Here is a 56,275-nt window from a genome sequence, read left to right as displayed (position 1 = left end):
ATGGCTAATATACTTGCCGTCCTTGGCCAATACACCAGATATTTGTTCTGGAGACCATTGCTCAGTAATAAGAAGGCACTTCGCCTCTTCCATGACATCCTTGTCGACTGAACGATTGCCTGGCTTTCTGCGCCTTGTTTGTACTGCATTTGCTTGGGCAGTTTCCCAATTATAGTGTCTTCTGACTCCACTATTACGTCTTATCTCACGAGACACTGTACTTGCACTTACATTTATCGCCTTGGCAATATCTTTTTGTTTCGTTCTATTTTGGAGTAGCACAGAAATTGTGTACCTTTGCTCCGAGGTTAATTGTTTGTACATTGCAATGCAAAATTAATTAATCTTTGGGAGACAGAGGTCTCCCTTTCTTATTTTTATGCATTGCTTGTTGATTTTCTTCTCATGGGGGCTTCTCGCCCCAAACCCCTCGGTGTTTTCAGGTATAGATTATTAAGCTACACCAGCACTTGGGATTGCAGTTCTATGTTGAACTTGCGAAAATGGATTACTACTCTTATGTTGTAGGCTGTGCGTTTTTTGCAGTTTGGTTAATCTTTTATAGTATATGCGATTTGAGAAGCAGAAGTTTGAAAGGTTATCTCACCAAACAACTCCCAGTATTGTATTATATTCCAACGGGTTCTGGAGGGAGGTGGTACAGTAGTGGGATCGAAATAGAATGTAAAGGAAGTAAGCAAAAAATCCCAACATCTCATGAATCAGATAGCCTATATCAGATTTATGGAGACTCGGTCATCAATCATATCGTAGTACGATGCTTGATAAAGGAACCTTTTCCTGATGTATATTATGTAGATAGCGTAGGAATAACTTACAAATAAGTTAGTTCTCTCAAAACATACTAATATGACGAACTAAATCGCTTAAATTTTGCTACAGGTATAGTTAAAAATGCCTTTTATTCTAATGAGATGACTTTTGGACTGATGGATAAGCCAATTTGTTAAGGTGTAGAAGGTGGACTCAGCATCGACAGCTAAGTCGTGAGGATAAGACAATCCGTTATACTTACAATGCTACAGGTTAGCGCATCGTGATGAGTTACAGTATGATGGAGAGTGTGTATATCAATGCTATTGTTCGGTGCATTTCTCTATGTAGGCTGACTTTAGTGCCTAATCATATCAATTTTGTAAGAACAAATATATAATGAAATAATAATTATAGTGTTATGAGTAAAGTATGTCTTTTATTACTTATTCTAAATGTCGTAGGGATGGTGAGTTGTATGGAACAGCCTCCGAAGCAATCTCGAAAACAACAGGGCCATCAAGAAAGACTTGTGAAGAGGGAGGTAGACTTGATAAAGAAAAATGACCACAAAATCAGAGAATATTATCGAGAGCTTGCAGAAGTAGGACTTGATGGAGTCACGGTAATGCCTATAGACAAGAAAGTGGAGTATACAGATCTTGCAGTAGAATTGAATTTCGAAATCCTTAAAAGGATGGGATTTCAGCCTGTTAGCGATGTTGAGGCACAAAAGGCTCTCAAGAAGTATTATAATATAGATATATCTGAAAGAAATAACTCTCTGTTTAAAAAAGGACTTCGCAGATATGTATTTAAAGACGGGCTACCTCAAGAGCGTTTGGAACAGCGTAGGTCTATGGACGATGGAGCTACGGAAACCCTATTTTGCTTTTGGTATCGGAATATTTTTGTTCCTAAATACAACTATATTATATTCCATCCTATAATTGAAGGTGCTATCGATCTTGAAGGCTTTGATGACGAAGATGCTGATAATAATGTAGTCAAAAAGGGTAAATTATCTTACAGGACAGATGAAGATCTTTTCTATAAAAATCAATTTATCTTCCACGACAGTAAGGCTGCACTCACTTGGCTTATGAATAATAACAGGAACTTCCTGCGTGAGTTGTTCCAAGAATACGGTTACGACAAGTCTGATGTGATTAATAAGATGATGATAGATGACGTGAAAGGGGAGGAAGAACTCCCTATAGGAAAAGAGTACAAGGAACTCTTTGTTTCAAAAGCTGTGGATGGAAGACTTCTCATCCATCAAGGACTGCTGCAGTATATGTTGAAACATGCTGATAGGAAGAATTTGTATTACTGTATGTTGGATGAATATTTATTTTCCTTGTTGGACATGGAAAATGAACCAGAGTTCGACAACCTGACGAAAGAAGAAAGATACAAAGCCGGTGCATACATCGGGTATTATTATGGTCTGATGTATGAGAAATGTATAGGGACACCTTGTGATAATCAAGGTTTTGGATATGCCCTGTACTATCAGAAAGACTTTGTCCCATTCATCAAGAAGAATAATTACTTCCACTTGAAGGACTTTGATAAGATAATACAAAGGCACTATGACCGGTATCAGGAAGGAGTTGAGATAGAAAGACATCGTATGTCTGGTGAGTAGTATAATATTATGCTATTATTTAACTTTATATGGATAGCTTATCTGTAATGTCACTTTTTATGTCTATCGGTGGATGGAAAGAAGATCTCCATAAGGCATTTTTCTCATCAATGATAGTAAAGATTGCTATATGTAAGGTAAGGATGAATTATGAATTGATATAACAACCTATAGTAGAAAATTGGATGAAAGAACGCATATTTATAATATTTTGTTTGTTTGCATTGGTTGCTAACTTTTGTCAAGCACAGTCTTCTGGTTCCCACCATATAATGGTTGAGAATGAGTTTGTTAATACAGGATTAATGGAGCGTGAAGACAGTATGCAATCTCTCCTATTGGAAGAGTATGCGAAATCACATGGTTATAAGACACCAGACTATTACGTGTTCAAAGAAAAGTGTCTACAGTTATTTGGAATATGACTTCATCCGTCTGCACAAGTGTACAGCTTAGATATAAACAAGGATATTATATATTCTGTCAATGAGTTCGGCAGGTTTATTTTTACAGGCAATGAAAGTCTATTTTATCAGCCTGCATTAGACCATGAGCCGACTATGAGTGAGGCTCGAAAAGTTCTTTACACGAAAGGAAATGGTATAGCGGATATGTTCCTGGCATATAACAAATTACTTTTCAATGACAATCCCTCTTCTTTGTCTTATTTCTATAAAAACAAGGACAATGCGATAGATGTTGTCTTTGACCTAAATTATGAAAAGAATGACCAGCTTATCCGTCGTGCCATAGATTACACTTGTCAAAATGGTTATATAGCCAATGATGTCAAGAATGTTTTGTTCTATAACAATCCATCAAGAGGATACAGGAAGAAATTAATTACCATGTTTTATCAGCAAGCGGCATCAAACAAAAGTTGTATGAAGGCTTTTGAAAACCTTGTTTATGCCTACTACAAGCATTATAAGCAAATCAACGTGGAGCAGAAAGTGAAAGATGAATGTTTGGTATGTTTGTTGGACTGTTTGAATAAATATGACGAAGCGCGTCAAAGTAATATTCTCAAGGTAATGGATAAAAAAGCATACCAACATCTTTATAACTTTATGTTGGTTGATAAGGGACTTGCACAGAGGATGAAAAGAAATAATTATTATGGAAAAACAGCTTTGCGAGATATTGTTGAAGCAGCAATCCTGTTAAACTCCACGACAGATGATCGAACAGATTATTATATCGAAGATTCAGATGGTTATACTAATATACGTGAGTCTGGAAGCCCTAAAGCTAAGATAATAACTCGAATTAAATCGGGGAGTTTTGTTGATGTTATAGACAAGAGTGGAGGATGGTGGAAAGTAAAGACTGATAACGGCAAGGTTGGATATATTCATAAGAGTAGAATTAGATATAATTAGTATCATCCTTCTTATCGGCTGAGATAGCTAATATCCTTGTATATTGTTTCTTCTCATGCTTTAGTGTGCCATAAATCCCTTCTTACTAATAGTAAACTCACTACACACAGCGGGCTATGCAAGTCGTTAAATGCCTCATTCCCTCATAGATTAGATTCTTTAAAAGATACAATTCGCAAAAATAGTAGATGTACATATCGAGTTAGCCGTCCTCTATATTAGACAATCTAAAGGGCTCTTTACGGAGTGTACATGACGTCTGGACGAAATGTACGAGGTGCTCGGAAAGTTTGTCCAAAGCCTCCGGACGATTTGTCCGAGGCCTCCGGACAGATTGTCCGGGACGTCCGGACAAATCTCTATTGGGCTAAATACTAACTTGAAAGGAAACAAAGATGATACTTACTTCGTATTTTTAGCTTTCCCCAAAATGTAGAGTGATGAAGTTTATAAAACAACAGGAGAACTTATGTAAGTACTTGGAGGATTTTACATCTGCGAAACTTAGTACAACATCTCTTTGATTGTTCTGTATTTTTAGTAGACTACATGCTTTTTGTTGACTCTTCGTGTGTGTAAATAACTCCCTTCTCTTTCGTTATCAGAATGTGAAAGGATACGTACGATATTGCGGTACACAAAGTCGCTGTTCGCTATTTTGGTTTTTCATTCAAGGCCAGTAACAAGATAAGGTGCACTTGCAGATAATGGATAGCCACATAATAGGACACCATTTATTCAGTAAACAGTAAAGGGCAACATTCCTTTTGTTGCTTTTGTGGAAATTTTAGTTTTGGAAAATCGCTTCTAATTTTGCTGTCATATCTGTCATTATTATCATTGGTGTAACAATTTAATAATAAGTGATTTACGCTAAATGTTAAAACTGACAGCAAATGAAAATAAAAATAAGTTAGGGTGTAAATGATGTAATCGAACTATTATAAGTAATCAAACACATGTTAAACTACAATTGATGATTTGTTCGAATAATAAGATTAGATACATAATCCTAATAAAGAAAAATAGGGTTGTTTATAGGATTTATAACATTTTGTAATCATCATATTCTCATATAGTTATAAAGTATTTATTCTATAACAGCATAGGATTTATAAGAACTTTATTACTAAAAAAGATAGAAAAAGTTTGGTTAGTTCATAAAAAAGTAATACCTTTGCACTCGCAAAAACGAAATGAGCACCCTTAGCTCAGTTGGTAGAGCAACTGACTCTTAATCAGTGGGTCTAGGGTTCGAATCCCTAAGGGTGTACAAGAATTGATTTCTAACCCAGGTCTTTTCGTTTAGCATGCACCCTTAGCTCAGTTGGTAGAGCAACTGACTCTTAATCAGTGGGTCTAGGGTTCGAATCCCTAAGGGTGTACAAGAAGGATTTCCTCATATGAGGAAGTCCTTTTTCTTTTGTTATTTTCTTATCTTTTCTACCGTATAATTCGATTATTTTGTGTAAGTTTGCACATTATGAAACGAACTCATTACAAATTATACATAATTGTTGCCCTTCTTTTGATAAGTACCACAATGTTGGCTTATAGTAGTGGGGTGGGGCTGATAAGTTATCCTGGAGGTAAGTGTTATATGTTTCGTGTAACATTAAAGGACAAGAATGGAACACCTTTTTCATTGGATAAACCTGATAGGTTCCTTTCAAAAGCTTCTATCCTTAGACGTGAACGTCAGGGATTGAAAATTGATTCAACGGATTTACCTGTATCTCCTGTCTATCTCCAGCAGATAAAGAAAAGAGGATGTAAAGTTGTTGCTATAAGCAAATGGAACAATTCTGTGCTTGTTCGTGGTGACAATCGACAGACGTTAGAAGACTTAAAGGTATTATCCTTTGTCAAAGATAGCAAGTTAGTGTTTACATCTCCAGATTCGATTCGTCCTTTTTCTCAGCGTGTACACTATAATTCAGAGCTTCAGACCCTTGACTCTTCTGCCCACGATTATTATGGTATGGGGAAAGAACAGATAGAGAACTTGAATGGAAGAAAATTACATAATCTTGGTTTCATGGGGCAAGGTATAACGATAGCAGTGCTCGATGCAGGGTTTATGAATGTTGATAAGATGCCTGCCTTTAAGAATTTAAGTCTTAAAGGAACGCGTAATTTTGTTGCAGGGTCTAAAGATGATGTTTTTAAGGAAATGGATCATGGGACAAAGACGTTGTCTACTATCGCTATGAATCAACCCACTTTATTTGTTGGCACAGCTCCCAAGGCTGATTTTTGGCTGCTTCGCACGGAGGACTATCTAACGGAAAGTCCCGCAGAGGAAGATTATTGGATTGCTGCTGTTGAGTTTTCAGATTCTGTGGGGGTGGATATTATTAGTTCATCTCTGGGATATCATGGGTTTGATGATAAGACGCTGAACTATTGTTATTCCGATTTAAATGGAAAAACTGCGGCTATATCACAAGTTGCATCACGTTTAGCAGACAAGGGCATGATTCTTGTTAATAGTGCAGGAAACGATGGGATGGGAACATGGAAGAAAGTTAATGTTCCTGCCGATGCTTATAATATTCTCACAGTAGGTGCGGTTTCACCAGATAAGATAAATGCTCCTTTTTCTTCAATAGGTCCTACAGCTGATGGACGAATAAAGCCAGACGTGATGGCTTATGGTTGTCCGACAAATGTTGTATCGGGTAGGGGATATATTATTCCAGATAATGGTACATCTTTCGCTTGTCCACTCATTGCCGGAATGGTAGCCTGTCTGTGGCAGGCTGCGCCTAACAAATCAGCCTCAGAGATAATAAGTATAGTACGTCAAGCAGGAAGTAATTGTCAATCTCCAGATAATATTATGGGATATGGAATTCCTGACTTTTGGTTAGCATACCAGGCTGCTACTCGTTATAGTGAGAAGTAAAATAGTAGAAAAGAATCACAGAAAAATGACTAAGACACTCTCACTTTTCGAATTGAACAGTCTTGTGGCAGATGTTATTAACACTACGATGTCACGTTCTTATTGGGTAGAAGCAGAACTATCTGAAGTCCGTGAGAATCGTGGCCATTGTTATATGGAGTTGATTGAAAAGAATGAGAATAGTAATGTTCCTATTGCACGGGCCTCTGCTAAATGCTGGAGTAATATCTGGTCTGCTATTAAACCTTATTTCATTCGTATCACAGGACAACAGATAAGAGCCGGGATGAAAGTAATGTTACAAGTTCATGCTCAATTCCACCCTCAGTATGGTTTCTCCTGGATTGTAGATGATATTAACCCTGAATATACAATGGGCGATATGATGCGTAAGCGTCAAGAGATAATTCGTCAGTTGAAGGAAGAAGGAGTATATGATTTACAGAAGGAACTTAGTCTTCCATTGTTTGCGCAACGAATAGCTGTTATCTCTTCAGCAACAGCTGCTGGATATGGGGATTTTTGTAATCAGTTAGAGAATAATGAGTTGGGACTATATTTCCATGTAGAATTGTTCCCAGCAATCATGCAAGGTGATAATGTTGAAAGTAGTATTATTGCATCCTTGGATCATATAAATAATCGTGAAGAAGATTTTGATTGTGTTGTTATCATTCGAGGTGGTGGAGCAACTGCTGATCTTAGTGGTTTTGATACGTTAGGTCTTGCCGAAAATGTAGCTAATTTTCCATTACCCATTATTACTGGGATTGGGCATGAGCGTGATGAAAGCATCTTGGACATGGTTTCATATCAGCGTGTAAAGACACCAACAGCAGCTGCGGCCTATCTTATCAATCATCTTACTTCAACACTTATAAGAGTTGAAAACGCCCAATCAACGATTATAGATTATGTAAAAAAAGCATTAGAAATAGAGAATATGCGCATAAAACATATTGGCGCTCAGATTCCCGTGTTATTCTCTATCGTACGAACAAAGCAAGAAGCCCGACTTGAAAGTTTGTTTCAGCGTTTATTTACAGCGTCCAAAGAGCTTATGAAGCAATCTGACTTTCTACTGCTCTCTTTACAACAACGAGTACAACCTGCAGTAAGAGGTCGGTTGTCTTCTGAGCATCATCGACTTGATGTACTTGAACATCGTGCTCGGTTGCTTGATCCTACTTTACTTTTAAAACGTGGGTATAGTATAACGTTACATAACGGTAAAGCTATTCATAATGCTAACGATTTAAAGATTGGTGATACGATAACTACTCTACTTGAAATAGGGCAGATAGAAAGTAAAGTTGAGAAACCATCTTAAAAGTTTATAAGCAAATAGATATAATTTATAAATAAGGAATAATGAAAGATATTAAATACGAAGAAGCTGTTCGACAGTTAGAAAAGATTGTTGATAAGATGGAGAGTGGTGAACTTGATATTGATTCAATGGCTGCACAATTAAAAAAGGCACAAGAATTGGTAAAACTTTGTAAGGACAAACTAAAGTGCACAGATGCGGATATACAAAAGCTCTTGGAAAAGGAATAAGGTTGAGTTATTAATTATAAATTGACATATAAGTATATTTAACTTGTCAATTGGTTGTATGATAAAATAATTTTGTTTACTTTTGTATTTAATAATCATGAATAATAACTTAACACACAAGAAGATGAAGAATATCGAATGGTCAAGTTTAACTTTTGGCTACATGGCAACAGATTATAATGTACGCTGTTACTATCGTAATGGTAAGTGGGGTGAAATTGAAGTCTCTTCAGATGAGTATCTAAAACTTCACATGGCTGCAACCTGTCTTCATTATGGCCAAGAGGCATTCGAGGGGTTAAAGGCTTATCGTTGTCCAGATGGTAAGGTACGTGTTTTTCGTGTAGAGGAGAATGCAGCACGTTTGCAGAATACAAGCCGTGGTATTGTAATGCCAGAAGTCCCAACAGACTTATTTGTTGAGATGGTAAAGAAAGTAGTCCGTCTCAACCAAGAATTTATCCCTCCTTACGAAAGTGGTGCGTCTCTTTATATTCGACCTCTTTTAATAGGAACTTCTGCTCAAGTAGGTGTACGTCCTGCCGAAGAATATTGTTTCTTAATCTTTGTTACTCCAGTTGGTCCATATTTTAAAGGTGGATTCTGTGCTAATCCTTACGTTATTGTTCGTGATGTGGACCGTGCTGCTCCGTTAGGAACAGGAATGTATAAAGTCGGTGGTAACTATGCTGCGTCATTGAGAGCCAACCGTCATGCACATGAGCAAGGTTATGCGTCAGAGTTCTATCTTGATGCAAAGGAGAAAAAATATGTGGATGAATGTGGCGCAGCAAACTTTTTTGGTATAAAAAACAATACGTATATTACACCCAAATCATCCTCAATCTTACCTTCGATTACAAATAAAAGTTTGATGACGATTGCTGAAGATCTTGGTATGAAGGTAGAACGTCGGCCTATCTCTGAAGATGAGTTAGATAGCTTTGAAGAGGCTGGTGCTTGTGGTACGGCTGCTGTTATATCTCCGATTTCTCATCTAGATGACATGACAACTGGTAAGGTTTATAATTTTGGAGACAAGCCAGGACCATGGTCAACAAAGCTCTACGAAACACTTCGTGGCATTCAATATGGTACGATTGAAGATAAGCATGGTTGGACTATGGTCGTCATTGAGTAAGTTTACTTTAATACGAAAAGAAATCTTGTCAAGTTAAGAGACATAATTATCAAAAATTACATCAAAGTATCGATAAGCTTATTGCTTAGTGCTTTGATGTATATTTTTATGCAGGTAAAACACGTTATAAAGTCTTTGGGTAAAAGGAATTGATACTGTAGATAAATATTTATAAGTGAATTATTTGGAAAAATAACAATAAAGTAGTAATTTTGCAGTCGGAATTATGCTTGATGACTTTTTTATTAAGAATTAAGTTACATTTTAAATAATAATTGAAATGAATATATCAAAGAAAATGCAGGATGCGTTTAACGCACAGATTGCAGCAGAAATGTGGTCATCAAATCTTTATCTTCAAATGTCATGCTGGTTCCGTAAGGAAGGCTGGAAGGGTTTCTCAAGCTGGATGTATAAGCAGGCGGAAGAAGAAAGACAGCACGCAATGGATATGGCTCAGTTCGTTCTCCATCGTGGTGGTGAGGTACTCCTTACCAGTATAGATGCTGTTAAGACCAGTTGGACTGATGCTAAAGAGGTATTTATCGAGACATTAGCTCATGAGCGCAAAGTTACTGATCTTATCAATAAATTGGCTGACGTAGCTGATGAGGAGAAAGATCGTGCTTCACAGAATTTCATTGCGAAGTATATCGACGAGCAGGTTGAGGAAGAGAAGAATGTTCAAGATATCTTGGATTCTTTCTCTCACTTGGAAAGTCACGCTATTGCACATATCGATAGCAAACTTGAGCAAGCTCGATAAGAATGGAGAAAATAAAAATGTCAGGGCATTTAGCTCTGACATTTTTGTTTGTTTGTATTAGTTAAAACTTACGGATAAGATTATTTTTATCATATAGATTATTTATTTCCAACTATTTCTGATGTTGTTGGGTGCTCTTTGGTATGAACTTTATCATATCTTTATTCAGATGAGTAACACTGATTTGCTGTCCATCCTTACTAAAAACAATTTTATAGAAACCTCCCGTTTTATCTTTCCGTTCGTAGGTGTAGGCAAATTTATTAATATTCCAACAAGTATCATGCTGTGCTGCAAGCTCTACTCTTTGGTAAAACGTCTTGTTAGGAATGGTGTCAAGTATTAGAGTTGCAGTATAGTTACCACTTGCAACAGTCTCCTCATCAGCTGCTAAACTGACAGAGTCGGGTATGAAAGGAGTAGTCTTAGCCACTTTGTATTTAGGGAAATGAATAGAAGTGATGTTGAATAAGTCTATATTCAGTTTCCCATTCTCAACTTGTGGAGTGAACTCCTTTGCGGCGACAGTATCCTCATCATTACTACCTTCAATTGCCTTACTCTTATGACAGGATGCAATGACAATAATAATAAGTACTATTACAAGCAATATTTTAGCTATATGTTTTGAAATACTATTCTTCTTTTTCATGTTTGTTATAGTTTTTTGCAGAGAGGTTTTAATTTCTCTAATCTCTTTCTTGCAGTAGGATTGTTAGGACAGAGTCTAAGCGCCTTTTCATAGTTTGCTATGGCTGCATCCGTCATAGCTTCCTGTTCACATTCTTTTCCCATCATAACATATTCCACCGATAATTCTTTTAGGTATTTATCCTTTTCTGCCTGTTCTTTTTTCAGCGTCTCAATTTCATCTCGTAGCTGATTAATGATATTCAGTTTTCGTCTGATGAATCGCTTTGCTGCTGGACGTTCAATATCATATCGGCTATGAATAGCAAGGAAGAAGTTACGGAGGAAAGAATCAAAGTCGCCTTCGTTGAAAGCAGATATAGCGTCGTAGTACTCTTTATCTGCCTTACTCTGTTTAAGTGCTGTAGAGATAATATTATTATCATTATAGTGTTTGGCAAACTGTGTTACCTCACTTCTTACAAATACCTCATTCCTTCGAAGTGGTTCTTTTAATGTAATGCCCTCCAAACTTGTACACCGTGAAAGTGCAACGTATGCTTGTCCACCAGCAAAGACACCACCTGTGAAATCAATATTAACGTTCTTGAATGTAAGTCCTTGACTTTTGTGTACTGTAATAGCCCAAGCCAACTTAATAGGAAACTGTATATAAGTCCCAATCTGCTCTTCCTCAATTCGCTGTTCATCTTCATTAAATCGATATCTTATATTCTCCCACATCTCTCGTTGTACCTGTAGGTCGTTGCCTTCTTCGGTATGTATATATAGCATACCAGCTTCTTCGTCAATACCGATGATGATGCCTAAGGTCCCGTTTACCCATTGCTTTTCTACGTCGTTCTTAATGAACATAATATGAGCACCGACTTTAAGATTTAGCTCTATAGGAGTAGGTAGGCTACTTTCTGGGAACTCTCCTTTAATTTCTCCCAAGAACATTACAGCGTCCCCATCAAGGTTTTCAAGTCCTTCGTTGTTAATCCAGTCTACTGTATCTCGCTTGGTGGATAGTGTAATCATAAAATCCTCTTCATTTTGGCCAGTATGTCTTAATTCTGCATCAACACGTTCATTAATCAGTTTAAAATCTATGTCAGTCGCTTGATTGGTACGTATATGGTCAAGAATAGATATAAATAGAGGATCATTCTGACGATAGACCTTATTAAGTTCGATGCTTACAAGAGGATAATTCTGAAATACCTTAGCATCAAAGAAATAAGAACTTGGATAAAAAGGTTGTAAAAGTTTACGATCTTCCTCCTTTAGTACAGGCTCTAATTGATAGATATCTCCTACTAAGAGAAGTTGTTTTCCTCCAAAAGGTTCACGCATATTACGATTATATAGACGGAGAACCTTATCTATAAAGTCGATGATATCAGCTCTAACCATACTGATTTCATCAATAATAATCAATTCTACTTCTCGTAATAGTTTGCACTTGTCACTATTGTACTTCATCGTACTACGTAAGTTACGAGCGGAGTAACGTTTATCATTAGGTACAAGTGGATAGAAAGGAAGTTTGAAGAAGCTATGCAACGTACTTCCTCCTGCATTGATTGCAGCTATGCCTGTTGGGGCTAGAATAATATGTTTTTTCTTTGTTGTTGCTGCAATATAACGAAGAAATGTAGATTTTCCTGTTCCTGCTTTCCCCGTTAGAAATAAGCTATTATTGGTAAATTGAATAATCTGAAGTGCTTTCTGAAGTTCAGTATTATTCTGTATATCGGTAATTGCTTTCTCCTTTGACATTGCTATCGATGTCTAATCAATCATATATATCCACAGAAAAGAAATTCTCTGTGGATATATAAAAGCTAATTCCATCAGTTAGTATATAACTTTTAGACAATCAGAAACATTTTAATAGGATACACTGTTCCTGTTTCTCTATATTTCCATATCCTCACTGCGTGGCTTCTTCGCTTTCTTGATTATTTGTTGTGACTCATTATTATTGTTATTACCTTGTCGTTCAGGTGCCGGCTGAGGTACAGGCTCTAATATAAAGCCACCTTCATCGCTATTCTCATTTTCGTTGCTCGGCTCTTCTTCCTGTTCTCTGTGACGTCTATGACCAGAAGATATATCTCGTAATGAGTCTGGTGCTGCACGACGAATGACTGAAGGCTGGCAATTATACATAGTAGGGTCTATATCTTCATCTGGGTCTAACTGCCATTTAGCATGATACTTTTGGAAAGTCTTATCCCGCATCAAACTATAGATAAATTCACCACAGATTGGTAGTGCCGTCTTAGACCCTTGTCCCAAGGCACCAGTTCGGAAATGGATAGAACGATATTCACCTCCTACCCATGCACCAACAACAAGTTTTGGACTAACAGCTATAAACCATGCGTCAGAATGGTTATTACTTGTTCCTGTCTTGCCTCCCCAATCGGTATCACCAAAGATATAATGACGCAAAGCCAGACTTGTACCGCCACCTTCGTTCACACCAGCTTTCAACATCTCCTGCATGAGGAATGCTGTCTTATAAGGTAATGCTTTCTCATGATCTTTGGGAGCAACATATACCTCATTCCCATCCTTGTCTAAGATACGTGTTACAACTACTGGGACATGATGTTCACCATCATTAGCAATAGTGCTATAGGCATTTACTAACTCCAATAGATTAACGTCGCTGGATCCAAGTGCCAAAGAAGGTTCGTCATCTAACGGACTCTTTATACCCATCTCTTGTGCTGTTCGTATCACATTCTTAATACCCATCTCTTGGCCTACTCGTACAGCGATAGAGTTGATACTACGAGCAAAAGCACTTTTTAATGTGATTGAATCGTTAGAGAATCTACCATTTGCATTGTGTGGTGTCCATGTCTTCATCTGGCCCGTCTTCTTATCGAGAACCTGCATACTGATATACTCATCACGACGTTTGTCACAAGGTGTTAATCCTTGGTTAAATGCTTCTGAATAGACAAAGAGTTTGAAAGTAGAACCAGGTTGACGTTGTGCAACCACCTTATCATATTTCCAAGTCTTGAAGTCGATGTCACCCACCCAAGCTCTTACTGCGCCTGTCTCAGGTTCCATTGCAACCATAGCACAGTGCATAAACTTAACCATGTAACGGATAGAGTCCATTGAAGACATTTCTTTCTCTATCTGCCCTTTCTCATAGTCGAAAAGTTTTACCTTGTGTGGTTTGTTCAGATAATAGAGAACGCTATCAGGCTGATTAGGATACTTCTGTAATAGTTTCTTATAGAAAGGTTGACGTTCTGCAATCCCTTCAATGAACCCTGGAATCTCATTTCCTTGTGCATCGCGCCAAGGTTGCATACCTCGCCAATGGTTATTAAAATTCTGCTGTACCTTCTCCATTTGCTTTGTTGCAGCCTGTTCTGCATACTTTTGCATACGAGTGTCGATAGTAGTATATATTCTTAAGCCACTACTATAGAGGTCATAACCATTATCCTTCATCCAATCTTTGAAATACTCAGATATATATTCACGGAAATATTGTGCTTGTCCGTCATAATTTTCTTCGACGTGTATATCTAATTTCATTGGTAGCTTAGAGTATGTGGTATACTCATTACGTGGCAACACATTATGCGTGACCATATTATATAACACAGTATTACGACGTCGTATAGAATTCTTTGGATGTAATATAGGGCTATAGTAAGTTGTAGCTTTCAACATGCCTACTAAGGTTGCAGCTTGATCTATAGACAATTTAGAAGGGCTTGTATTAAAATAAGTCTTTGCTGCTGTCTTAACACCGAATGAGTTGTTGCCAAAGTCAACAGTATTAGCATACATTGTAAGAATCTCTTTCTTAGAATATATAAGCTCTAATTTAACTGCAATGATCCATTCCTTACTCTTCATGATGAGCATACGAAGACCTGGGACATGTCCCAACAAGCCAGAAGAATACTGCGTGCGGACACGAAACATATTCTTAGCTAACTGCTGTGTTATCGTTGAAGCACCTCGACCGCCACCACGTGTTAAAGCGTCTTTGATGGCACCTCCGATACCCATAAAGTCAATTCCATGATGGCTATAGAAGCGTTCATCCTCTGTACTAATGAGTGCATTCCAAAAAGCTGGATTAACTTCTTCATATTTCACAGGGGTTCTATTCTCCTTATAGAACCGACCTATTAAAACAGAATCAGCACTATAAATTTCAGATGCAGCGTATGTAGGTGGAGTCTTGATATCAATAAACCCTGGTGATTTACCAAACAACCACAGGAAATTAATGTCTACCATTCCCAAATAGAGGAAGATAGCGACAATAAACGATACTACTCCTACCGCTGTCTTGGTATACCAAGCACGCCCTTTATAAAGTTTAGCATACCAAGGAAAGAAATTTATAATCCCTCGGATGATACTTTTAATAAATTTGAAAATCTTCTTTACCATTTATTGTTATTCTTCATCATGAAAAGGCCTACCCATTGATATCGTTCGAAAACGAACTTCTTAGGGAGCCATGCTATCTTATACAAAGATAGCTATTTACTTGTATCTGAAACTATTGTGCTGATATATTTTAAGATTTCTTCAACGTTATCTGGATTGAACCATTGAAGGTCATCATCTTTTTTATACCATGTAAGTTGTTTCCGAGCATATTTACGTGTATTACTCTGAATCTTAAATATGGCTTCATCAAGTGTTGTTAATCCATCAAGATATTCAAACATCTCCTTATATCCGACCGTATTAAGTGAGTTAAGCGTCCTTTTAGGATAGACACGTAATGCTTCTTTTATCATCCCCTCGTCAATCATGTTTAGAACTCGTTGATTGATTCTGTCGTAGAGCTCATTCCTATCCCGGTTTAGTCCAATCTTAATAATATTAAATGGACGTTCCTTTGTAGTGTTTGAACGAAAGGAAGTGTATGTCTTCCCCGTTTGGATACATATCTCAAGTGCATGGAGGACACGTCGTGGATTTTTCCTATCTACAATTTCCCAATGCTCTGGATCAAGATTCCTCAATAAGTTACACATCTCTTCCAACCCTTCAATCTCTAAGCGTCGCATCATCTCTTCACGTATCTCGGGTCGGATTGTTGGTATATCATCAATCCCTTTACATACAGCATCAATATACATCATTGATCCACCTGATAGTAGAGAGATAGAGGTGTCTTGGCTATTAATGAGATTCAATACATCTTGCTCATATAAACTTGCTGAATAATAATCTTCTAAGTGGTGGTTACCAACAAAATAGTGTGGTACACGCCGTTGTTGTTGAGCTATTGGTGCAGCTGTCCCTATAGGTATTTCTGAAAATATCTGTCGAGAATCAGCATTGATAACAGGCACATTAAAATGTTCTGCGATAAGCAGTGTAGCTTCTGTTTTACCAACTCCTGTCGGTCCAGTAATTATTATTAATGTCTTATTTTTCAAGCTGATAAATAATTATAACAGACTTCCACTACACTTTTACATCGTATGGATATGTTTTATACACTTGTTACCAAACACATATTCTCTCTCTTAAAAGAGAAAGGGGGAGAACTATTATCTTATAATTCCACGTTCTGATGCTTCAACAAAGTCGATGATATATTGTATCTCTGGAGTGAGTTGTAATTCGCTTTTAATTCTCTGAATGTTCTCAGCACGCGTGCCCGTACCATAAAGGATACGATAAGCATTGTGGATAAGTTCGATGAGTTCATTTGAGAAACCACGGCGACGAAGTCCTATAAGATTGATACCCATATAGCGTGCAGGCTCTTTACCTACAATAATATATGGTGGTATATCCATAGAGAAACGACTTCCACCCTGTACCATAACGTATCCACCGATATGGCAGAACTGATGACAGAGAATATTTGCAGAGATGATTGCATTATCATCAACAGTTACCTCACCTGCAAATTTCGTCGCATTACCAATAATATCACCAGAGCCAATGACGCAATCATGAGCAACATGTACACATTCCATCAATAGGTTGTTGTTACCAACTTTAGTGACACCCTTTGAAGCTGTACCACGTGAGATAGTAACATTCTCACGGATAGAGTTATTATCACCAATCTCACAAATTGACTCCTCGTTCTTAAACTTTAAGTCCTGTGGCTTAGTAGATATACTGGCACCAGGGAAAATCTCGTTGTTATTGCCTAAGCGTGCACCGATGTGGATGGTCACGCTATTTTGGAATACGTTATTATCGCCGATAACCGTATTCTTATCGATATAACAGAACGGTCCAATTATATTGTTATCACCAAGTTTTGCCTCTGGATGAACAAAGGCTAATGGGCTTATCTGATTCATGATAATATAATCTTATAATTACTTGTTTTTAACAATCTGTGCTGTGAAGGTGGCTTCTGCTACTACACGTTCACCAACAAACATATAACCCTTCATTGAACTAATCCCATGACGTACAGGACCGAGCAGTTCAACACGGAACATGAGGGTATCACCTGGAACGACTTTCTGGCGGAACTTAACGTCATCAATCTTCAAAAAATAGGTTGACCAACGCTCAGGCTCTTCTACTTGAGAGAGTACTAAGAGGCCACCACATTGAGCCATCGCTTCTACCTGTAGCACACCTGGCATCACAGGTTCCTGTGGGAAATGTCCTTGGAAGAATGGTTCGTTGCTGGTTACATTCTTTATACCAATAATACTTGTTGAGCCCATTGCAATGACCTTATCAACTAACTGCATTGGATAGCGGTGTGGTAAGAGTTCACGGATACGGATATTATCCATTAACGGCTCTTCGTTTGGGTCATAGATAGGAGCCTGCACCTCATGCTTGCGTATTTCTTTACGCATTAAGCGAGCAAACTTATTGTTCACAGTATGACCTGGGCGAGTAGCGATGATACGACCCTTAATAGGTTTACCAATCAAAGCCATGTCACCAATGATATCCAAAAGCTTATGACGTGTACACTCATTATCCCACTGTAATGGCTTATGCTGAATATAACCAATGTTATTCGCATCCATACGTGGAACCTTTAAGAGATCGGCCAACTGGTCAAGTTTCTCTTGTGAAACCTGCTGCTCATAGATAACAATGGCATTATCCAAGTCACCACCTTTAATAAGGTTAGCCTGCAAGAGCGGCATAATGTCACGTACAAAAACGAAGGTACGTGCTGGCGCAATCTCAGTTGCGTAGGTGTTAATGTCATCCAGCGTAGCAAACTGACTACTAATAAACTTAGAGTCAAAGTTACACATAGCAGTGATAGAGAATTGTTCGTCAGGGAGAATGGTAATGACAGAACCATTCTTGTCCTTAATCTCTATCTTCTTACGGATGATGTAGTAATCCTTTGGAGCATTCTGGTCAACGATACCTACCTCGTTGATTTTATCAACATACATCGTCGCAGAACCATCAAGGATAGGAAATTCAGGACCATTAATTTGTATCAGACAGTTATCAATACCCATTGCATAAAGAGCAGACATTCCATGTTCTATCGTACTAACACGTGCCTCACCCTTGGCCAATACAGTACCACGTTGAGTGTCGACAACATTCTCTGCAACAGCGTCGATGATAGGCTGTCCTTCAAGGTCAATTCTTTGTATCTTGTAGCCTGTATTTTCTGGGGCAGGGTTGAATGTTACAGTAAGACTCAATCCTGTATGAAGTCCCTTTCCGAAGAGAGAGAAACTTCCCTTTAATGTTTTCTGCTTAACTGTTTCCATGTATGTTATTTATTCTTTTTCAGTTCTTCTATTTCTTTTTGTAGCGCATTCAGCTGCTTGTACATCTCTGGTAAACGTTGGAAGATTGCTTGTGACTTAAAGTAAGCACGCTGTTCCATTGGAAGGGTTCCAATGAGTTGTTGATTACTCTTTAAACTACCAGGAACTCCTGACTGTGCACCGAGAAACACCTTGTCACCAATAGTGATATGACCAGCAATACCCACTTGCCCGCCAAACATACACCATTGTCCAACCTTGGTAGACCCAGCAATACCCACTTGCGCAGACATAACAGTATTTTCTCCAATATCGTTGTTGTGTGCTATTTGAACGAGATTATCGAGTTTAACACCCTTACGTACGTATGTGCTACCCATAGTTGAGCGGTCAATACAGGTGTTGGCACCAATCTCTACATTATCTTCTATTGTGACAATACCAATTTGTGGAATCTTGTCATAACTGTTGGTCTCTGGATTAGGAGCAAAGCCGAAACCGTCAGCACCAATCACACAGCCAGAGTGGAGGATGACATTGTTGCCTATCTTACAATCATGATAGATGCTTGCATTTGGATAAACAATACAATTGTTACCTAACTGCACACCATCCATTATCGTTGCATGAGGATAAATCTGACAGCCATCACCCAAAGTTACGCCATCACCAATATAGGCGAAAGCACCAATATATACATCCTTACCAATAGTTGCCTTAGATGAAACAAAGGCAAGAGAATCGATACCCTGCTTCTTAGGCTTCATACCCTCGTATAATTGCAGCAACTTTGCAACACAGTCGCGTGCGTTCTTCACACGGATAAGCGTAGGCTTAACGGGTTTATCTACTTGAATGTCTTCATCTACGAGGACAATGCTGGACTCTGTTTCGTAAAGATAATGTATATATTTAGGGTTTGCAAGAAAGGAGATAGCTCCTTTCTTACCTTCTTCAATCTTGGCGAAAGTATTAATGGTAACGTTTTCATCACCTTCAATACAACCTTGTATGAATTGCGATATTTGTTTCGCAGAGAATTCCATTTATATTGCCGTTTATTGATTATTATTTGTGCAAAGATAGGGATTTTTATTTAGAAACGTTGATAAGAGAGGTAATATTTGCATATTTTTTTGAGAGTAATTCTATGTTCAAAATCTCTGACGCCTCGGTTATATCCTTCATCGTACCATCTTTATAGAGAATACTGATGTGGTCGTCGAAAGGATTGTACATATCTTTCTGTACTCGATTTACTCCTACAAGGTAATCACAGTCAGTGATACTTACTCCATATTGTTCTGAAATCTGTTGTTTAAGCTGTTTAAGTTCTTCTTCTGTAGGTTCCTTTTCTCTCACTTCCACCTTAAATATTTTCCGATTTATTAGATTTGATGACAAAAGTGAAAGTATCTTGTCATCATGTTGTTGCCATACTTTAATGGCACTCCATATATCGTTGTCATCCAATGCTATATAGTTGTCCAATGCTTTACCATCTTTATGGAAAGTATCGGCAGTTATATCATTGTAAAGGAAGTAGCGAAGGGCAGGTGAGGCAAATAGTTCAACCCCCTTCTTTGCTAAGTGTTTGGCTCTGTGCAAAGCATTTATAAGAACATTCTCACATCCGACTGTTGTTTTATGCAGATATACCTGCCAATACATAAGTCGTCGGGAAGTAAGATAATTCTCAATAGAATAGATTCCATTTGACTCAACCACCAACGTATCGTCAACCACGTTAAGCATCTTGATGATACGTGCTGAACCAATATTACCCTCTGTTACCCCTGTAAAAAAGCTATCTCTACGAAGGTAATCAAGCCTATCCATGTCAAGTTGACTGGAGATAAGCTGATGGAGATAGGACTTTGGGTATTCGTTTTTGAAGATACTAATAGCAAGATTTAGTGCTCCATGCATGTCTTGATTGATTCGGTCCATCATCATCAATGATATTTCTTCATGCGTTATACCGCTGATGAGTGTGTTCTCCAAGACATGAGAGAAGGGAGCATGACCAATGTCGTGCATGAGAATAGCTGCTTGTACAGCCTCAGCCTCACTATCAAAGACAAAGACTCCTTTCTGTTGTAGCGACACAAGAGCCTCACTCATAAGATAAAAAGCACCTAAAGAATGTTGGAAACGTGTATGCTGTGCACCTGGATACACCTCCTGTGTCAGACCCAATTGTTTTATGCGTGTAAGTCGTTGCATAAGTGGATGACGAACGATGTCAAGTAACAATCCACGTGGCACTTTTATAAATCCAAAAACAGGGTCGTTTATTATCTTTGCATCTGTCATCTTTTCTATGTTATCTTGCTCTTTTATCATTAGATTACAAAGGTAATATATTTCCTTTAGACAACAGCCTGTCCTATTAATAATTTACTGGTATCATGTAGAAAAGACCATTCTGCTTCCTTTCAAAGCCATATTTGTTGTATTATATTCCAATTCCAATGTCAAATTTATCAGTTTCTACTAATTTTTTAAGGGATTATCCTGCTTATTACTTCTTATTCTCAATCTGTGTACAAGGGCTTATTAATGATATCACGAAGACTTAGTGCTGATTTTTTGAAAGCTTAATCAATGGTAAGATTGGGATTGCGAATAACGTAAGTTGCAATTAGTAAGCCCCTGTTTCGCCTATGACAAACATAACTTACATGGTTATCAGGCAGCAAGAATATCAAATCAGGGAAAACGATAGATTAGAATAAATAACATAAAAACTTGTCTGTTTCATTTCTTATCTATAATCTTTTCGTTAACTTTGTAGGCATGAAACGATTGATTAACTGGAAAGAATTTGTTGTACTCTTCATAGTTATTGGGTGCATATACTATCTCACAAGGTCATGGTTTATTACTGGTGGAGTCCTCGTTATCCTACTGTTGATAGATGGTTTATTACGTCAGTACGACCATAAAAAGCAAAGTGAGAAACGTGCTGAAGATATTAAGAAAAAGCTGGAAGAGCAAGACGATTAACTTTAGGCATGTGGTTTTGTAGCTTTATCATTCTAAAGCTATCAAAATGTAGAGGTCATTATGTAGAAGGAGAACGAGGCGTTACGAGTCGTTCTGCAATTAGCCTACATAACAAATTGGATTATGGAGCAACTATTAGAACTATATACGAATTGGAAGGGTAGTAGACCCTCAAATGTAGAAAAGTTGGATGGAGCAGGTAGCAACCGTGAGTATTACCGATTATATGATGAAGAAGGTAATGCTGTTATTGGTGTTATAGGAACAAGCCGAGATGAAAATCATGCTTTCATCTATCTTGCTAAGCATTTTAAGAAGCGGCGCTTACCTGTACCACACCTATTGGCTGTTTCTGCAGATGAGCTTTGTTATCTACAAACAGACCTTGGTAACATGTCGCTCTTCGATGCGATACGGGGTGGGCGAGAGGCTGGAGGACGCTATAATCTTGCTGAACAAAAACTGTTACGCAATGCTATAAGAGAATTGCCAAATATCCAATTGCGTGGTGCAAGAGGGTTAGATTTCTCTAATTGTTACCCACAACCAGAGTTTAATCAGGAGAGTGTACTCTTTGATTTGAACTATTTTAAGTATTGCTTCCTTAAAGCAACTGAGCTCGACTTCCATGAATTAAAGCTTGAAGCAAACTTCCGTATGTTTGCGAAAGACCTAACCTCGGAGAAAATGGACTCTTTTCTCTATCGTGATTTCCAAGCTCGTAATATCATGTTAGACAAGGAGGGAAACCCCTATTTCATAGACTTTCAAGGTGGAAGAAAAGGACCTTTCTATTATGATCTTGCGTCATTTCTGTGGCAGGCAAGCGCAAAGTACTCTTTCAAGCTGCGTCGTGAGTTGGTATTTGAATACTATCAAAGTCTTAAGAATTATACAGAGGTTCCTTCTAAACGCCATTTCGTCAATCGATTGTCGTTGTTTGTTCTCTTCCGTACGTTACAGGTCTTAGGTGCATACGGGTTCCGTGGATATTTTGAAAGGAAGAAACATTTCATTGATTCTATCCCTCCTGCGATACAAAATTTACGTGATCTCTTGGCCTTAGGAGATGATATTTTTCCTTATCCTTACATGATGGATATGTTGAAGCGACTGACATTATTGCCCCAGTTTGCGCATATAGAGAAGCCTGCGGCCAATAGAACTGATGGCTTGAAAACAGCAGAGAAAGATGTTTATAAGGCTAATCCATTAGATGGTCCTGCCACATTCTCTAAATATGATGGTAAGGGTCCGCTGGTAGTACGTGTGTTTAGTTTTTCTTTTAAGAAGGGTATTCCTGAAGATACATCTGGTAATGGAGGCGGTTATGTGTTCGACTGTAGAAGTACTCATAATCCTGGTCGATACGAGCCATATAAGAAGATTACGGGATTAGACGAACCTGTCATTCGCTTCCTTGAGGATGATGGGGAAATACTCGACTTCTTGAAGCCTGTTTATAAGCTTGCTGACCATCATGTAGAACGCTATATGCAACGTGGATTCACCGACTTGATGTTTTCTTTTGGATGTACAGGTGGACAGCACCGCTCTGTTTATAGCGCACAGCATCTTGCCGAACATCTTAATGAGAAATATGGGATAGAAGTACACATAACGCACAGAGAACAAGGTATCGAGCAGACCCTAAAAGCTAAATAATACTTAGGAACTTTATAGGGTAGGTGGTTTTAGATAATAGAATAAGAATAGGGACGTATAGTTCGTGAGTATTTAACAGGCCATTTGGCAACTCACTGTCTATACGTCCCTATATTTATTAACGCTTATTCTTGCTCAGAAAGATTGCAATATATTCTATATTATTTCCTTTAATTCTTCAGGCACCGCTATAGAGTCACAATGCAAATGGTCTAATTTGTCTAAACCATGCTTTGTGATATGGAATCTTTGGCAGCGACCATCCTCCGAACAAGCACGTCGGTGAATAAGTGAAGCCTGCTCTAATGAGGCTATCACCTTTGAAGTATTAGAACGTGTCAAACCCATCTCTTCGGCTATCTCGCCTGCCAACATAGGTTTTTCGCTCTCTGAAAGTAGACATAACAACATCGCTTCATTGATGTTCAAGCCTATTTGCTGTTGTAGTCTACTTTCAAAAGAGGTGATGACACGAAATATTTCACGAATCTTACTGATGCAATGATTATCCATTATTGGTCTTTACTTCAATAAGACAGACTTAATAACCTCCTCAAACTGAGCCTTATTCATAGCTCCTGTCTGCATTGATGGTTCGCCAGTCTTAGGGATGAAGAGTATTGATGGGATTGAACGAATGCCGAAAAGGCTTGCCAATTCGCGCTGTTTGTCTACATCAACTTTATATACATCAATCTGGCCTGCATAGTCACCAGCAATCTCTTCAAGGATAGGAGCCGTTGCTTTGCATGGACCACACCATGTTGCATAGAAATCTATAATAGCAGGCTTATCACCTTTAAAGTTCCATGTCTTAGGATTACTCTTAAAATCCATAACTTTCTGTTGGAACATCTCTGAGTTCATTTCTGTTACAGTCATCTTTGTTTCCTTTCCTTCATTTTGATTAGTTACTCCTGTTTGCTCTGTAGTCATTGCACTGTTATCCTGTTTTTTAGGATTGTTATCTGCCTTACAAGCAGTCAGTGTTAATGCCATGATAGCCACTACAAGTGTTGCTGTACGTTTCATTATATGTGTAATCTTTATTTTACCGAAGTCCTTTTGTTACTCGGTTTGTTATTATTAATTTTGCTTTCCTTAGGAAAACGTTGCAAAGATAAGTATTATTTTGTTATTTACCAAATTTCCAATGGAAAATTATTCACGATGTCTCAAATTTGTCTCATCCGACTTTTTGATTACAATTTTATACGTTTTATATTGCTTTTAAGTAAGTTCTCTGGGCGAGAAGATTGTTTTCTCTTACATTTACCAGTATCTCTCTTAAAATAGTTCGGTACTTACTCCTTATTACGAAACAATCAGTAGAAAGATGAAAAATCATGACATAATGCAAAGGTGTACATCTTCACGGTAAAAGTGTAGTGTCTGTAATAATTAAGCTTATAACATACAATAAATCAATATGTTATAAGTATGGCCGAAGAAGATGCCTTTCTTGCTTCAAGAAGGGTGTCTTCTGTCTTCAAGAAGGGCATGTTCTTGAACGCAGATAAGCCTCTTCTACACATCTCTCTCAGCCCTTTTCAATAAGAAGTGGACAGTGTGTCCTAAAATATCTTTACACTTTCTTTCTGTATTTATGCCGTTGCTTCTCCTTTTTCAATAGTCTTATAGGGGTGACTACAAATTTTACTACGTTCTTCAGTACGTCTCTTTGGTCATTGCCAGTTAGTTCATAAAAGGGGAAGGCTGCTTTTGTAGGAGTAACCTCATAAACAACTTTTTTCTCCTAAGTAGGAAGAACGAAGCCTACTTGGTTGATTGAGTTTTTTGCTTTATCTTTTATGTGTTTAGAACAAAGCTGAATTATCAAAATGAAATTTGCTGTCACTGCTGTCATCTGATATTAGCTGTTAACTAATTGACTTATAGTATGTTTACATGAAATGTTAAAAATGACAGCAAAACAAAATTAAAATTATTTGTATAATAGCGTCTGTTGGTAATTACAGATAGTATCCTTGAATTTTAGTTTTTCTGTTTATGAATTTGATTTTATATGTTTTTTGATTACCTTTGCCAAAGAGTAATAGACTTTCAAATGACAGATTTCAACAGAGCTATAAATCAATTTTATGTTTATTGAGTATAAGCAGGGGTATTGTGAAAGAGCGTTTGAGGGAGTGGGGTGATACTTCATATACTTGTCTCATAGCTTTTAGTTCTGTTGGTAAAAAATCTTTGAGCTGTAATTACGTACATAATATAATCAAATGCGTATCTGCACTTTAAGAGTTGAGTACTCATTCGTTGAGAAAAAAGTTAATGCAATAAATTAAAACACGAAATCATGAAAAAGTTTGTCCTGTTTTTTGCTTGCCTTGCAAGTTTCTCCTTAGTAGCAGCACAGGAAGTGCTTAATTGGAAAGATAACGAGATTGTCTCACCAGTAGTGAATGATGACAATTCTATTACTATCAGTCTCTTTGCTCCAAACGCTGAGAAGGTGGAATTAACTGGTAATTTCTTATATGCTGGGAAAGATACTCCAGATAAGTTTGCGGATGGAGATTGGCGCCCACAGTTGATGAATAGAGATGCGAACGGACGATGGACACTGACAACTCCACCCTTGAAACCAGAGTTCTACAGTTATAATCTGATAGTTGATGGTGTAAAGATTACGGATCCAAAGAATATATATACAGTGCGTGACATTGGTAATAGATACAGTGTAGTACTTGTTGGAGGTGGTGTAGATGGGTTATATGCTGTAAAGAATGTGCCCCATGGAACTGTTAGAAAGGTATGGTATGATAGTCCAACGGCAGGACTTCGACGTCGTATGACTGTCTATACGCCAGCTGGTTACGAAACGAGCAAGCGAAGCTATCCTGTTCTTTATCTGCTTCATGGCATGGGAGGCGATGAAGATGCATGGGAAGAGTTAGGACGTGCCACACAGATTTTGGACAACCTTATCGCTGAAGGAAAAGCAGAACCAATGGTAGTAGTAATGCCAAATGGTAATATTTCGCAGGAAGCAGCTCCGGGTGAGGGATCTAAAGGACTTGTAGTAGCTACAACGCAGTATCCAAAAACAATGGATGGAAACTTTGAAAAGGCCTTTCCTGATATCATTCAGTTTGTAGAAAAGACTTATCGTGTGAAGAAAGATAAGGCAAGCAGAGCGATTGCAGGACTGTCTATGGGTGGCTTTCATTCGCTTTATATTGCTTTAAATAATCCTAACTCCTTTAATTATATTGGTTTGTTCTCTTCTGCAGTCAATCGAATGGCGAAGGATGGCGATACGCTTTCTTATATATATAAGAATATTGACGAGAAGTTTAAGACGCTGTGTAAGAAATCTCCTAAGCTTATATGGATTGGTATTGGTAAGGACGATTTTCTCTCAAAGGATGATGATAGTCTCCGCGCGGCATTGGATAAAGAAGCTTATAAATACTCTTATCTTAAGACGAAAGGCGGACATACTTGGCGAAACTGGAGAGAGTATCTGGCTATTTTTGCACAAAAGCTTTTCAAGTAAGAAGTCTCGATAAAGCTTTCAGTTTATTTCCTACATACGTTTTGCAGCCTGTCATACGTTGTGTTGACTCTTTGCAGCGTTACTTTCAATTGTTTATTTCTTCGAAGAGAAACGTTCGTAAGCTGCAAGGGAATGATAGTTGAGATTTAAAAGATTGTGCAATATAGTATAAAGACTATGTCGGGCAATAGGATAGAATATCGTCAAATACGGAAATGTATCTTGTTAGTTGTGCTGGTTTGGCTTATATATTTGGTTTACAGTATAGTTGCTGTTTATTACGATAATAAGTCACTTGAGATCGGACCTATTAAGTCATACGAAATCGTATCTAAGCATAGTGGAGCTGTAAATATTACCTCATATATTATAGTACGATATATGGGAAAGGATTACACCGTCACTGTAAGTAGAAAAGATATTAATGAAAACAAGCTATATAAGCCTTTGTATTATAATAAATGGACTGATATACTGTTTTATGATATAAGAGATGATATATTTGTTAGAGCCGGATTCCTCTCTATAGGTTTACTTTCAATCATCTGCATGTATCATTATATAAAAGGTTATCATGGTGGGAAGCAATGAAGCCTTTTCTTCAGTACGCTTCTTATCCTTGTAATAAAGGTTATATGCGACGATGCGTTTATACAAACAAATAGGATTATGAAACTAAAAGGTCTTCTTGAGAAAGATACTTTATGGTACTTCTTAGCTGTAGCAGGACTATTTCTATTGTTATATTTGAGAAGAAATTTTATAATAGATACATACATCTATGCGCTCTCTTTGAGTACTCCTATATTCATATTGTCCTATATGCTGCTTAAAAGAATTGATGCTTTGCGTTATTATATTCATGCAACAGGATGTATATTCTTTGTAGTATGGTTTTGTTTCTACGCATTAAATGTGGCGAGAAGCAAAAGTGTAGGGGGACATTTAACTGAATATATTGGCGTTGAGCACTATACTCCTATAGGAAGAGAAAGCAGGTCAAGTAGTAGCGGTATTCGATGTAAGTATAAAGGGGAGTTTATACAACTCTCGGCAACACCAACATCAGAAGAGCTTTATAGAATATATGGTGACTCTGTTGTTAATCACTTAAAAGTTCGATTAGTAGTTAAAGAAACATTGCCTCATGTGTATTACATAGATAAGGTGTTGATAACCAGTTTGAAATGATGCTTTACAATAGGATTGTTAGAAATCAAATAGAGGAATACCCTTAGTGGATATTCCTCTAAATCTTATAGAAATTGGCTTAAATACCAAGCTTTTTACTTCTTTAATTGCTTCTTAAGGAGTTCTGGTATTTCACTTGTCTCACGTGCAACAGGTACACCTACGGCCTCAAAAGCTGCTATCTTCTCGCTTGCAGAACCTGACCCACTTGAGATGATAGCACCAGCATGTCCCATCTGCTTACCCGGAGGAGCTTGCTGACCAGAGATGAATACAGCAACAGGCTTGGTAACGTTCTCCTTAATAAACTTAGCAGCACGCTCTTCAGCATCACCACCAATCTCTCCAATGAGAGCTATACTGTCTGTCTCTGGGTCGTCTTGGAACATACGAAGAAGTTCCTCGAAATAAAGTCCAACGACTGGGTCACCACCAACACCGACTGCTGTGGATTGTCCCAAACCAGCTTGTGTAAGGTTATAAACAACCTCGTAGGTAAGTGTACCACTACGACTGATAACACCAGTATGTCCCTTCTTGAAGATATTAGTTGGCATAATACCAGCCATACTCTCCTCTGGAGAAATAAGACCGGGACAGTTAGGACCAATTACCTTGACTCCCTTAATCTTAGCATAACGCTGTGCTGCTACAGCATCAAGCGTTGGCACGCCCTCAGTGATACAAATGACGAGTTTCACACCACCATCAATGGCTTCAAGCATAGCGTCTTTTGCGAATGGGGCTGGGACGAAGATAATAGATGCGTTGGCTCCTGTTGCAGCAACAGCATCCTTAACTGTGTTGAATACAGGAATGCCACATACTTCCTGACCAGCCTTGCCAGGAGATGTTCCACCAACCACATTGGTGCCATACTCCTTCATCTTTGAAGCGTGGAAACTACCATCACGACCTGTAATGCCCTGTACGATTAACTTTGTATCTTTATTAATTAGAATACTCATAACTCTTGTGTTTTAAAGTTTTTTGCTTAGTTCTACAGCCTTATGTCCTGCATCTGCCATGGTTGTACCGACAGTGAAGTGAGTTCCCTCAAGGATAGCTCTACCTTCTGCTTCGTTAGTTCCTGTCAAGCGGATGACAATAGGAATATCTGTTTCGATAACCTTGAAGGCCTCCAAGAGTCCGTTAGCAACATCATCACAACGGGTAATACCACCGAAGATGTTGATTAACACAACCTTTACGTGCTTATCACTCAAAAGAAGTTTCATGGCTTCAACAATCTTCTCTGGGTTAGAACTGCCACCAATATCGAGGAAGTTGGCTGGTTCACCACCATATAACTTAATCATGTCCATGGTTGCCATAGCAAGACCAGCTCCGTTTACCATGCAACCAATGCTTCCACCAAGGTTCACATAGCTAAATCCCTTGTCTTTTGCTTCACGTTCTTTGCGTTCTTCCTCTGTTGGCTCGAATAGTTCAGCAACATCTGGATGACGGAAGAGAGCATTGTCGTCAAAGGTCATCTTGGCATCGATAGCCTTCAAAGACCCATCTTTCAACATTACTAATGGGTTGATCTCTGCCAATGAAGCGTCCTTCTCTGTAAAGAGTTTATAAATATTCTTGAAGATTGGTACGGCCTGTTTAACCTGTGCCATGTTATCGAAAAGCTTGAAAGCAGCCTCACGTGCAAGATAGTCGCTCATACCAACAACTGGGTCAATGACAATCTTCTCGATCTTTTCTGGTGTCTCCTTTGCTACTTGCTCAATATCCATACCACCAGCACGACTAAGCATTAACATAGGACACTTTGACTTACGATCAACAAGGATACTCATGTAGTACTCTGAAGCAATGTCAACAGCTTCGCTGACAAGTACTCTGTCTACAATGAATCCCTTGATATCCATACCCAAGATAGCTTCTGCATGTTGGCGAATCTCGGCCTCGTTGCTACCAAGTTTAACACCACCAGCCTTGCCACGTCCACCCGTGTGAACCTGAGCTTTCACTACGGCTTTCTCAACACCTAATTGCTTGTAGGCTTCAACAGCTTCATCAGGAGTACGGCAAATAATGTTGCGGTCTACTGGAAGCCCATAACTTGCAAAGAATTTCTTTGCTTGGTATTCATGTACCTTCATAAGATTTAGTTTTGATTTATAAACTATATGTTAATTGTTTAGGGTTCTTTTTGTTTAATAATCCTTCGCTTCACGCTCTCCTCGAAGGACTGCTAAGGCATTCTCAGTCAAAGCCTGCATCTCATCTTGGCCTGGATAAACATAAATAGGTGCAAGGAATGAAAGGCGTTGCTTGAGACGTTCGATGATATAATCAGACTTTGCCATACCACCGGTAAGCAGAATAGCATCTATGTTGCCGCATAGCACCGCTCCTTCTGCAGCTATATTCTTAGCAATATGCCATATCATAGCTGATACAACAAGTTCAGCATGCTTGTCACCAGCATTGATCCAATTAATAATCTCACGTAGGTCATTTGTTCCAAGGTGAGAAATAAGACCAGCATGGCCACTGACTTTCTTCAATAACTGTTCTTCTGTGTATTTTCCACTGAAGCAGAGATGAATTAAGTCGGCTGCAGGAAGAGTTCCAGCACGCTCTGGTGAGAATGGTCCTTCACCGTCTAACGCATTATTTGCGTCAATTGCCCTGCCATGTGAATGGGCTGCGATAGAGATTCCTCCACCTAAGTGACAGATAATAAGGTTCAACTTATCGTATGATGTTCCCATATCTTTTGCAAAGCGTCGGCCTATTGCTTTCTGGTTTAAAGCATGCCAAATACACATACGTGGCATGAGAGGAGAACCAGACAGACGTGCTTCTGGCTCCATTTCATCCACTACACCAGGGTCAGCAATAAAACTCTTACAGTTAGGAATATCTCGTGCTATTTCGTCTGCAATCATACAACCAAGATCACAAGCATGTTGATGAATAGCTCGTTGTTGGTCTATTATCATTTGCTTTGTGATAGTGAACACACCACTTGACACTGGTTTTGCAAGTCCACCTCGTCCTATAACGGCATCAAAGTCTAAAGGTATATTTCTTTTCTTTAATTCTTCAATAACGACCTGCTTGCGAAAATGATATTGGTCGGATATGCGCTTGAATTTGCTTAGCTCTTCTCTTGAGTGCGCAATGTCTGCAACAAAGACGGGCTGATCGTCATTTGCAAGCGATATCTTGGTTGATGTCGATCCTGGGTTGATAGCTAAAATCTTGTAAGCCATAATGTTTTATATGTATACCTTATATATAATGTATATAGACTATCTGGAGATAAGACTCGCAAGGGCGAGACTATAGTATTTAGATTCAATAGTATCACCACGACTTGGGAGCACTACTGGTGCCATAGTTCCTTGAAGAATAGCAGCAGTCTCGGCATGACAGAATAGTGTTATCGTCTTATAAAACAGATTGCCTGCCTCTATATCAGGGAAAATTAAAGCATCGGCTTCGCCATTTATGGGGGAGTTTATCTGCTTAATCTTCATAGCTTCAACTGAACAAGATGTTATTAAGTCTAATGGGCCATCTATTGTACACTTACCAAAAACTCCTGCTTCAGCTTCTTCTTTTAGTGCTCTATATGAAAGAGTATATGGGAAATGGCGCTCGTCTACCTTCTCTGAGCAATGGATAAGGGCTACTTTTGGACATTCTATCTCAAAGGCATGACAGAAATCTACAATATATTTTACCTGTGCTCTGCGTTGCTTATCATTTGGAGAAGGGATAACAGCAGCATCTGTAAAGAAAAGTAGTTTATGATACTCTGGTAACTTTGCAGCAGTAATATGCGTTAAGACCGTATCTTTTGGTAGGATTCCTACTTCTTTATCAAGTATAGCACGTAAGAGGACATCGGTATTAAGGAAACCTTTCATAATGATGTCAGCATCACCTTTCCTCACTACTTCAACTGCTTTTCGTGCTGCATCCTCTGGTGATTCAGCAAGAATTGATTGAAAGGAGTTCTTCTTAGCATAGTTTTCCATAGTTTGTTTAGAGCATACTAAAATAGGCTCTATGAAACCATCGTGTACAGCTTTACAAACAGCTTCTTGTGTATGGTTCTCTTCTGGCCATACAACTACTGTTCGTTTACAAATCTTTCTTTCATTAAGAAGATGAATTAGCTGTTTAAAGTCATGGATAATTTTTCTTTCTCCAGGCATAGTTAATCGATTTTCAGTTATAGATTTATATTGTGACAAAGATAATACTTTGTTTTGATATACGGTCGATATTTAAAGAAAAAAACATGAGAAAATTCTTTTTTTTGTATTGGTTGGTGTATATTTGCAAGTGAATTAGAGATTTGTATATGAAACGTTTGTACTTTATAATACTTTTAAGTACCTTATTTACAGTTGCTACAGCACAACGTGTAGCACGTTCTTATATCCCTCATGGAGCTTTCTTCTATAATAGTCAATGGCAGGGAGTACCCAATGCTAATAATGCTTCCTATTATAGAGTCTTAGCGCTCGATGATAAAGGACAGAAGATGTTTTATGACTATTACATTACTGGACAATTACAAGCCGAGAAGCATTATATAAGTATTAACCGACAAAATGATAAATACACAGTATTGAACGGTGTTTGTCGGACTTTCCATAAGTCGGGTAGGGTAGAATCTGTGTTGCAATATAAGAATGGAAAAGCTAATGGTCGAGCGCTCTCCTTCTTTCCTAATGGTAATATAGGAATGAAACTGTCTTATCGTAATGGTCTACTTGACGGCCCATGTTATACTTATACAGAAGGTGGCCGATTAGAATATACAACCATTTGGCGTAATGGTACTAAGGTAAATGAGATCAAAGGTGGTAAGGATCATTATATTAATAAAAACACAAACGAAGATGAATTCTGTGAACATTATCGTCATGACGAGGCGTTGTTAATGGCGCAGTCTAAAAGTATTAGTAAAGCGAGAGGAAATAATGACAAGCAAAAGATTGTAGAGGTTAAGGATACAAAAACGACAAAAGAGGATCTTACAAAAGATTATAAAGGTTCTCAGATAGTACAAGGTACAGCAACTACAGATGATGTTAATTCTTCAAAGGGCACAAAGAAAGAAGCTTCTACAAATTCAACAAAAGAAGATCGTTACGTTGCTAATATAAAGTATCCTGATAGTTCAGCTGAGAAAACAGAACCTGTTAAAGTAGAGAAGAGTTCAAAAAGAAATTCTACACAGGTAAGAATGTTTAACTTTTCATACCTCCTTAGCATGTTGAGTAATGATAATGAGAGAGTTAAAAGTTTAGATGTCTTGACTGATATTAGTCGTAAATTCCAACTCAATACTTCACAAATTATTGATGGGTTTGGCGCACAAAAGGAATTCATCTTCCATCATAACATGTCTTATGATGTACAAAACAGCAATGATAAGATTACGGGTAACAATCCAAGACAGATTGGTTATTTTGGTACAGCCTTAGGGAAAATGCTAACGATAGAGCGCATTAATATTTTTACATGGTCGGAAGAAGAAATGTATCATATTGCCCAAGAAGCTATCAATGCCGGATATAAGCCACTTGGTGGATTAGATTATCAATCAACGAATGGTAATTTTGTACTTGAGCCTAAGGCTAACTCAACAAACTACGGTGAACATGAAGTCGTCGTTACCTTTACTCATCAGCCAAATCTCTATGCTGGATTATATCACATTCAGATGGATATAAGATAGAATAGAAGTTTTTTAGTTTATTAAAATAAATATTTATAGACTTCAGCCTACTATTTACTTTTTTTAGTATATTTGCAGGATAAATTATATTTTCTACTAAAAGAGAACGAGAAGACTCATAAAATAAGGTGAGTAATTACCTATAAACAATTAAATGTGATTATGAAAATATTTGATAAGCTACTGAATTGGTATCTTTCGCGAAATGCCTTGCCATATTGGGTCATATTGGCTATTGACATTGTTATCTGTTATCTGTCAGGTATCTTTGTGTTTTGGATGTTTTTTCATGGTGCGGTTTCTCCTCAGCATATTGTATTATTATCCAAAACAATCTTCATGTACATGATCTTTAACCTTATTGGTTTCAGAATTTTCCGTACATATTCAGGTATCATTCGCTACTCCTCTTTTGTTGATTTACAGCGAGTTGTATTAGCAATGTTATTGTCTCTTGCGGTTGCGGAGGTAATGCATTATGTTGTCTATCATTGGAATCTTGAGTTTGTTCGTTTACAAGGTAGACAAATTGCAGCAATGTATCTTGTTGCAACAATAGGTATGATGGCTTTCCGTATCATAACGAAATCACTTTATGATGTGCTGTTTAACACTGATAAAGGTGTTCGTACGCTTATCTATGGTGTGAAGGATGGTGGTGTTGGATTAGCAAAAAGCATAAGAACAGACAAGCCATGCAAATTCCTTCTGAAAGGTTTTATTGCTCATGACCCATCCATTAGTGGTCGAATACTTATGGGTCAGAAGATATATCTGGTTGATGATAATCTTGCTGAGCGCATTAAAGCGTTGAAAATAAAGGCTGTTTTAGTTTCCCCATTACAGAACGCACGTTTCCGTAATGATACGAAATTACAAGATATCCTATTGAATCTTGGGGTTCAAATCTTTATGAGTCATGCAGAAAAAGAGTGGTCTAAAGACGATGATTACACGAAGGTACAGCTTAAGGAGATAAGTATTGAAGACTTACTACCACGTGATCAAATCAATGTTGACATGGATTCCATTGGTAATCTCTTACGTAACAAGAAAATCATGATTACGGGTTCTGCGGGTAGTATTGGCTCGGAGATGGTACGTCAGATTGCTATATATAAGCCTGCTGAGCTTATTCTTATTGACCAAGCAGAGACTCCCCAGCATAATATTCGCTTAATGATGCAGTTTGAATGGCCTGATATTAAGGCTCATACTATTGTTGCGAGTATTTCTAACTATGACCGTATGGAGGAGATATTCAAGACATATAAGCCTGACTATGTATTTCATGCTGCAGCATATAAGCATGTACCTATGATGGAAAATAATCCATCAGAAAGTGTGCAGAACAATATATGGGGAACGAAAGTTATTGCTGACCTCAGTGTTAAGTATGGTGTTAAGAAATTTGTCATGGTCTCAACAGATAAGGCAGTTAACCCAACAAACGTAATGGGTTGTTCTAAACGTATCTGTGAAATCTATTGTCAAAGTCTTAATAAAATGATTAATGACCAGGCTAACGGTAAACCAACAACACAATTTGTAACTACTCGTTTTGGTAATGTATTAGGTTCAAATGGATCTGTAATACCTTTATTTGAAAAGCAGATTAAAGCTGGCGGACCTGTTACTGTTACTGATCCAAATATTATTCGTTTCTTTATGCTTATTCCAGAAGCATGTAAATTAGTGCTCGAAGCAGGTACACATGGAGGTGGAGGAGAGATTTTTGTCTTCGATATGGGTAAGCCTGTCAAGATTGCTGACCTTGCCAAGCGAATGATAAAGCTTTCTGGTGCTAAAAATATTGATATCGAATACACGGGCCTGCGTGCTGGTGAGAAACTATATGAAGAAGTATTAAGTACAACGGAAAATACTCTTCCAAGCTTCCATGAGAAGATCCGTATAGCGGAAGTTCGTGAGTACGACTACAATGAGGTAAACAAGCAAATTGAAGCATTAATTGCTTTAAGCCATACTTACAATGATATGGCAATTGTTGAGAAGATGAAGGAGATCGTTCCAGAGTATGTAAGTAATAATAGTAAATATTCTGTCCTCGATAATAAGTAGTTTATTATATGAGGAAGGAGGACTTAAATAGAATCATGAAATATAAGAATAATGATCCCTTTATCCGTATCTTCGACTTTCTTCGTTTTTGTTTAAAGGAGGAAGCACAGGAACCTGCGAGCTTAGAAGATATGGACTGGGATGAACTCTACGCCTTTGGTAATAAACAAGCTATTCTGGGTGTCTTGTTTCATGGTATAAAGAAACTTTCAGACTCTCCACATCGACCTAATAAACAACAAATTCTTAAATGGTATGCTGCCTGCTCATTTATAGAACAAGCTAATAGACAAGCCTATAAAGATGCGTCAGCTCTTACAACATTATTGCAAGAGAAATATGGAGTGCATGGTTGTGTCTTAAAAGGACAGACGAATGCATTGATGTATCCGGACCCATATATGCGTACTTCTGGGGATATTGACCTTTGGACAGATGCTAAAACATTAGACATTATACGTATTTCTCGCCAGTTAGATCCGAAGGGTGAAATAGGATATCACCATATTGAACTAAGTTATTTTAAGACTCCTGTGGAGGTGCATTTCTTTCCTTCATTTATGGGAAACGTTTGGCATGAGTATAAATTACGCAAGTTCTTTGAACAATGTAAGAAAGAGCAATTTAAACACCAAACAGCTCTACCAGATGGATTAGGAAAGATTTATACGGTTACAGATGACTTTAATCGTGTATTCCAGTTGTCCCATCTTATGCATCACTTCTTCTTTGAGGGAATAGGATTAAGGCAGATGATAGATTATTATTACTTGCTGTTACGTGGTTTTAGTGAAGAGGAGCGTTTGAAGACAGTTCATATTCTAAAGAGTGTAGGAATGTATAAGTTTACTGCTGCCGTTATGTATGTCATGAAAGAGATTTTTTCTTTGCCAGATAAGTTTCTTTTGATGAAACCAAATAACAGAATAGGTAAGATTCTTATGTCAGAGATTTTGATTGCAGGAAACTTTGGATTCCATGACCATCGTTACTCGTTTGCAGGTAAATCTGTTTATTCCCAATATTTCATAGAGATATATAGAAATCTTCATTTTGCTATAGACTTCCCATCAGAAACAGTGTGGGGACGTCCCATTTCACGCTGGTGGCACATGATATATAAGGCTTATCTGCGTAGACAATTGGGTCATAGCTCAAAATGAGTAACTTGTTAAGTGTCATACGTCATGTGTATGTCATATACTGGAGTCCTTTTATTTTTGTTTGAAAAGTAAAGCGAAACTGCTATGCAATATGCGAACACCAAAGGAGAATAGTGTTTATCTCCAATGGTGTTCGGTACTTAAAAAAATAAAGGGTCAATTGTTTTTTATTGTATAAGAGGTGATAGTATATCCGACTAATATTGTATTTCTTTCTATCTCACTTACTTCAGAATAAAAGGATGTCGATATTACTTTTGTAAAGTCTTATTTTTTGAATAAGAGAGTTTTACCATTACTGGATAATGATCAGATATATTACGTCGTGATTTACCGAGCCAATAGCTGTTGGTAAAGATGGCGTAATGCGGAACATCAAAATCTCTTGTAACAAAAATGTGGTCAATACGAGATTTACTACGGCTATCCTGCATAAAATCATTCCATGTTCCTGTGGGTGCCATACGCTGTTGAGCGTTGGTATAACAGTCGTGTAGTATTCCAGAGTTAGAGAATATCTGATAGATCTCATCTGTTTGATCAACGTTAAAGTCACCCGTTAGAATGGTAGGGAGACCCTTTGCCAGTTGACTAATGCGTTTCAGAATTAGTTGTGCACTCTCTCTTCGTGCTACAACACCCACGTGGTCCATGTGAGTATTGAAGAAAAAGAACTTCTTGCCAGATGTTTTATCTTGAAATTCTCCCCATGTACAAATACGAATACAAGCTGCATCCCATCCTAATGAGGCGTGTTCTGGAGTTGAAGAAAGCCAGAAATTACCACTGTCTAATAGTCTGAGTTGATCTTTCTTATAAAAGATTGCTGCATATTCTCCCTTCTCCTTTCCATCTTCTCGTCCTATACCGATATAGTCATAACCATTCAGTCCTTTGCTTAAGTCATGTAGTTGATCTACAAGAACCTCCTGAGTACCGAATATTTCTGGCTGTTCAAAATTGATGAAATCGCATAATGGTGGACAGCGTAGTGCCCATGCGTTCCCCTCATGTTCATCATTAGGATTATTGTAACGGATGTTATATGTGCCCACATAGAGTTGTTGCGCATAAGAACTACTGCTTAGTAGTAATGCAAGGATTAGTGTTGTCAGTTGTTTATACATGATTTAAGTCTATTGATATTCAGTTGATTATATTGTAAACTAAGGATGCCTTTTATTTACAATATACTTTCTAATTTACAAAAGTACACAATGTTTTCTATATTCCATCATATTACCTCTCTTTTATTTAGACAATATGACATCCCTTAAGCTTAATCTTAAAGCATGTAGGATTATGTTAGCTAAAACTAAATTGGACTTTAAGTTTAATTTGACTTGTATCACCATTGTGTAATTTCTGTAATTACAACATCCTTTAATGGAACCCGTGTTAGAATAAAATTATATTACATATAAACGAGTTAAAAGCATTCAATAAAAGAGTATAAATCACCTTAGAATACGTCATATAACCATCAATAAATCAATGTGTTACCTATAGCATTGTTATAGATGCCCTTCTTGCGCCAAGAGAGGCGTTTTCAACACGCAAGAAGGGCATGTTCTGCAAGCTAAATAGGCCTCTTCTATAAGCTTAAAGACCATGTGTAAGAGGTTAGAAGGGCGAAAAATATTTACATTAAGACCAAAAGTTGGTTTCATGAGCAGTTTCTATTTGTATTAATAAGCCTGTGTTGTTCTAATTAGAAAACAAGCTTTGTCCTAATGACATAATGAAAAGATGAACCTTTAAGTAGCCTTCTTTTAAGCATGTTTGCAGATAAACTGTCACCTATTCAAACACATCTATCGTAGAAAAGATAACTGTTATCGTTGGTTTTGTCACTTTTGCCTTGATGAATGAATAGTATTAAAGTCAACTAAACGCAAAAGACTGGAACTCATAGTAGCTCCCAGTCTTTTATTTTTTAATCCTTTCAAGGGAATATACAAGAGACAGAATAACACCAAAAGATAAATTTGTTTTTGATACTACTTTGTCAACGTAATTCTACTCCATTCTAATTGTACCATCTTCGTTCGTCTTCATGCGTGGTTTAGACTCTATTTTAGGCTGTGATTGGGGTTTTGGCTTAGTGATAGGAGTAGGGTTGTGTCGTAGAACGGGCTTAGTCTTAACATTCTTCGCTGTTGTTGAGCGTTGTACAACAGGAGCCCTCCTTATAATTTGCCGAACAGTCACATTCTTCTTTACTGGTACAAATTTACTCTTGGGTATACCCGTGAAATAAGTTCCGTCAGGTCCTTTCGTCACCCACTCATAGAGCGTACCTCGTGGAATTGTAGTGGTATCTTCGATACATAAACCATCTACATAACGTGCGCGTTCGATAATCTTCTGCCCATACTGATCGTACACATAGGTCATTCCCTGTAGCTTTCCTTTCTCGTAGTTCTCGATGTAGTCGAGTCGAGGAGTCTCACCGGGATAACTTGTCTTTTTATACATATAGAGCTTACCCTGCTTCTCTCCTTTGACATAACTCACGATACTTGCGATATTACCATATCTATCGTAATTCTTTACCTGTCCGTCTCGTAGGCCTTCCTTATAGTCTTCTTCCAGTAACAAGCGGCCATCTTCCATATAACTAACACAATGCCCTTCAAGCAAGCCTGTCTTTTTATTTTTATAAGAAATCGACTTTATTTGTCCATTGTCGTAGGTCTCTACAGTCTTCTTTACCTGTGCGTTACATGCTAAAGGTAGTACGATTAGTGAAATCAGAAGGATTTTAATCATTCTCATATATATTTGTGTTTAATACTTATTACTTTGGAACCTTATGATTAGTAGCAAACTTATACTCGTATTTCAGATAACCTTCCTTTAATGTTAGGCTCGCTATGTAGTCTTCGTCATCACCACTATTGTTTTCTTTGGTCGCTCTAAACCATATCTTTTGATTATCTCGCATGATGCCCCGAATCTTCATTGGAAGTTCAAGAGAGTGTGTCCAAAGGACTACACCATTAGTATTTCTCAGCTGAAGAACCGTAGGTGCATCTTTTGAAATACTGGTTTTATACTCTATAAGGATATATTTCGCATCTTGATAATCTATCAATGTTTCAAAACCAGTGAACCATCCTGTTATTGGATTATGGCTAATCATTCGATCATCACCACGTTTGTTTTCCATACCATATAGGAAATAACCAGCGTCCTGAGGGTCACCTAAGTGATACATGAAGCGTATTCTCCAAAGTTTATTTTGGCTTGTTTGGCTTGAGTTTTCACTTGCATCCTTTCGTTCTAATATATAAAATACACTATCGCGCACCTCTCCATTGAGTTCTGAAATTGGTAGTTCCTTTGCGTAATTATATGCGTCTTCTGTATAAAGGCGGTCTGTGGCAGGGAAATAATAATAAGTCTCAGCCAAGTTGTTAACTACCTTGAGTCCCTCACCAACACCCGACGTACTTGCATGGTCTTCATAGGTATCAGAGATAAAGTTTACTGATGAGATACCACTCGACATAGCTTTCTTCTTGGCAAAGATAGTCTTTGTGACGTTTTTCAACGTGAGTGTCTGTGGATTAATCTCAAGTATAAACTGAGAAGGTATCGTGATATACCACTTCTTGACTTGATTCAGATATTGTATCTCAAGCATGTGGAAAGCTGTCATACCAATCTTCCTTGCGTCGTCATCACTGATGAAAAGTTTGTCAGCTAACACCTTTCCGCTATCTGGATCGATAAAGCCATAATAGTAACCCGTTGGTGGAGTTTCGTCGTCAGAATACCAGTTACTGAAACTGCGATTGGTTAGATAGAAGAAACAAACACGCCCGTTATATCTTACAGGAACAATGGCTCTATATGTATCCTCAACGCTAATAGAATCGCGCGAACTAACACTTGGACTGGAAGATCTCAATCCGTATATTATCATAAAGAGTAGAAAGAGAGTGATAACACCTATGATGGCGAATACTTTGGCTATACTAGTTATAGAGACATTGGAGTTTCCATTGAAGCTGGAAAAGCCTCCATTATCAAAGTGATGTTTGACATGAACGGTTATATCATCGTCATCCAAGAAATATTCTGTCCCACAGCTTTTACAGCGATAGAGTTTGTCCCCCAATTGGACATGTTTCTCACTACCACAATTCGGGCACTTTATGGGTCTTATCTTTGTTGACATTGTATTACTTTATCTGTTCTTTTATTAATACTTAGTGCTTCTTTACTTTATGATTTCTATCAAACTGATATTCGTATTTTAGCTTGCCTTCTTTCAATGTGAAGCTTATTATGTAATTTTCGTCATAATGTTCTGGGGTCTTTTTACTTGCACTAAACCATATCTTACGATTGTCTCTTATAGCAGCATAAAGCCGTATAGGATACTCAAGAGAACGTGTCCATAGAATCTTTCCATTAGTGTTTCTTAGCTGAAGAACAGCTGGTGTATTCTCCGAGATATTGGTTTTATACCAAATAAGTATGTACGTTGAATCTTGTAAAATAATGTTTGCATCGAATCCTGTGAACCAGTCTGATATTTGCTGACTACCAACTACTTGTATGTCTTTAGCCACAAAATCGTATTTCTTGTTTGAGGGATTGCTAAGGTATTTAGGATTCCCAAGGTGATACGTGAATTGTATTCTTGTTAGCTTGTTTTGACTTTCTTTGCTTGAAGAGGCATTAGACTTCTTGCTTTCTAATATGTATAATACGCTATCACGCATCTCTCCTTTTAATTCAGATGATGGTAGTTCCTTTGCGTAATTATAGGCTTCTTCTGTATATAGATGGTCTGTGGCAGGGAAGTAATAGTAAACTTCTGCCAAGTTGTTAGATATTTTTAAGCCCTCATCTCCCTCTAATAAAAAATCAAAGAAATCGCTTGTTCGATAGATAAAATCCACTGATGAAATCCCACTAGACATTGCTTTCTTATTAGCAAATATAGTCTTTGAGATATTGTTCATAGTGAGTGTTTGCGGATTAATCTCATAGATAAACTGCTTAGGAATGAGGCATAACCACTTATCTGCTTGGTAAAGATGCCATATCTTAAGTCCATTAATCGATGTCATATCAACTCTTTTGCTCTCATCGTCACTGATGAGGAGCTTATCAGCTAACACTTTCCCAGTCTGTGCATCGACAAATCCATAATAGTAACCATCGGCTAAAGTCTTATCATCATCAATCTTATAATCAATATTACGTTCCGTTATATAGAAGAAACAAACTCGTCCTTTATGCATCATTGGAAGGATGATATCATATTGATCCACTACACTAATGGAATCATTTGAGAATAAGTCATTTGAGAAAAGACGATTTTTCCCTTTGTTATTTCCATCCCACAAAAACATAGCACCAATCAGAAACAAAAAGACGATACCAATAACTACGAAATTCCTCTTCGTATTACTAAAGGAGTTTTTAGGCTCTCTTTTAGGTTGCGTAAAGCCATCGTAGTTAAAATCATGCTTGACATGAATTGTTATGTCATCGTCATCTAAAAAGTATTCTGTCCCACAGTTTTTGCAGCGATAGAGTTTTTCATTCAATTGATTATGCTTCTCGCTACCACAGTTCGGGCACTTTATTGGTCTTATCTTTATTGACATCGAATTACGTTCCTGTATGTTTATCGTTTTTTATAGTGTATAGTTAGATAACTTAAAATAACTTCTACAGCTGTAAAGATGGCAAAGAGAATTATCCACCAGTTATCTTTTACACTACTTGGTGCTATTAATCCACTGACAAACTCTACTACTCCTGCAATAAGGAAGAGCATACCAAGACTCAAACGATGAGTACGCTCTGCACCAAGAGCAAACAACATTACAACTAACAGAGTGTTGACAATAATGGTAACACTCGTGTAGAGCATGTTTGCCAAAGGATAGACAGAGAGGACGAGACCTGCAATGATATTGACAAAGAGGACTGATATGGCGGGGATTAGGACTTTATTCATAATTTAGAAAGTATTTCGTTCTTCTTTTGTTCATATTCTTCATTTGTGATGAGCTGCTCATCCAAGAGTTTTTTGAGCTTTCGTAGGCGTAGAGTAGGGTCACTATTGGTATCGCCCGACTTGAATATGTCTTGTGCTAACTGTAGTCCTGCTCCCATTTGCAAGCCAGCTCCTGCCAGTCCACCTTCATTCTTTGCAGCATCACGTAAGGCTCCTAACTTCTGCAATTCAGTGTAGTCAAGGTCAACTTCGGCTGCCGCATGCTTCTCAGTAGTCATGTTTGCAATCCTACCAATGCGTTCCATCGTATCTTCATCGAATGTGACTGAGGCAATGCGGAAGTCGGTCAACTGTAAACCAAGACGTGATAACTCTTCAGAAGTCTTATCTCGCAACTCCGTGGAAAGTTCACCTAAATGGGTATCAATCTCTCGATAAGGGTAAGCTTTGACCGCAAGAAAGGCAGTGAGAGGTGTTACGATGCGGGAAGAAACAAGTTCTTGCACGTCTTCCGCATAATAGTTAGACATCGTTCCCAGCAGTGTTACAAACATTTGTGCAGCGTCTTGTATCTTTACAGAGAAGTTTCCACAAACTCCAAGAGCCACTGGTAATTGATAGTCAGGCTCTATGTATTTCACTGGTGAAGCTGTTCCCCACAGGATATTCACCATCTCGGCCGTACGAAAGAAGTAGAACCTCATTTTGTGTTCACTCTCTGCTTGCTGTGCGATATTGAGCAAAGTTGTGATAAAAGGATGGTTATCAGACTCCATCTCATACACTCCTGCCTCTGTAAGTGTGGCTTTTACCTGTCCATCATAAACGACAATGCAGCCCTGTCCTGGTGCAACTATCAGCTTACTGGCATCTTTTATCTCGTCAGTTGTGGTTTCCAGCTGATGGAAGAGAAGTCTGTTATCTTGCTCTTTCCACTCTATGACGGTCCTCATTTGTCGTTTGAAGAAATTCTTTATTCCCATAGATTCTACAGTAACTTATTAGTAATTATATTCCTCTTTGTCGTATAAGATTGTGTATCTTAATCTCTTATAATATTGCAAAAATAATGATTTATAATGAAACCAACAGCATTAGTTATCACAATAAAGTCTATTATTTGTTATTAAATATTGATGAATTGCTTATAAATTTATTATATATTAAATAATAATAAGGTGTTGTTTTACTACCAGTAGATACTAACTTTCAACAAAAAGACTATCCTTCTCGGGTGGAGCAAGTGTTTGATAAAAATGTTTACAAACCTCATGTATAAGATTAGTGAGGATGGTAAAAAGCAAAAGTAGGAAGAAAACCACTTCGTTTTCTTCCTACTCATCATTATGTTAGCATATTATTTCCTTAATAAGGAATACTCAATACATGTACATGTTAAAGTAATCTATCTTAAAGAACATAATGCACAATCTGTCATTGATACAATATCAGGAGAGTATACTCTTGTCTATTAATCTTGGATAAGGACTCAAGAACTCTATTAGTTCAGCGAACCTTGATAATCTTAATAGGTGTGGATGAATTTTATTAAGATATTCTATATCTTCACTGTCAATATCATTAGGGATATGGACAGCCCATCCTCCTATCTCCAAAACAGGAGCAATATCTTCAGGATATGAATCTCCAACCATCAGTAGTTGCCCTATCTTTACGCCAAACTGTTTGCATAATCGGTTATAAGCATCAGGCGTCTTTTCCGATACAATAACAATATCATCAAAGTAGGGACGTAGTCCCGAACGGTGAAACTTATTTTCCTGATCAAGCAATTCTCCTTTAGTAAACACAACCATTCGGTATCTTCCAGTGTCACGAAGCTTTGCCAATGTTGCTTTAACACCATCGAAAGGGTGACCCGGTAGTCGTAGTAATTCCTTACTAACCTCAACAATCTGCCCTATGTCATATCCCTTTACCTTTCCGTGACTGATTTTGACCGCATTCTCTATTAGTGATAACATGAAAGCTTTACTTCCATAACCAAGGAGTGGTATGTTAGCCTTTTCAGTGGCGCGGAGAGCATGGGATACCTCTTCAGCCGAAGCGTATGGGGCAAGTATCTCACAGTACACTTTCTTCACTATATCAAAGTAGGTTTGGCTACCCCACAGTGTGTCGTCAGCATCAAATGCTATAAGTGAAATCTCCGTCATAAGCCTAAAAAATTAAATATTATTGTTATCGTGGACATTCTCTTCTTCATTGAACCTTGTCCAATGAAGGCTGGTCGTAGACGGTAAATAATAATCTTCCTTTCAACTATAATAAAAACCTCCTTTTCTTTCTTTTCGCAGCAAAGATAATTCTTTTTTTCGTTATTACAAGTTTTTCAACAATATTTTTACCATCATAAATGTTAATTTTGCTTTTATTAATTATATTCAAACACCATATATTTATCGACAAAACAAATATTTCTATTAACTAACATGCTTTTGTTATGATTCTTGTTAACACATTAGAAGCCTATACAGAGTACATGATAGGAGTAATTAAAACGACGAAAAGTTTGACTATCTCAATTATTTTTGCTTTCTTTGTGGTCACTTTTGTCTGTGATAATGACCTACACTTAAATACTATTGTGTAATTGTTAATATCATATAAACCCAGACAACACACCTAATTGGAGACTAAAAACAAAATGGAACAAAAACTCTTGACAATAGCCTTGTTATCTTCAGCTTTCGGAACGGGACAGAAAATGATAGCACAAACACGTGGAACGACAACAGATAAGCCTAATGTGATTATCATATTAGCTGATGATCTTGGTTATGGTGATTTAGAGTGTTATGGTGCTAAAAACGTTCATACACCTAATATCAATAGACTTGCAAAGTCTGGTATTCAGTTTATGAACGGCCATGCTGTTGCTGCTACAAGTACTCCTTCAAGGTATTCTCTTCTCACGGGTGAGTATGCTTGGCGTCGAGAAGGTACTGATGTTGCTGCTGGCAATGCTGGAATGATTATCAAACCCAGCCAGTTTACGATGGCTGACATGTTTAAGAGTCGTGGCTATGCGACCTGTGCTATAGGCAAATGGCACCTCGGCTTGGGCGATAAGGGTGGTGAACAAGACTGGAATGCACCTTTACCAGAGTCTTTAGGCGACCTCGGTTTTGATTATCATTATATCATGGCTGCCACAGCAGACCGTGTCCCATGTGTTTTTATCGAGAATGGGGTAGTAGCTAACTATGACCCAACTCATCCAATAGAAGTGTCATACGTAAAAAACTTTGATGGTGAACCAACAGGACGTAAGAACCCAGAACTCCTTTATAATATGTGTTCGAGCCATGGTCACGATATGTCAATTGTCAATGGCATTGGTCGAATTGGATATATGAAGGGTGGGGGCAAAGCTCTATGGAAGGATGAGAACATTGCAGACTCCATCCTTTTTCATGCTATGAAATTCATTGACAAACATAAGAAAGAGCCTTTCTTTATGTATTTCGCAACGAATGATGTTCATGTTCCACGCTTCCCTCATGAGCGTTTCCGTGGGAAGAACCCAATGGGAGTGCGTGGAGACGCTATTGTTCAGTTCGATTGGACAGTGGGACAGTTACTGAAGAAGCTGCATGAACTAAAGATAGATGACAATACACTCGTTATTCTTACAAGCGATAACGGACCTGTTGTAGATGATGGGTATCAAGATCGTGCCGAAGAATTACTTAATGGACACAGTCCTGCAGGGCCTTTCCGTGGCAATAAGTATAGTGCCTTTGAAGGTGGAACTGCCGTACCATTCATTGTATCTTGGCCTCGTAAGATTAAAGGAGGAGTGGTGTCAAAAGCCCTTGTGAGTCAGATAGATCTATTGTCGTCATTGGGCTCACTTGTGCATGCACGACTCCCTAAGGGTAGTGCACCTGATAGTCGCAACTATCTCCCTACTATTCTCGGTAGTGATCAGAAGGGACGTGATTATGTGATAGGCCAATCTAACACGCATGTCCTTTCTGTCTTGACGCCTCAATACCGTTATATCGAACCAAGCAATGGGCCTAAGATGATTCAGTGGGGACCAAAGATTGAGACAGGTAACCTCCCTGTGCCACAGCTTTATGATATGACAGTCAGCCCATACGAAACAAATAATGTTGCTGCAGAGCACCCAGACGAAGTCTCTCGTATGCAAGATATATTGAAGAACGAAAGGAGTAAGTAACTTCAACATTAGCAGGCAACTTTATGCTATCCTCTTAGGAGTAAATAACCATAGGTGACTTTTGTTGTTATTATAATACCATCAGTCCACAAACCTATGAAGAATGGAAGACTAAAGATTACTAATGTGAGAGGATATTTAATACCCATTATTACCGAAATAAGTTTTATTTTGATTTGCTGTCACTTTTAACATTTCAACTAAATATTCTGGTTTTCAGTTAGTTGAATAGATTTTTTAGATGACAGATATGACAGGAAAAGTAATTTCCAATGGAATGTTTAGTTATAACAAAGTAACATGATGATACAAAATTGGAATTGATATAGTACACATAAGAATCATTTTTTATAGAGAATGATAAGGGGAAACCTACATGCAACTGGTTCTCTTTATCACTGTGTTACATTGTTTTTGACTATGAATTAACCTATACAAAATGTTCTTCTTATTTCTTTACCATCACACCATTGCTTATCAAATAATAATGTCTTAGTCATCAATCCATGCTGTAATAATCACTGTACAATTATGAAGAACAAATAAAGATATGAAAAACCTTTACATGTAATCAATCTAAATATCATCAAAATATAAGTAATGTAACACTTAAGATACTGTTGATAACATCCACTAATTCAATACATTATACATCGTTATAAAGAAGACGCCTCTCTTGGTCCAAGAAGGGCATTTTCAACGCATAAGAAGGGCATGTTCTTGAATAGAGTTAGGCCTCTTCTATGTGATTGAAAAGCATGGCATGTATGCGAGGAGAGTAAAGATTATTGACATTCCGCTAAAGATAAAGGAATGAAGGGGACCCTATAAACGCATGAATCCCGGCTCCTATAAGGAGACCGGGATTATGTTGTTTGTTTGGAATAGTTGTTTGTTTGTTTCGCTTTAAGCTTCTGGCTTTACTGTCTTAGCAGCGTAAACCTCCTCTGAAAGGACAGAAACAGTACTCTTATTGTACTTGCCCTTGTGGAAGTAAACAACACCGTCTGCAAGAGCATACAATGTGTCGTCCTTACCCTGTGCAACGTTTTCGCCTGGGAAGTGCTTGTTACCGCGCTGACGAACAATGATATTGCCTGCGACAATCTTCTGTCCACCCCAGATCTTAACACCTAAACGCTTTGAAGCTGATTCACGACCGTTCTTAGAACTACCTACACCTTTTTTATGTGCCATTCTTAAGTCCTCCTTGTTAAGCGTTAATTGATTTAATTTCTACCTGAGTGAAGTGTGAACGATGACCGTTCTTCTTTCTGTAGTCCTTACGACGTTTCATCTTGAAGACAACAACCTTGTCGCCTTTTACGAGAGGAGCTACTACCTCAGCTACTACCTTTGCGCCCTCAACAGTTGGTGCGCCTACTGTGACTGCTCCGTTGTTATCTACCAACAGAACCTTGTCAAACTCAACAGCCTTGCCTTCTTCCGCATCCTTGATGTGGTTTACGAAGAGCTTCTTGCCCTCCTCAGCCTTGAACTGCTGACCGTTAATTTCTACAATTGCGTACATTATTTATATTGTAAACGGGTTTGTACCGTTGGGCGGCTGAGCATCTATTCAGCACTTGTTCTGAGCCCAGAACGGCATAATCGGGTGCAAAGTTACTAAAAATTAATGTTATGTAACATAATAATGGGGGATTATTCTTACTTAATTAACAATAATTAGAGCATTTGCAGCACATATCTCTGCTTTGAAAAGGGATAAATATATGAAATTGGGGATGCTATACACAAGATTTCTACTCCCTTGTTTCCTGTCTTTAGGCCCATGTATACAAACACATGACAAGCTACCTTCATGTTAAGATGAAGGTTTTGTAGAATGTAACTAATGTCTGCAAGCCTATAACATTGCTACTCATACCAAGCGTTTTACGAGGAGATTCCACAAATGTTATGGCCTAAGTAATCGTTATTTATATCTCATATCAAAGGATGTATCGTCTAAATTATCAAGCTGACGATCGTCCTCTTGATAGATGTTATCAAGGTTAAACTCTTGCTCATTGTGCATCTTTGGTTTACGTTTCATAGTTATGTCCTCCATAGAGTAGCCTTGCCGCAAAGCATGCCTCTGGTAGTAAGTGATTTAGGATGCGGCAAATCCTTGTTATCTTGTTTACAAATATACGATAATAAAATGGTACTATTGTCAATAAACAAGAAATCTTTTGATTGATTTTTTCTATTATAAAGAGGTAAGAGTTGCGTGGATATTGATATTCTATACTTATTGTTGAAAAAGTAATCCACCTTTCACATGAAAACAACAAGCTGAATATTTGGTCATTAAGAGGGAATATAATAACTTTGTAGCTAATGAACAATAGTTTATGATGTTATGGATAAGACAAAACAACGCAGTGACAAAGAGATGAAGTGGTCTACACTCTCCTCCGAACAACTTATCAACCGACCTTGGTTGAAGGCGCGTCGTGATACGGTTCAGTTGCCCAATGGAAAGGTTTATGACGAGTATTATGTGCTTTCATACCCAACTTGGATAAACGTAATTGCCGAAACAGAGGACGGAGAACTTATCTTGGAACGTCAGTATAGACACGGTCTTGGTGTTGTTTCAACGGAGATATGTGCTGGAGTAGTGGAGGATGGTGAATTACCACTACATGCTGCACAACGCGAATTGGAGGATGAGACTGGTTATACTGGTGGTGAATGGGAGGAGATAATGACGATAGCTCCTAATCCTGGGGTTATGGATAATCTCTGCCATTGCTTCTATGCTCGTGGCGTGAAAAAGACTAATAATCAGCATCTTGATGCCACGGAAGATATAGAAGTGTTTCTTTGTTCTAAGGAGAAAGTAAAAGAAATGCTCCTTCGTGGCGATTTTATTCAAGCATTAATGGTAGCTCCATTGTGGAAATATTTTACCTTACAGAAAGATGATAACAAAAGATAGTATTGAAGCCGCCTACTGCTTCTTTCATCAGAAGTACCAGGTTTATGCCTTCTCAAATAGTGATAAACAGAAAGATGACATTGAATATGCCATCAGTCTGTATGTTGAACAAATGAATTCAGAACTTTATAAACGATTAGGAAACGGTCGTGACGAATTTCTTTTAACACATACTCGTTTCGCAGAAGACATGCAGGAAGCGATTAAAACGCTATCCCAACTGCTTCCTTAACCGTTTTATAAGCCAGAAATAAGCTGGAATAAGGAAGATATCGGCCATTATCCAAGCAACAGGGTCTGCGTAACAGATTCCTGTCCATGCTAAGATTGGTACCAGCCAGATACTCACACCACAACGGGCAATCATCTCCATGACCCCACTCATCATACTAAGATTACTATATCCAAGCCCTTGAATACTGTAGCGAAGGATGACGAGTATTCCTAATGCTGGATAGAACCAGTTAGAGATACGCATCAGTTGGGCCGCATTCAGTATTACATCTTGTTCATTCCCATTGACAAACAGCATCATCATGTTGTCTGCAAAAGGATAGATGATGGCAACGGTAATAGCGAAATAGGCTAACATAAGCCACATGGCATCATTGATACCTGTCTTTATTCGACTTATTTTCTTTGCTCCAAGGTTCTGTCCACAATAGGTTGCCATGGCTACTCCAATGTTCTCAAGTACACATGTAAAGAGGTATTTAATACGAATAGCAGCCGTGAAGGAGGCTACATACACTGTTCCAAGGGCGTTATTAGCACTTTGTAGCATGATAATACCGATAGAAGTGATTGAGAACTGCAATCCCATTGGGACACCATTATTCAATAAGATACTAATCTTCTTGTTATCAAACTGTCGTTCGTCACCTTTCGGAACAAGGATTGTCATGTGCCGTTTGATAAACCACCAGCATAATAAAGAGGCGAACACCTGACTGAGTAGCGTTGCAATACCGGCTCCTTCAACGCCCATTCCACATAATAAGATGAACACTATGTCAAGTAGAATGTTTAAGACTGAAGAAGCAATGAGGAAGTAGAAAGGCTGTTTAGAGTTACCCAATGCTCGGATCTGACCAGACAATAGGTTATAAGCAATGGTGAAAGGGATTGCACAAAACTGTAAGAATAGGAAGATATAAGCATCGTTAAAAACATCCTTTGGCGTGTTTACCATCTGTAGAATCTTATCACAAAGGAAGCAGGAAAGTAACGTGATGACAATTGCAAGCACCAATGCTATGCGCATCGCATTACTCACGTAACACCTCATCTTTCGATAGTCACCTGCGCCAAAGGCCTGTGCCACAGGGATAGCGAAGCCTGCACATGAACCGTTACAGAAGCCCATAATAAGGAACATAATACTGCTTGACGCTCCAACAGCGGCTAATGCACCCACGCCAATCCACCTTCCTACGATGACAGTATCAATGATTAAGTAGGTTTGTTGTAATAAATAACCAAGAATAAGAGGGATGGCAAACTTCAATATGGCGCGTGATGGCGCACCTTCTGTCATACTCTCAATGTGTTGTGTTTGTTCTTCTGATGCCATAATTACTCTTATTATCCTTAAATCTTGCCTTATGTTTCGTCTTGAGAGAGTTAGGCCTCAGGGCTAAATGTTTATTTTCTTTTAGTAGATATATCTACTCTAATCTTCTTATAACCCATCGAACGAAGGAATTGTGTAAACTGTTGACGTGCGTTATCCTCGGCTATTTTGATATTATTCGTTGTCATGCAACGCTTTAACATCTTTCTGTAAGCTCGCTTATAGAGTTGTTCACGATCATCGTCAGTCCACTTTCCTTTTTCAAAGAACGACCTTGTTCGTGCTTCATCAATAAAGTTTCGATCCAAGAGAACGATAGGTGGGAGCGTGGCTATGATGCTATCGCCTTCAACTCGTAGCCATTGAGGCTCTGCTTGATGCAGGTCTATACCCAAGCGTGCCACTCCGTAATAGATACGCACCAATTCACTATCCGTGAAGAAGCCACGACTAATGGTGTCTACAAGTTCTTCGTCATTGATAGCAAGGAACTCCCATTGTCCGATGTTTTGTATCTGTTGTATCTGTGTTGGCGTTATCTCTATCTTCTGATCAGCGTCGACACTAACTTTATTAGACGAGTTAAGCCACCAAAAGAGACCGACTCCTAACACTACAATGGTTATACAAGAGAGGAGACAACCTTTACCAGTCGACATGACATGGCTTAGTATTCCTCTTATATCCTTCTTCTCCTCCTTATCCTTCTGGTTAGCGAGGTTATTATTTGGTGTATTCTTTTCCATCTTTAATCCTTAGCTTTTACTTCAAACAAACTACCTAAATCCTTTATCGTAAACTTCTTACGGAAGGATATAGTCACATCTGACTCCTTATATCCCATGGTTGTGAATATAGGGACAAGTTGTCGGGCAGCACTCTCTTGTGCTTGTTCGATGATACCCATTTGAGGGATGGATGCAATAATCTGTTTCCTACCTTGTTGTTCGTAGTTCGTCAGTTCGGCATCAGTGAAGTTACGACGTGTCAACGGTACGTTTTCTTTTATCTCTTTATGGTCTATCTTTGTCGATACGAGGATTATATTGGGGTCAGGTAAGGTGACAAGAAGTTCCTTTCCACGACGCTGTATATTCTTTTCGCTAAAGTTAGACATGTCAATATATGCCTTCAACGTTGCATCCATAGGGATAGCAATACTACGTTCACCTAATGGAAGGTTCACACTGAAGTCTTGTTTTAAAAACGTACCAGACACTTTCATCTTATCATTATGGGTGATAATCTTATGAATCTGATATTCTATCGTGTAAAGTCGTGAACACTGTTGTACCTGTGTCACCAACATTGGGATTGTGTCAATTGCTTTAGCGGCTGGCTCAACATTGTTGTTTTTGTCTTTACAACCAGCTACTAACAATGTGAGAACTGACAATATTAGGACGGAGTATTTCATTCTAAATCAATATAAGTATGTAGGCAAAGGTACGAAAAAGCACCGATAAAACACCTAACCGACCATATAAATTAATGATATTAATGCTTTTCTACCTACATACTGATACTAAGCTCGTATAGCGCAAACAGATGGCAGCAAAAAAGCTAAGTATCGAATAGCCTTGATTTCAATAACTCTTCTCCATCACTCAAACCCTCTTGTTTACCCTCTTCTAAACTCCTCAGCTATTGTATTGACTCTACCCAAAATGTAGTATGACGATGATAAATGATGCTTCTTACCATTTTATATGTCCTTTTCTTCATCTTTGACGTTTTTTATTCGTAATTTTGTAGCTTAATTTATACGAGGTATTTGGGAACAAACCATATATGGAATCATTAAAGGAGATATTTAGAATTGGTAAAGGACCATCGAGTAGTCATACGATGGGGCCACAACGTGCGGCAACAATCTTTGCTGAACGACATCCAGAAACAGCAAGATTTGAAGTGACATTGTATGGTAGTCTGGCTGCAACGGGTAAGGGACACATGACTGATAAGGCCATAATTGATGTTCTAAAGCAAGTGGCACCAGTCGAAATAATATGGGAACCAGACATTTTTTTGCCTTATCATCCTAATGGAATGCTTTTTCGTGCCTTTAACGACAGCCAAGACTTGTTAGATGAATGGACTGTCTATAGTGTTGGTGGAGGTGCTTTATCAGAGGGCAAAGCGACAGGCGATTTCTTTCAGAAGGAGTCTGTCTATGACTTACACACCCTAAAAGACATTCAGGCATGGTGCGAGCATCATGGACGTGGCTATTGGGAGTATGTCAAACAATGTGAGGGAGACGACCTATGGGACTATCTTCGAGAGGTTTGGAAGACCATGCAGGCTGCAGTTGAGCGTGGACTTGACAGCGAAGGTGCCCTACCTGGTCCGTTAAATCTTGCTCGGAAAGCCCCCAACTATTATATCAAAGCACGTGGCTATAAGCCTTCATTGCAGAGCCGTGGTATGGTTTATTCATACGCATTGGCAGTTAGCGAGGAGAATGCCTCTGGTGGTACGATTGTCACAGCACCCACTTGTGGTGCCTGCGGTGTAGTCCCTGCAGTGCTTTATCACCTCTCAAAGGGCCATGAATTTTCTGAGACAAAGATATTACATGCCCTTGCCACGGCTGGTCTCTTTGGTAATATTGTCAAATATAATGCTTCTATCTCTGGTGCTGAAGTAGGTTGCCAAGGTGAGGTAGGAGTTGCTTGTGCAATGGCTTCAGCGGCTTCTTGCCAGTTATTCGGTGGCAGTCCTTCACAGATAGAGTATGCCGCAGAAATGGGCTTGGAGCATCACTTAGGTATGACATGCGACCCTGTGTGTGGATTAGTACAAATTCCTTGTATTGAGCGAAATGCTTTTGCGGCCTGTCGTGCACTGGATGCGCAACTTTATGCATCGTTCAGTGACGGTAGCCATCGTGTTTCGTTCGATCGTGTTGTTGAGGTTATGAAGCAGACAGGACATGACATACCATCACTTTATAAGGAGACAAGTGCTGGAGGACTGGCTAAGGATTATCAGATGTAAATCTTTTTACATTTGAAAGTTATTGTTTTTTACAAAACTATATCAGCCTAATTTTAGTAGATAAAGGCGTAGAGACAGCTTTAATGCCCAGTAAACGTGTTACCGAACAAAGGTAAAAACGATTACTGGCATTTATCATATAGAGAAGTAAATACAGTCGGCTACTCCATTATGAGCGTATGGATAGAGCGTTGTTGTCTATTGATAGGCAACATTACCTAACTTAGTTTTCAAGAGCTTAACCATACTGCCATGTTGACTTTTAGGGTTTCCTTTCCACTGATAGGTCTTTCCTTTATAAGTAATATCAATTCCTACGGTGCCAGACTTCTCATATATAGAATACTTTGCATCCTTATTACTAAAGGTCAACTTACCATTCTTCTTATCATACTTAAACTTTGAATCTTCTTGAAGTCTATCTGCTGGGTAATAGAACTCTACACTCTTTTCTGCATCAAGGACAGCATAATAGAGCAAACAGTCATCGAGATTATAAAGAATAACGTCTTTATTTACCTTATCGACATGGAACATGAAGTAGTCCTTGACAAGTTCATTCTCAAGATTGATACCCCTAAAAACTTTTTTAATCGGCTTTTTACTGGTCCATTCTTCTATTGTTAACGTGTAAATAGGAGACTTCGAACTATCATCAGTCTGTGTACGGATAAGCTTTGGACGGTTGTTAACTACACTATAGTCTGAGTATTGATGCCAACAACAACCATCTTTTATCATTGTTGTAAGCGTCTTTTCTTTCTTATTGATGGTAAATAGTCCGCAATTACCCTGTGCTAATTCTGTGAAATCAGCATTATATACAAAGCCTTTATTCGTTGCTAAGAATATTTGAAAGGATGGACCATTATAGCAACCATTGTTCCCATCCATAATTGCAAAATCTTTTCTCCCATCAAAATTATAGTCTTCATAAAGCAAGACACTATACTCTCCATAAGGAAACTCCGCTATATTTGCTTTAATCTTACCATCATGGAGATCAAAAGAAAGGTCGTCTGCATCAACATGGATTAGTTTCTTTTTTGTAATACGGTCATAAACTTCAACCCAACCAGCAGTTGTAAGTGCGGATGTGTCGGCGTAGTAAACCTTACCATAGTATTGTTTTGAAAACCCATCAATATTAAATGTGGCCTGTCCGAAGGCTGAGTGTAACCAACCTAAGAGTAAAAAACATAGTGTGAGACTCTTTTCCATTTTATAAATAATATTTGGTTTAATTTTAATTGAGCAATAATATCGACTATCAAAACCATTGATTTAATTTAGTTCTACGACTTTTCGATAATTCTTTCTAACTTTCCTTGTATCCTTTATGTCCGTTTCTTTGTGAGGGAAAAGCGTATCCCATTTGCAATTACCAGTATCTCTATTTAAGAAGGGTAGTGACTTCTCCACATTTCGAGGGAATTTGTACTATTATGAATTATCATTACATATTATTAAGTCAAATACCTTCATGATAGGAGTATAGCTATCACTCATACCAAGCTTATAATCAGCAATAAATCAATATGTTACAGACTGCAAAGAAGAAGACGCCTGTCTTGCCTCAAGAAGGGCGTTTCCAATATGTAAGAAGGGCATGTTCTTGAACGTTGAAGGGCGTCCTCTTGTCTTATT

General features: G+C 38.1%; 47 protein-coding genes and 2 tRNA genes. 21 read left to right on the top strand and 28 right to left on the bottom strand.

The genetic code is table 11. The features are described from left to right. On the bottom strand, positions 1 to 324 hold a 324-nt coding region (locus HMPREF0666_RS04770), incomplete at its 3' end, for a helix-turn-helix domain-containing protein (protein WP_009011207.1). An 871-nt stretch (positions 325 to 1,195) separates the two neighbouring features. Here HMPREF0666_RS04770 and HMPREF0666_RS04765 point away from each other — a divergent pair. The 10 genes from HMPREF0666_RS04765 to HMPREF0666_RS04725 all read left to right on the top strand — a co-directional run bounded on the left by HMPREF0666_RS04765 (position 1,196) and on the right by HMPREF0666_RS04725 (position 10,182). Further along, on the top strand, positions 1,196 to 2,425 hold the full coding sequence (locus tag HMPREF0666_RS04765) for a hypothetical protein (RefSeq protein ID WP_009011206.1): 1,230 nt from the start codon (positions 1,196 to 1,198) through the stop codon (positions 2,423 to 2,425). Between the two features lie 185 nt (positions 2,426 to 2,610). Continuing rightward, positions 2,611 to 2,850, top strand: a complete 240-nt coding sequence (locus HMPREF0666_RS16050; RefSeq protein ID WP_009011204.1) for a hypothetical protein — start codon at positions 2,611 to 2,613, stop codon at positions 2,848 to 2,850. Positions 2,851 to 2,868: 18 nt separating this feature from the next. After that, positions 2,869 to 3,807, top strand: coding sequence for an SH3 domain-containing protein (locus HMPREF0666_RS04760; RefSeq protein ID WP_157600242.1), 939 nt, complete (start codon positions 2,869 to 2,871; stop codon positions 3,805 to 3,807). Positions 3,808 to 5,007: 1,200 nt separating this feature from the next. Beyond that, positions 5,008 to 5,080 (top strand) — tRNA-Lys (locus HMPREF0666_RS04755). A 39-nt stretch (positions 5,081 to 5,119) separates the two neighbouring features. Beyond that, a tRNA-Lys gene (locus tag HMPREF0666_RS04750) sits at positions 5,120 to 5,192 on the top strand. A gap of 98 nt (positions 5,193 to 5,290) precedes the next feature. Then, positions 5,291 to 6,715, top strand: coding sequence for a S8 family serine peptidase (locus HMPREF0666_RS04745; protein WP_009011202.1), 1,425 nt, complete (start codon positions 5,291 to 5,293; stop codon positions 6,713 to 6,715). 25 nt (positions 6,716 to 6,740) lie between these two features. Continuing rightward, on the top strand, positions 6,741 to 8,045 hold the full coding sequence (gene xseA, locus HMPREF0666_RS04740; protein WP_009011201.1) for an exodeoxyribonuclease VII large subunit: 1,305 nt from the start codon (positions 6,741 to 6,743) through the stop codon (positions 8,043 to 8,045). A 41-nt stretch (positions 8,046 to 8,086) separates the two neighbouring features. Continuing rightward, entirely contained in the window at positions 8,087 to 8,275 is a 189-nt protein-coding gene (xseB, locus tag HMPREF0666_RS04735; protein ID WP_009011200.1) for an exodeoxyribonuclease VII small subunit, read from the top strand. 124 nt (positions 8,276 to 8,399) lie between these two features. Continuing rightward, the gene (locus HMPREF0666_RS04730) at positions 8,400 to 9,416 is read left to right on the top strand and encodes a branched-chain amino acid aminotransferase (protein WP_009011199.1); all 1,017 of its coding nucleotides are present in this window, start codon (positions 8,400 to 8,402) and stop codon (positions 9,414 to 9,416) included. A gap of 280 nt (positions 9,417 to 9,696) precedes the next feature. Further along, positions 9,697 to 10,182, top strand: coding sequence for a ferritin (locus HMPREF0666_RS04725; protein ID WP_009011198.1), 486 nt, complete (start codon positions 9,697 to 9,699; stop codon positions 10,180 to 10,182). Between the two features lie 112 nt (positions 10,183 to 10,294). Here HMPREF0666_RS04725 and HMPREF0666_RS04720 read toward each other — a convergent pair whose 3' ends face one another. From HMPREF0666_RS04720 to HMPREF0666_RS04685, 8 genes are all read right to left on the bottom strand, one after another. Beyond that, positions 10,295 to 10,834: a hypothetical protein gene (locus HMPREF0666_RS04720; RefSeq protein ID WP_009011197.1), complete on the bottom strand. Its 540-nt coding sequence runs from the start codon at positions 10,832 to 10,834 to the stop codon at positions 10,295 to 10,297. A 5-nt stretch (positions 10,835 to 10,839) separates the two neighbouring features. Then, the gene (locus tag HMPREF0666_RS04715; protein ID WP_009011196.1) at positions 10,840 to 12,597 is read right to left on the bottom strand and encodes an ATP-dependent RecD-like DNA helicase; all 1,758 of its coding nucleotides are present in this window, start codon (positions 12,595 to 12,597) and stop codon (positions 10,840 to 10,842) included. A gap of 138 nt (positions 12,598 to 12,735) precedes the next feature. Beyond that, a complete protein-coding gene (locus HMPREF0666_RS04710) occupies positions 12,736 to 15,261 on the bottom strand; it encodes a transglycosylase domain-containing protein (protein ID WP_009011195.1) in 2,526 nt (841 codons plus the stop codon). A gap of 92 nt (positions 15,262 to 15,353) precedes the next feature. After that, positions 15,354 to 16,265 carry a tRNA (adenosine(37)-N6)-dimethylallyltransferase MiaA gene (gene miaA / locus HMPREF0666_RS04705; protein ID WP_009011194.1) on the bottom strand — a complete coding sequence of 304 codons (912 nt, stop codon included), beginning with the start codon at positions 16,263 to 16,265 and terminating at the stop codon, positions 15,354 to 15,356. A 114-nt stretch (positions 16,266 to 16,379) separates the two neighbouring features. Continuing rightward, entirely contained in the window at positions 16,380 to 17,150 is a 771-nt protein-coding gene (gene lpxA / locus HMPREF0666_RS04700) for an acyl-ACP--UDP-N-acetylglucosamine O-acyltransferase (RefSeq protein ID WP_009011193.1), read from the bottom strand. An 18-nt stretch (positions 17,151 to 17,168) separates the two neighbouring features. Then, positions 17,169 to 18,557: a bifunctional UDP-3-O-[3-hydroxymyristoyl] N-acetylglucosamine deacetylase/3-hydroxyacyl-ACP dehydratase gene (locus HMPREF0666_RS04695; RefSeq protein WP_009011192.1), complete on the bottom strand. Its 1,389-nt coding sequence runs from the start codon at positions 18,555 to 18,557 to the stop codon at positions 17,169 to 17,171. 5 nt (positions 18,558 to 18,562) lie between these two features. Beyond that, complete coding sequence (lpxD, locus tag HMPREF0666_RS04690; RefSeq protein ID WP_009011191.1) at positions 18,563 to 19,603, bottom strand: UDP-3-O-(3-hydroxymyristoyl)glucosamine N-acyltransferase; 1,041 nt, start codon at positions 19,601 to 19,603, stop codon at positions 18,563 to 18,565. A 46-nt stretch (positions 19,604 to 19,649) separates the two neighbouring features. Next, positions 19,650 to 20,873 (bottom strand): HD domain-containing protein, encoded by a 1,224-nt coding sequence (locus tag HMPREF0666_RS04685; RefSeq protein WP_369750536.1) that lies wholly within the window; start codon positions 20,871 to 20,873, stop codon positions 19,650 to 19,652. A gap of 483 nt (positions 20,874 to 21,356) precedes the next feature. Between HMPREF0666_RS04685 and HMPREF0666_RS04680 the strand changes: the two genes are divergently transcribed. Next, positions 21,357 to 21,566 (top strand): hypothetical protein, encoded by a 210-nt coding sequence (locus HMPREF0666_RS04680; RefSeq protein WP_042856033.1) that lies wholly within the window; start codon positions 21,357 to 21,359, stop codon positions 21,564 to 21,566. Positions 21,567 to 21,689: 123 nt separating this feature from the next. Beyond that, the gene (locus HMPREF0666_RS04675; RefSeq protein ID WP_009011188.1) at positions 21,690 to 23,231 is read left to right on the top strand and encodes an RNase adapter RapZ; all 1,542 of its coding nucleotides are present in this window, start codon (positions 21,690 to 21,692) and stop codon (positions 23,229 to 23,231) included. A gap of 156 nt (positions 23,232 to 23,387) precedes the next feature. Here the strand turns inward: HMPREF0666_RS04675 and HMPREF0666_RS04670 are convergent, their stop codons facing one another. Both HMPREF0666_RS04670 and trxA read right to left on the bottom strand, forming a co-directional pair. Beyond that, positions 23,388 to 23,744, bottom strand: a complete 357-nt coding sequence (locus HMPREF0666_RS04670; RefSeq protein ID WP_009011187.1) for a MarR family winged helix-turn-helix transcriptional regulator — start codon at positions 23,742 to 23,744, stop codon at positions 23,388 to 23,390. Positions 23,745 to 23,753: 9 nt separating this feature from the next. Then, positions 23,754 to 24,263 carry a thioredoxin gene (gene trxA / locus HMPREF0666_RS04665; RefSeq protein WP_009011186.1) on the bottom strand — a complete coding sequence of 170 codons (510 nt, stop codon included), beginning with the start codon at positions 24,261 to 24,263 and terminating at the stop codon, positions 23,754 to 23,756. Positions 24,264 to 25,548: 1,285 nt separating this feature from the next. On the opposite strand from trxA, the gene HMPREF0666_RS04660 reads away from it, so the two are divergent. Together HMPREF0666_RS04660 and HMPREF0666_RS04650 are read left to right on the top strand one after the other, a co-directional pair. Further along, positions 25,549 to 26,751 (top strand): esterase, encoded by a 1,203-nt coding sequence (locus tag HMPREF0666_RS04660; protein WP_009011185.1) that lies wholly within the window; start codon positions 25,549 to 25,551, stop codon positions 26,749 to 26,751. A gap of 669 nt (positions 26,752 to 27,420) precedes the next feature. Next, entirely contained in the window at positions 27,421 to 27,942 is a 522-nt protein-coding gene (locus tag HMPREF0666_RS04650; RefSeq protein ID WP_009011183.1) for a hypothetical protein, read from the top strand. A 95-nt stretch (positions 27,943 to 28,037) separates the two neighbouring features. On the opposite strand, the gene sucD is transcribed toward HMPREF0666_RS04650, so the two are convergent. Genes sucD through HMPREF0666_RS04630 form a run of 4 tightly spaced genes read right to left on the bottom strand, consistent with a single transcriptional unit; the run spans position 28,038 to position 32,132 of the window. Further along, complete coding sequence (sucD, locus tag HMPREF0666_RS04645) at positions 28,038 to 28,910, bottom strand: succinate--CoA ligase subunit alpha (protein WP_009011182.1); 873 nt, start codon at positions 28,908 to 28,910, stop codon at positions 28,038 to 28,040. Between the two features lie 12 nt (positions 28,911 to 28,922). Continuing rightward, complete coding sequence (gene sucC / locus HMPREF0666_RS04640) at positions 28,923 to 30,062, bottom strand: ADP-forming succinate--CoA ligase subunit beta (protein WP_009011181.1); 1,140 nt, start codon at positions 30,060 to 30,062, stop codon at positions 28,923 to 28,925. Between the two features lie 54 nt (positions 30,063 to 30,116). Beyond that, entirely contained in the window at positions 30,117 to 31,181 is a 1,065-nt protein-coding gene (gene buk / locus HMPREF0666_RS04635; RefSeq protein ID WP_009011180.1) for a butyrate kinase, read from the bottom strand. Positions 31,182 to 31,220: 39 nt separating this feature from the next. Beyond that, a complete protein-coding gene (locus HMPREF0666_RS04630; protein WP_009011179.1) occupies positions 31,221 to 32,132 on the bottom strand; it encodes a phosphate acyltransferase in 912 nt (303 codons plus the stop codon). A 149-nt stretch (positions 32,133 to 32,281) separates the two neighbouring features. Between HMPREF0666_RS04630 and HMPREF0666_RS04625 the strand changes: the two genes are divergently transcribed. The 3 genes from HMPREF0666_RS04625 (at position 32,282) to HMPREF0666_RS04615 (ending at position 36,912) form a co-directional block, all read left to right on the top strand. Then, positions 32,282 to 33,667: a toxin-antitoxin system YwqK family antitoxin gene (locus tag HMPREF0666_RS04625; protein ID WP_009011178.1), complete on the top strand. Its 1,386-nt coding sequence runs from the start codon at positions 32,282 to 32,284 to the stop codon at positions 33,665 to 33,667. Between the two features lie 162 nt (positions 33,668 to 33,829). After that, entirely contained in the window at positions 33,830 to 35,749 is a 1,920-nt protein-coding gene (locus tag HMPREF0666_RS04620) for a nucleoside-diphosphate sugar epimerase/dehydratase (protein WP_009011177.1), read from the top strand. 35 nt (positions 35,750 to 35,784) lie between these two features. Next, positions 35,785 to 36,912, top strand: a complete 1,128-nt coding sequence (locus HMPREF0666_RS04615; protein ID WP_042856031.1) for a nucleotidyltransferase family protein — start codon at positions 35,785 to 35,787, stop codon at positions 36,910 to 36,912. 251 nt (positions 36,913 to 37,163) lie between these two features. Here HMPREF0666_RS04615 and HMPREF0666_RS04610 read toward each other — a convergent pair whose 3' ends face one another. The 7 genes from HMPREF0666_RS04610 to HMPREF0666_RS04580 all read right to left on the bottom strand — a co-directional run bounded on the left by HMPREF0666_RS04610 (position 37,164) and on the right by HMPREF0666_RS04580 (position 45,075). Then, positions 37,164 to 38,039, bottom strand: coding sequence for an endonuclease/exonuclease/phosphatase family protein (locus HMPREF0666_RS04610; protein ID WP_009011175.1), 876 nt, complete (start codon positions 38,037 to 38,039; stop codon positions 37,164 to 37,166). A gap of 892 nt (positions 38,040 to 38,931) precedes the next feature. Further along, on the bottom strand, positions 38,932 to 39,690 hold the full coding sequence (locus tag HMPREF0666_RS04605; protein ID WP_009011174.1) for a toxin-antitoxin system YwqK family antitoxin: 759 nt from the start codon (positions 39,688 to 39,690) through the stop codon (positions 38,932 to 38,934). Positions 39,691 to 39,712: 22 nt separating this feature from the next. Beyond that, entirely contained in the window at positions 39,713 to 41,098 is a 1,386-nt protein-coding gene (locus tag HMPREF0666_RS04600; RefSeq protein WP_009011173.1) for a TFIIB-type zinc ribbon-containing protein, read from the bottom strand. 31 nt (positions 41,099 to 41,129) lie between these two features. Next, the gene (locus HMPREF0666_RS04595) at positions 41,130 to 42,542 is read right to left on the bottom strand and encodes a TFIIB-type zinc ribbon-containing protein (RefSeq protein WP_009011172.1); all 1,413 of its coding nucleotides are present in this window, start codon (positions 42,540 to 42,542) and stop codon (positions 41,130 to 41,132) included. A gap of 20 nt (positions 42,543 to 42,562) precedes the next feature. Continuing rightward, positions 42,563 to 42,898 carry a hypothetical protein gene (locus HMPREF0666_RS04590; RefSeq protein ID WP_009011171.1) on the bottom strand — a complete coding sequence of 112 codons (336 nt, stop codon included), beginning with the start codon at positions 42,896 to 42,898 and terminating at the stop codon, positions 42,563 to 42,565. Beyond that, positions 42,895 to 43,881 carry an SPFH domain-containing protein gene (locus HMPREF0666_RS04585; RefSeq protein WP_009011170.1) on the bottom strand — a complete coding sequence of 329 codons (987 nt, stop codon included), beginning with the start codon at positions 43,879 to 43,881 and terminating at the stop codon, positions 42,895 to 42,897. The genes HMPREF0666_RS04590 and HMPREF0666_RS04585 overlap by 4 nt, the downstream gene beginning before the upstream one ends. A gap of 465 nt (positions 43,882 to 44,346) precedes the next feature. Further along, on the bottom strand, positions 44,347 to 45,075 hold the full coding sequence (locus HMPREF0666_RS04580; RefSeq protein WP_009011169.1) for an HAD family hydrolase: 729 nt from the start codon (positions 45,073 to 45,075) through the stop codon (positions 44,347 to 44,349). Between the two features lie 491 nt (positions 45,076 to 45,566). Between HMPREF0666_RS04580 and HMPREF0666_RS04575 the strand changes: the two genes are divergently transcribed. Continuing rightward, on the top strand, positions 45,567 to 47,108 hold the full coding sequence (locus tag HMPREF0666_RS04575) for a sulfatase-like hydrolase/transferase (RefSeq protein ID WP_009011167.1): 1,542 nt from the start codon (positions 45,567 to 45,569) through the stop codon (positions 47,106 to 47,108). A 906-nt stretch (positions 47,109 to 48,014) separates the two neighbouring features. Here HMPREF0666_RS04575 and rpmA read toward each other — a convergent pair. Beyond that, positions 48,015 to 48,305 carry a 50S ribosomal protein L27 gene (rpmA, locus tag HMPREF0666_RS04570; RefSeq protein WP_009011165.1) on the bottom strand — a complete coding sequence of 97 codons (291 nt, stop codon included), beginning with the start codon at positions 48,303 to 48,305 and terminating at the stop codon, positions 48,015 to 48,017. A gap of 16 nt (positions 48,306 to 48,321) precedes the next feature. Further along, on the bottom strand, positions 48,322 to 48,639 hold the full coding sequence (gene rplU, locus HMPREF0666_RS04565; protein ID WP_009011164.1) for a 50S ribosomal protein L21: 318 nt from the start codon (positions 48,637 to 48,639) through the stop codon (positions 48,322 to 48,324). An 834-nt stretch (positions 48,640 to 49,473) separates the two neighbouring features. On the opposite strand from rplU, the gene HMPREF0666_RS04560 reads away from it, so the two are divergent. Further along, positions 49,474 to 50,055: an NUDIX hydrolase gene (locus tag HMPREF0666_RS04560; protein ID WP_009011162.1), complete on the top strand. Its 582-nt coding sequence runs from the start codon at positions 49,474 to 49,476 to the stop codon at positions 50,053 to 50,055. After that, on the top strand, positions 50,039 to 50,287 hold the full coding sequence (locus tag HMPREF0666_RS04555; RefSeq protein WP_009011161.1) for a hypothetical protein: 249 nt from the start codon (positions 50,039 to 50,041) through the stop codon (positions 50,285 to 50,287). The genes HMPREF0666_RS04560 and HMPREF0666_RS04555 overlap by 17 nt, the downstream gene beginning before the upstream one ends. Here the strand turns inward: HMPREF0666_RS04555 and HMPREF0666_RS04550 are convergent. The 3 genes from HMPREF0666_RS04550 to HMPREF0666_RS04540 form a co-directional block, all read right to left on the bottom strand. Continuing rightward, complete coding sequence (locus HMPREF0666_RS04550; RefSeq protein ID WP_009011160.1) at positions 50,267 to 51,628, bottom strand: MATE family efflux transporter; 1,362 nt, start codon at positions 51,626 to 51,628, stop codon at positions 50,267 to 50,269. The genes HMPREF0666_RS04555 and HMPREF0666_RS04550 overlap by 21 nt on opposite strands. Before the next feature lie 71 nt (positions 51,629 to 51,699). Continuing rightward, the gene (locus tag HMPREF0666_RS04545; protein WP_009011159.1) at positions 51,700 to 52,374 is read right to left on the bottom strand and encodes a DUF4230 domain-containing protein; all 675 of its coding nucleotides are present in this window, start codon (positions 52,372 to 52,374) and stop codon (positions 51,700 to 51,702) included. A gap of 2 nt (positions 52,375 to 52,376) precedes the next feature. Continuing rightward, positions 52,377 to 53,045, bottom strand: coding sequence for a DUF4230 domain-containing protein (locus tag HMPREF0666_RS04540; protein ID WP_042856009.1), 669 nt, complete (start codon positions 53,043 to 53,045; stop codon positions 52,377 to 52,379). Between the two features lie 374 nt (positions 53,046 to 53,419). On the opposite strand from HMPREF0666_RS04540, the gene HMPREF0666_RS04535 reads away from it, so the two are divergent. Further along, positions 53,420 to 54,628, top strand: a complete 1,209-nt coding sequence (locus HMPREF0666_RS04535) for an L-serine ammonia-lyase (protein WP_009011157.1) — start codon at positions 53,420 to 53,422, stop codon at positions 54,626 to 54,628. A 198-nt stretch (positions 54,629 to 54,826) separates the two neighbouring features. Here HMPREF0666_RS04535 and HMPREF0666_RS04530 read toward each other — a convergent pair whose 3' ends face one another. Continuing rightward, entirely contained in the window at positions 54,827 to 55,849 is a 1,023-nt protein-coding gene (locus HMPREF0666_RS04530; RefSeq protein ID WP_009011156.1) for a hypothetical protein, read from the bottom strand. Positions 55,850 to 56,275: the final 426 nt, after the last annotated feature.

Origin of the sequence: Prevotella sp. C561 (assembly GCF_000224595.1) — a bacterium.
In the GTDB taxonomy this organism is placed as follows: domain Bacteria; phylum Bacteroidota; class Bacteroidia; order Bacteroidales; family Bacteroidaceae; genus Prevotella; species Prevotella jejuni.
The sequence above is the reverse complement of the archived record's forward strand: the minus strand, read 5'-3'. Positions and strand labels throughout refer to the sequence as shown.

What these genes read in the sequence shown, in the direction of transcription:
- HMPREF0666_RS04765 (WP_009011206.1), top strand. Translation starts at nt 1,196, where the DNA reads ATGAGTAAAGTATGTCTTTTATTACTTATTCTAAATGTCGTAGGGATG.
- HMPREF0666_RS16050 (WP_009011204.1), top strand. Translation starts at nt 2,611, where the DNA reads ATGAAAGAACGCATATTTATAATATTTTGTTTGTTTGCATTGGTTGCT.
- HMPREF0666_RS04745 (WP_009011202.1), top strand. Translation starts at nt 5,291, where the DNA reads ATGAAACGAACTCATTACAAATTATACATAATTGTTGCCCTTCTTTTG.
- xseA (WP_009011201.1), top strand. Translation starts at nt 6,741, where the DNA reads ATGACTAAGACACTCTCACTTTTCGAATTGAACAGTCTTGTGGCAGAT.
- xseB (WP_009011200.1), top strand. Translation starts at nt 8,087, where the DNA reads ATGAAAGATATTAAATACGAAGAAGCTGTTCGACAGTTAGAAAAGATT.
- HMPREF0666_RS04730 (WP_009011199.1), top strand. Translation starts at nt 8,400, where the DNA reads ATGAAGAATATCGAATGGTCAAGTTTAACTTTTGGCTACATGGCAACA.
- HMPREF0666_RS04725 (WP_009011198.1), top strand. Translation starts at nt 9,697, where the DNA reads ATGAATATATCAAAGAAAATGCAGGATGCGTTTAACGCACAGATTGCA.
- HMPREF0666_RS04720 (WP_009011197.1), bottom strand. Translation starts at nt 10,834, where the DNA reads ATGAAAAAGAAGAATAGTATTTCAAAACATATAGCTAAAATATTGCTT.
- HMPREF0666_RS04715 (WP_009011196.1), bottom strand. Translation starts at nt 12,597, where the DNA reads ATGTCAAAGGAGAAAGCAATTACCGATATACAGAATAATACTGAACTT.
- HMPREF0666_RS04710 (WP_009011195.1), bottom strand. Translation starts at nt 15,261, where the DNA reads ATGGTAAAGAAGATTTTCAAATTTATTAAAAGTATCATCCGAGGGATT.
- lpxA (WP_009011193.1), bottom strand. Translation starts at nt 17,150, where the DNA reads ATGAATCAGATAAGCCCATTAGCCTTTGTTCATCCAGAGGCAAAACTT.
- HMPREF0666_RS04695 (WP_009011192.1), bottom strand. Translation starts at nt 18,557, where the DNA reads ATGGAAACAGTTAAGCAGAAAACATTAAAGGGAAGTTTCTCTCTCTTC.
- lpxD (WP_009011191.1), bottom strand. Translation starts at nt 19,603, where the DNA reads ATGGAATTCTCTGCGAAACAAATATCGCAATTCATACAAGGTTGTATT.
- HMPREF0666_RS04685 (WP_369750536.1), bottom strand. Translation starts at nt 20,873, where the DNA reads ATGACAGATGCAAAGATAATAAACGACCCTGTTTTTGGATTTATAAAA.
- HMPREF0666_RS04680 (WP_042856033.1), top strand. Translation starts at nt 21,357, where the DNA reads ATGAAACGATTGATTAACTGGAAAGAATTTGTTGTACTCTTCATAGTT.
- HMPREF0666_RS04675 (WP_009011188.1), top strand. Translation starts at nt 21,690, where the DNA reads ATGGAGCAACTATTAGAACTATATACGAATTGGAAGGGTAGTAGACCC.
- HMPREF0666_RS04670 (WP_009011187.1), bottom strand. Translation starts at nt 23,744, where the DNA reads ATGGATAATCATTGCATCAGTAAGATTCGTGAAATATTTCGTGTCATC.
- trxA (WP_009011186.1), bottom strand. Translation starts at nt 24,263, where the DNA reads ATGAAACGTACAGCAACACTTGTAGTGGCTATCATGGCATTAACACTG.
- HMPREF0666_RS04660 (WP_009011185.1), top strand. Translation starts at nt 25,549, where the DNA reads ATGAAAAAGTTTGTCCTGTTTTTTGCTTGCCTTGCAAGTTTCTCCTTA.
- HMPREF0666_RS04650 (WP_009011183.1), top strand. Translation starts at nt 27,421, where the DNA reads ATGAAACTAAAAGGTCTTCTTGAGAAAGATACTTTATGGTACTTCTTA.
- sucD (WP_009011182.1), bottom strand. Translation starts at nt 28,910, where the DNA reads ATGAGTATTCTAATTAATAAAGATACAAAGTTAATCGTACAGGGCATT.
- sucC (WP_009011181.1), bottom strand. Translation starts at nt 30,062, where the DNA reads ATGAAGGTACATGAATACCAAGCAAAGAAATTCTTTGCAAGTTATGGG.
- buk (WP_009011180.1), bottom strand. Translation starts at nt 31,181, where the DNA reads ATGGCTTACAAGATTTTAGCTATCAACCCAGGATCGACATCAACCAAG.
- HMPREF0666_RS04630 (WP_009011179.1), bottom strand. Translation starts at nt 32,132, where the DNA reads ATGCCTGGAGAAAGAAAAATTATCCATGACTTTAAACAGCTAATTCAT.
- HMPREF0666_RS04625 (WP_009011178.1), top strand. Translation starts at nt 32,282, where the DNA reads ATGAAACGTTTGTACTTTATAATACTTTTAAGTACCTTATTTACAGTT.
- HMPREF0666_RS04620 (WP_009011177.1), top strand. Translation starts at nt 33,830, where the DNA reads ATGAAAATATTTGATAAGCTACTGAATTGGTATCTTTCGCGAAATGCC.
- HMPREF0666_RS04615 (WP_042856031.1), top strand. Translation starts at nt 35,785, where the DNA reads ATGAAATATAAGAATAATGATCCCTTTATCCGTATCTTCGACTTTCTT.
- HMPREF0666_RS04610 (WP_009011175.1), bottom strand. Translation starts at nt 38,039, where the DNA reads ATGTATAAACAACTGACAACACTAATCCTTGCATTACTACTAAGCAGT.
- HMPREF0666_RS04605 (WP_009011174.1), bottom strand. Translation starts at nt 39,690, where the DNA reads ATGAGAATGATTAAAATCCTTCTGATTTCACTAATCGTACTACCTTTA.
- HMPREF0666_RS04600 (WP_009011173.1), bottom strand. Translation starts at nt 41,098, where the DNA reads ATGTCAACAAAGATAAGACCCATAAAGTGCCCGAATTGTGGTAGTGAG.
- HMPREF0666_RS04595 (WP_009011172.1), bottom strand. Translation starts at nt 42,542, where the DNA reads ATGTCAATAAAGATAAGACCAATAAAGTGCCCGAACTGTGGTAGCGAG.
- HMPREF0666_RS04590 (WP_009011171.1), bottom strand. Translation starts at nt 42,898, where the DNA reads ATGAATAAAGTCCTAATCCCCGCCATATCAGTCCTCTTTGTCAATATC.
- HMPREF0666_RS04585 (WP_009011170.1), bottom strand. Translation starts at nt 43,881, where the DNA reads ATGGGAATAAAGAATTTCTTCAAACGACAAATGAGGACCGTCATAGAG.
- HMPREF0666_RS04580 (WP_009011169.1), bottom strand. Translation starts at nt 45,075, where the DNA reads ATGACGGAGATTTCACTTATAGCATTTGATGCTGACGACACACTGTGG.
- HMPREF0666_RS04575 (WP_009011167.1), top strand. Translation starts at nt 45,567, where the DNA reads ATGGAACAAAAACTCTTGACAATAGCCTTGTTATCTTCAGCTTTCGGA.
- rpmA (WP_009011165.1), bottom strand. Translation starts at nt 48,305, where the DNA reads ATGGCACATAAAAAAGGTGTAGGTAGTTCTAAGAACGGTCGTGAATCA.
- rplU (WP_009011164.1), bottom strand. Translation starts at nt 48,639, where the DNA reads ATGTACGCAATTGTAGAAATTAACGGTCAGCAGTTCAAGGCTGAGGAG.
- HMPREF0666_RS04560 (WP_009011162.1), top strand. Translation starts at nt 49,474, where the DNA reads ATGGATAAGACAAAACAACGCAGTGACAAAGAGATGAAGTGGTCTACA.
- HMPREF0666_RS04555 (WP_009011161.1), top strand. Translation starts at nt 50,039, where the DNA reads ATGATAACAAAAGATAGTATTGAAGCCGCCTACTGCTTCTTTCATCAG.
- HMPREF0666_RS04550 (WP_009011160.1), bottom strand. Translation starts at nt 51,628, where the DNA reads ATGGCATCAGAAGAACAAACACAACACATTGAGAGTATGACAGAAGGT.
- HMPREF0666_RS04545 (WP_009011159.1), bottom strand. Translation starts at nt 52,374, where the DNA reads ATGGAAAAGAATACACCAAATAATAACCTCGCTAACCAGAAGGATAAG.
- HMPREF0666_RS04540 (WP_042856009.1), bottom strand. Translation starts at nt 53,045, where the DNA reads ATGAAATACTCCGTCCTAATATTGTCAGTTCTCACATTGTTAGTAGCT.
- HMPREF0666_RS04535 (WP_009011157.1), top strand. Translation starts at nt 53,420, where the DNA reads ATGGAATCATTAAAGGAGATATTTAGAATTGGTAAAGGACCATCGAGT.
- HMPREF0666_RS04530 (WP_009011156.1), bottom strand. Translation starts at nt 55,849, where the DNA reads ATGGAAAAGAGTCTCACACTATGTTTTTTACTCTTAGGTTGGTTACAC.